Source organism: Streptomyces sp. NPDC045026 (assembly GCF_056432625.1).
Window position 1 is genome coordinate 171,797 of the sequence record NZ_JBWKIS010000007.1, and the last position, 56,634, is coordinate 228,430.

At 71.4% G+C, this 56,634-nt stretch carries 50 protein-coding genes, 1 tRNA gene and 1 pseudogene (1 of these 52 running past the window's edge); 28 read left to right on the plus strand and 24 right to left on the minus strand.

Features of this window, described 5'->3' with window-relative positions:
• The 4 genes from AC07EJ_RS17900 to AC07EJ_RS17915 all read left to right on the plus strand — a co-directional run.
• On the plus strand, positions 1–2,889 hold the 3' portion of the coding sequence (locus AC07EJ_RS17900) for a beta-N-acetylglucosaminidase domain-containing protein (protein ID WP_478884562.1). It extends 99 nt beyond the left edge of the window; 2,889 of the gene's 2,988 nt are visible here — the last part of the coding sequence; its start codon lies off the left edge, out of view; the stop codon is at positions 2,887–2,889.
• A 95-nt stretch (positions 2,890–2,984) separates the two neighbouring features.
• A complete protein-coding gene (locus tag AC07EJ_RS17905; RefSeq protein WP_389477388.1) occupies positions 2,985–3,551 on the plus strand; it encodes a PadR family transcriptional regulator in 567 nt (188 codons plus the stop codon).
• Positions 3,548–4,276, plus strand: coding sequence for an ABC transporter ATP-binding protein (locus tag AC07EJ_RS17910; RefSeq protein WP_478884491.1), 729 nt, complete (start codon positions 3,548–3,550; stop codon positions 4,274–4,276). The genes AC07EJ_RS17905 and AC07EJ_RS17910 overlap by 4 nt, the downstream gene beginning before the upstream one ends.
• A gap of 79 nt (positions 4,277–4,355) precedes the next feature.
• Positions 4,356–5,675, plus strand: coding sequence for an ABC transporter permease (locus AC07EJ_RS17915; protein ID WP_478884563.1), 1,320 nt, complete (start codon positions 4,356–4,358; stop codon positions 5,673–5,675).
• A gap of 117 nt (positions 5,676–5,792) precedes the next feature.
• Here the strand turns inward: AC07EJ_RS17915 and AC07EJ_RS17920 are convergent, their stop codons facing one another.
• On the minus strand, positions 5,793–6,854 hold the full coding sequence (locus AC07EJ_RS17920) for a mechanosensitive ion channel family protein (RefSeq protein WP_478884492.1): 1,062 nt from the start codon (positions 6,852–6,854) through the stop codon (positions 5,793–5,795).
• Between the two features lie 259 nt (positions 6,855–7,113).
• Here AC07EJ_RS17920 and AC07EJ_RS17925 point away from each other — a divergent pair, with 259 nt between their 5' ends.
• The 17 genes from AC07EJ_RS17925 to AC07EJ_RS18005 all read left to right on the plus strand — a co-directional run bounded on the left by AC07EJ_RS17925 (position 7,114) and on the right by AC07EJ_RS18005 (position 26,916).
• Positions 7,114–7,650 (plus strand): HNH endonuclease, encoded by a 537-nt coding sequence (locus tag AC07EJ_RS17925; RefSeq protein WP_389477381.1) that lies wholly within the window; start codon positions 7,114–7,116, stop codon positions 7,648–7,650.
• Positions 7,651–7,884: 234 nt separating this feature from the next.
• The gene (locus AC07EJ_RS17930; protein WP_389477379.1) at positions 7,885–9,066 is read left to right on the plus strand and encodes an ROK family transcriptional regulator; all 1,182 of its coding nucleotides are present in this window, start codon (positions 7,885–7,887) and stop codon (positions 9,064–9,066) included.
• Positions 9,067–9,132: 66 nt separating this feature from the next.
• The gene (locus tag AC07EJ_RS17935; RefSeq protein ID WP_389477377.1) at positions 9,133–10,470 is read left to right on the plus strand and encodes an ABC transporter substrate-binding protein; all 1,338 of its coding nucleotides are present in this window, start codon (positions 9,133–9,135) and stop codon (positions 10,468–10,470) included.
• Positions 10,471–10,501: 31 nt separating this feature from the next.
• Positions 10,502–11,437, plus strand: a complete 936-nt coding sequence (locus AC07EJ_RS17940) for a carbohydrate ABC transporter permease (RefSeq protein ID WP_389477375.1) — start codon at positions 10,502–10,504, stop codon at positions 11,435–11,437.
• Between the two features lie 5 nt (positions 11,438–11,442).
• Complete coding sequence (locus tag AC07EJ_RS17945; RefSeq protein WP_389477373.1) at positions 11,443–12,351, plus strand: carbohydrate ABC transporter permease; 909 nt, start codon at positions 11,443–11,445, stop codon at positions 12,349–12,351.
• Positions 12,352–12,359: 8 nt separating this feature from the next.
• Positions 12,360–13,625, plus strand: coding sequence for a 6-phospho-beta-glucosidase (locus tag AC07EJ_RS17950; protein ID WP_389477371.1), 1,266 nt, complete (start codon positions 12,360–12,362; stop codon positions 13,623–13,625).
• Positions 13,616–14,608: an N-acetylglucosamine kinase gene (locus AC07EJ_RS17955; RefSeq protein WP_389477369.1), complete on the plus strand. Its 993-nt coding sequence runs from the start codon at positions 13,616–13,618 to the stop codon at positions 14,606–14,608. The genes AC07EJ_RS17950 and AC07EJ_RS17955 overlap by 10 nt, the downstream gene beginning before the upstream one ends.
• Before the next feature lie 80 nt (positions 14,609–14,688).
• Positions 14,689–15,153 (plus strand): DUF3995 domain-containing protein, encoded by a 465-nt coding sequence (locus AC07EJ_RS17960; RefSeq protein ID WP_389477367.1) that lies wholly within the window; start codon positions 14,689–14,691, stop codon positions 15,151–15,153.
• Positions 15,143–15,655: an RNA polymerase sigma factor gene (locus AC07EJ_RS17965; RefSeq protein ID WP_478884493.1), complete on the plus strand. Its 513-nt coding sequence runs from the start codon at positions 15,143–15,145 to the stop codon at positions 15,653–15,655. Before AC07EJ_RS17960 ends, AC07EJ_RS17965 begins: the two co-directional genes overlap by 11 nt.
• Positions 15,652–16,128: a hypothetical protein gene (locus AC07EJ_RS17970; RefSeq protein ID WP_478884494.1), complete on the plus strand. Its 477-nt coding sequence runs from the start codon at positions 15,652–15,654 to the stop codon at positions 16,126–16,128. The genes AC07EJ_RS17965 and AC07EJ_RS17970 overlap by 4 nt, the downstream gene beginning before the upstream one ends.
• Before the next feature lie 261 nt (positions 16,129–16,389).
• The gene (locus AC07EJ_RS17975) at positions 16,390–17,832 is read left to right on the plus strand and encodes a hypothetical protein (RefSeq protein WP_389477361.1); all 1,443 of its coding nucleotides are present in this window, start codon (positions 16,390–16,392) and stop codon (positions 17,830–17,832) included.
• A 17-nt stretch (positions 17,833–17,849) separates the two neighbouring features.
• Positions 17,850–18,848, plus strand: coding sequence for a glutamate ABC transporter substrate-binding protein (locus AC07EJ_RS17980; protein WP_389477359.1), 999 nt, complete (start codon positions 17,850–17,852; stop codon positions 18,846–18,848).
• Between the two features lie 84 nt (positions 18,849–18,932).
• Entirely contained in the window at positions 18,933–20,249 is a 1,317-nt protein-coding gene (locus tag AC07EJ_RS17985; RefSeq protein WP_393582053.1) for a hypothetical protein, read from the plus strand.
• Positions 20,246–22,849, plus strand: coding sequence for a serine/threonine-protein kinase (locus tag AC07EJ_RS17990; RefSeq protein WP_478884495.1), 2,604 nt, complete (start codon positions 20,246–20,248; stop codon positions 22,847–22,849). Before AC07EJ_RS17985 ends, AC07EJ_RS17990 begins: the two co-directional genes overlap by 4 nt.
• Positions 22,850–22,853: 4 nt before the next feature.
• The gene (locus AC07EJ_RS17995) at positions 22,854–24,200 is read left to right on the plus strand and encodes a PP2C family protein-serine/threonine phosphatase (RefSeq protein WP_389477353.1); all 1,347 of its coding nucleotides are present in this window, start codon (positions 22,854–22,856) and stop codon (positions 24,198–24,200) included.
• Between the two features lie 80 nt (positions 24,201–24,280).
• Entirely contained in the window at positions 24,281–25,633 is a 1,353-nt protein-coding gene (locus AC07EJ_RS18000) for a vWA domain-containing protein (RefSeq protein WP_389477351.1), read from the plus strand.
• A 35-nt stretch (positions 25,634–25,668) separates the two neighbouring features.
• Positions 25,669–26,916, plus strand: coding sequence for an FHA domain-containing protein (locus AC07EJ_RS18005; protein WP_478884496.1), 1,248 nt, complete (start codon positions 25,669–25,671; stop codon positions 26,914–26,916).
• Between the two features lie 11 nt (positions 26,917–26,927).
• Here the strand turns inward: AC07EJ_RS18005 and AC07EJ_RS18010 are convergent, their stop codons facing one another.
• Positions 26,928–27,914, minus strand: a complete 987-nt coding sequence (locus AC07EJ_RS18010) for a methyltransferase domain-containing protein (protein WP_478884497.1) — start codon at positions 27,912–27,914, stop codon at positions 26,928–26,930.
• 224 nt (positions 27,915–28,138) lie between these two features.
• Between AC07EJ_RS18010 and AC07EJ_RS18015 the strand changes: the two genes are divergently transcribed.
• The 4 genes from AC07EJ_RS18015 to AC07EJ_RS18030 all read left to right on the plus strand — a co-directional run bounded on the left by AC07EJ_RS18015 (position 28,139) and on the right by AC07EJ_RS18030 (position 35,832).
• Positions 28,139–28,543 carry a globin gene (locus AC07EJ_RS18015; protein WP_478884498.1) on the plus strand — a complete coding sequence of 135 codons (405 nt, stop codon included), beginning with the start codon at positions 28,139–28,141 and terminating at the stop codon, positions 28,541–28,543.
• A gap of 126 nt (positions 28,544–28,669) precedes the next feature.
• Positions 28,670–32,008 carry an ABC transporter permease gene (locus AC07EJ_RS18020; RefSeq protein WP_478884499.1) on the plus strand — a complete coding sequence of 1,113 codons (3,339 nt, stop codon included), beginning with the start codon at positions 28,670–28,672 and terminating at the stop codon, positions 32,006–32,008.
• Between the two features lies 1 nt (position 32,009).
• Positions 32,010–34,784 (plus strand): FtsX-like permease family protein, encoded by a 2,775-nt coding sequence (locus AC07EJ_RS18025; RefSeq protein WP_478884500.1) that lies wholly within the window; start codon positions 32,010–32,012, stop codon positions 34,782–34,784.
• 91 nt (positions 34,785–34,875) lie between these two features.
• The gene (locus AC07EJ_RS18030) at positions 34,876–35,832 is read left to right on the plus strand and encodes an ABC transporter ATP-binding protein (protein ID WP_389477338.1); all 957 of its coding nucleotides are present in this window, start codon (positions 34,876–34,878) and stop codon (positions 35,830–35,832) included.
• A 35-nt stretch (positions 35,833–35,867) separates the two neighbouring features.
• Here AC07EJ_RS18030 and AC07EJ_RS18035 read toward each other — a convergent pair whose 3' ends face one another.
• From AC07EJ_RS18035 to AC07EJ_RS18050, 4 genes are all read right to left on the minus strand, one after another.
• A complete protein-coding gene (locus tag AC07EJ_RS18035; protein ID WP_389477336.1) occupies positions 35,868–36,542 on the minus strand; it encodes a DUF8185 domain-containing protein in 675 nt (224 codons plus the stop codon).
• Positions 36,539–36,979, minus strand: coding sequence for an acyl-CoA thioesterase (locus tag AC07EJ_RS18040; protein ID WP_393582244.1), 441 nt, complete (start codon positions 36,977–36,979; stop codon positions 36,539–36,541). Before AC07EJ_RS18040 ends, AC07EJ_RS18035 begins: the two co-directional genes overlap by 4 nt.
• Positions 36,979–38,643 carry an energy-dependent translational throttle protein EttA gene (gene ettA / locus AC07EJ_RS18045; protein WP_326712961.1) on the minus strand — a complete coding sequence of 555 codons (1,665 nt, stop codon included), beginning with the start codon at positions 38,641–38,643 and terminating at the stop codon, positions 36,979–36,981. The genes AC07EJ_RS18040 and ettA overlap by 1 nt, the downstream gene beginning before the upstream one ends.
• A 588-nt stretch (positions 38,644–39,231) precedes the next feature.
• On the minus strand, positions 39,232–39,846 hold the full coding sequence (locus tag AC07EJ_RS18050) for a hypothetical protein (RefSeq protein WP_389477334.1): 615 nt from the start codon (positions 39,844–39,846) through the stop codon (positions 39,232–39,234).
• Between the two features lie 291 nt (positions 39,847–40,137).
• On the opposite strand from AC07EJ_RS18050, the pseudogene AC07EJ_RS18055 reads away from it, so the two are divergent.
• Positions 40,138–40,648: pseudogene (locus tag AC07EJ_RS18055) on the plus strand (tyrosine-type recombinase/integrase); the annotation flags it as partial.
• A gap of 341 nt (positions 40,649–40,989) precedes the next feature.
• Here AC07EJ_RS18055 and AC07EJ_RS18060 read toward each other — a convergent pair.
• The 4 genes from AC07EJ_RS18060 to AC07EJ_RS18075 all read right to left on the minus strand — a co-directional run bounded on the left by AC07EJ_RS18060 (position 40,990) and on the right by AC07EJ_RS18075 (position 46,971).
• On the minus strand, positions 40,990–42,405 hold the full coding sequence (locus tag AC07EJ_RS18060; protein ID WP_393582062.1) for a Cys-Gln thioester bond-forming surface protein: 1,416 nt from the start codon (positions 42,403–42,405) through the stop codon (positions 40,990–40,992).
• Between the two features lie 322 nt (positions 42,406–42,727).
• Complete coding sequence (locus AC07EJ_RS18065; RefSeq protein ID WP_389477330.1) at positions 42,728–43,261, minus strand: single-stranded DNA-binding protein; 534 nt, start codon at positions 43,259–43,261, stop codon at positions 42,728–42,730.
• Between the two features lie 192 nt (positions 43,262–43,453).
• Positions 43,454–45,313, minus strand: a complete 1,860-nt coding sequence (locus AC07EJ_RS18070; RefSeq protein WP_389477328.1) for a YfjP family GTPase — start codon at positions 45,311–45,313, stop codon at positions 43,454–43,456.
• A 5-nt stretch (positions 45,314–45,318) separates the two neighbouring features.
• Positions 45,319–46,971 (minus strand): dynamin family protein, encoded by a 1,653-nt coding sequence (locus AC07EJ_RS18075; protein WP_389477326.1) that lies wholly within the window; start codon positions 46,969–46,971, stop codon positions 45,319–45,321.
• 277 nt (positions 46,972–47,248) lie between these two features.
• Between AC07EJ_RS18075 and AC07EJ_RS18080 the strand changes: the two genes are divergently transcribed.
• Positions 47,249–47,321: transfer RNA gene (locus tag AC07EJ_RS18080), tRNA-Arg, on the plus strand.
• Positions 47,322–47,498: 177 nt separating this feature from the next.
• On the opposite strand, the gene AC07EJ_RS18085 is transcribed toward AC07EJ_RS18080, so the two are convergent.
• From AC07EJ_RS18085 to AC07EJ_RS18150, 14 genes are all read right to left on the minus strand, one after another.
• Positions 47,499–48,893 carry a tyrosine-type recombinase/integrase gene (locus tag AC07EJ_RS18085; RefSeq protein ID WP_478884501.1) on the minus strand — a complete coding sequence of 465 codons (1,395 nt, stop codon included), beginning with the start codon at positions 48,891–48,893 and terminating at the stop codon, positions 47,499–47,501.
• Complete coding sequence (locus AC07EJ_RS18090) at positions 48,893–49,090, minus strand: helix-turn-helix transcriptional regulator (RefSeq protein WP_478884502.1); 198 nt, start codon at positions 49,088–49,090, stop codon at positions 48,893–48,895. The genes AC07EJ_RS18085 and AC07EJ_RS18090 overlap by 1 nt, the downstream gene beginning before the upstream one ends.
• Complete coding sequence (repSA, locus tag AC07EJ_RS18095; RefSeq protein ID WP_478884503.1) at positions 49,087–50,472, minus strand: replication initiator protein RepSA; 1,386 nt, start codon at positions 50,470–50,472, stop codon at positions 49,087–49,089. Before repSA ends, AC07EJ_RS18090 begins: the two co-directional genes overlap by 4 nt.
• Complete coding sequence (locus AC07EJ_RS18100) at positions 50,469–50,714, minus strand: hypothetical protein (RefSeq protein WP_478884504.1); 246 nt, start codon at positions 50,712–50,714, stop codon at positions 50,469–50,471. Before AC07EJ_RS18100 ends, repSA begins: the two co-directional genes overlap by 4 nt.
• A 5-nt stretch (positions 50,715–50,719) precedes the next feature.
• Positions 50,720–50,908, minus strand: coding sequence for a hypothetical protein (locus tag AC07EJ_RS18105; protein ID WP_478884505.1), 189 nt, complete (start codon positions 50,906–50,908; stop codon positions 50,720–50,722).
• Between the two features lie 88 nt (positions 50,909–50,996).
• The gene (locus tag AC07EJ_RS18110; protein ID WP_478884506.1) at positions 50,997–51,329 is read right to left on the minus strand and encodes a SpdD-like protein; all 333 of its coding nucleotides are present in this window, start codon (positions 51,327–51,329) and stop codon (positions 50,997–50,999) included.
• A 24-nt stretch (positions 51,330–51,353) separates the two neighbouring features.
• A complete protein-coding gene (locus AC07EJ_RS18115; RefSeq protein ID WP_266743993.1) occupies positions 51,354–51,509 on the minus strand; it encodes a hypothetical protein in 156 nt (51 codons plus the stop codon).
• 11 nt (positions 51,510–51,520) lie between these two features.
• Positions 51,521–51,709: a mobile element transfer protein gene (locus AC07EJ_RS18120; RefSeq protein ID WP_478884507.1), complete on the minus strand. Its 189-nt coding sequence runs from the start codon at positions 51,707–51,709 to the stop codon at positions 51,521–51,523.
• Positions 51,710–51,724: 15 nt separating this feature from the next.
• Positions 51,725–52,393, minus strand: a complete 669-nt coding sequence (locus tag AC07EJ_RS18125) for a DUF2637 domain-containing protein (RefSeq protein WP_478884508.1) — start codon at positions 52,391–52,393, stop codon at positions 51,725–51,727.
• 287 nt (positions 52,394–52,680) lie between these two features.
• Entirely contained in the window at positions 52,681–52,854 is a 174-nt protein-coding gene (locus AC07EJ_RS18130; protein ID WP_478884509.1) for a hypothetical protein, read from the minus strand.
• A 2-nt stretch (positions 52,855–52,856) separates the two neighbouring features.
• Positions 52,857–53,051 (minus strand): hypothetical protein, encoded by a 195-nt coding sequence (locus AC07EJ_RS18135; RefSeq protein WP_266743997.1) that lies wholly within the window; start codon positions 53,049–53,051, stop codon positions 52,857–52,859.
• Between the two features lie 79 nt (positions 53,052–53,130).
• Complete coding sequence (locus tag AC07EJ_RS18140; RefSeq protein ID WP_478884510.1) at positions 53,131–54,471, minus strand: FtsK/SpoIIIE domain-containing protein; 1,341 nt, start codon at positions 54,469–54,471, stop codon at positions 53,131–53,133.
• Positions 54,472–54,473: 2 nt separating this feature from the next.
• Positions 54,474–54,803, minus strand: coding sequence for an SCO3933 family regulatory protein (locus tag AC07EJ_RS18145; protein ID WP_478884511.1), 330 nt, complete (start codon positions 54,801–54,803; stop codon positions 54,474–54,476).
• A gap of 136 nt (positions 54,804–54,939) precedes the next feature.
• Positions 54,940–55,719: a GntR family transcriptional regulator gene (locus AC07EJ_RS18150; protein ID WP_478884512.1), complete on the minus strand. Its 780-nt coding sequence runs from the start codon at positions 55,717–55,719 to the stop codon at positions 54,940–54,942.
• Between the two features lie 30 nt (positions 55,720–55,749).
• Here AC07EJ_RS18150 and AC07EJ_RS18155 point away from each other — a divergent pair, with 30 nt between their 5' ends.
• Positions 55,750–56,208 (plus strand): NUDIX hydrolase, encoded by a 459-nt coding sequence (locus AC07EJ_RS18155; protein WP_478884513.1) that lies wholly within the window; start codon positions 55,750–55,752, stop codon positions 56,206–56,208.
• Positions 56,209–56,634 lie beyond the last annotated feature (426 nt).

Consider the following 56,634-nt stretch of genomic DNA (forward strand, 5'->3'; position numbering starts at 1 on the left):
GGCCCACCCCTCTCCACGGGTGACCGGGACAGCGGTACGCAGGGACTGCCGCCCGCGGTGTGGCCCCGGCCGCAGTCCCTGCGTACCCCCTCCGGCGCGGAGTCCGTCACCGTGACCGACGAGGTCGTCCTCGTCACCGGCCGCGGCGCCGACCGGTACGCGGTGGACGCCCTGCGCACCGCTCTGCGCGGGTCGGGTGCCCGGCACATCACCGAGGTCGACGACGAGAGCCCGCTGCCCGCCGGTCCCGCGCTCGTGGTGCGGATCGGCTCCGTGGCCGCCGGGTCCGCGGCCGGCGACGGATGGGGAGCGGCCGACGCGCGCCCCGGCCGGGGACAGGGCCTCGCCACGGCGCTCGGCGCTCTCGGCGCGTCGGCCCGCAAGGACCTGCCGTCCGGCGGGTACCGGCTCGCCGTCGGGCGGACGGACGGCCGGGACACCGTCGCCATGGAAGGCGTCGGTGACGACGGCCTGTTCCACGCCGTGCAGACGTTCCGGCAGCTGGTGAGCGGGCGGAAGGTCGTCGGGGTCGTCGTGCGCGACTGGCCGGGGACGGCCGTGCGCGGCATGACGGAGGGGTTCTACGGGACCCCGTGGACCCGTGAACAGCGGCTCGACCAGCTGGACTTCATGGGGCGCACCAAGCAGAACCGCTATCTGTACGCGCCGGGCGACGACCTGTACCGGCAGGCGCGGTGGCGCGAGACGTATCCGGCCGCCCAGCGCGCGGACTTCCGGGCCCTTGCCGAGCGGGCGCGGGCCAACCACGTGACGCTGAGCTGGGCCGTGGCCCCCGGGCAGGCCATGTGCATGTCGTCGGACGACGACGTCAGGGCCCTGAACCGCAAGCTCGACGCCATGTGGGCGCTCGGCGTGCGGGCGTTCCAGCTGCAGTTCCAGGACGTGTCGTACAGCGAGTGGCACTGCGAGGCGGACGCGAAGACGTTCGGCTCGGGGCCGAAGGCGGCGGCGCGGGCACAGGCGCGCGTGGCGAACGCGGTGGCGCGCCACCTCGCCGCGCGGCACCCGGGCGCGGGTCCGCTGTCGCTGATGCCGACGGAGTTCTACCAGGACGGGTCGACGGAGTACCGCGGCGCACTCGCCGGCGGGCTCGACGACTCCGTCGAGGTGGCGTGGACGGGCGTCGGCGTGGTCCCGCGCACGATCACCGGGCGCGAACTGGCGGGCGCGCGGACGGCGTTCGGGTCAGCACACGACCTCGTCACGATGGACAACTACCCCGTCAACGACTACGCGCAGGACCGCATCTTCCTCGGGCCCTACACGGGCCGCGAGCCCGCGGTGGCGACGGGTTCGGCGGCGCTGCTCGCCAACGCGATGGAGCAGCCCGCGGCCTCCCGCATCCCGCTGTTCACGTCGGCGGACTACGCGTGGAACCCGCGCGACTACCGCCCGCAGGAGTCCTGGAAGGCCGCGATCGACGACCTGGCGGGCCATGACGCGCGCACCCGCGAGGCGCTCGGCGCGCTGGCGGGCAACGACGCGTCGTCCGTGCTCGGCGAGGACGAGTCCGCGTATCTGAAGCCGGTCCTCTCCGGCTTCTGGGACTCCCGTACGACGCTGCTCACCGACCGCGCGCGGTACGAGGCGGCGGCGAAGAAGCTGCGGGACGCGTTCACCGTGATGCGGCGGGCGCCGGAGCGGCTCAAGGCCACTGCGGTGGACGACGAAGTGCGGCCCTGGAGCGACCAGTTGGCGCGGTACGGGGAGGCCGGGGAGGCGGCCGTCGACATGCTGGACGCGCAGGCCCGCGGCGACGGCGCGGCGGCGTGGCGGGCGGCGCGGTTCCTGGAACGCCGGCGGGCCGACCTGAAGTCCCGCCAGGTCACCGTGGGCAAGGGTGTCCTTGACCCGTTCCTCGACCGGGCGCAGAAGGCGTACGCGGCGTGGGCGGGGACCTCTCGCGCGGACGCGGCGGCCGACGGTGCGGCGAAGCTGCCGCGGGCGCGGCGGCTCACGGCGGTGACGGTCCTGGCCGACCCGGGCACCCATGGCACCGTGCAGGTCCATGTGCCGGGCGAGGGCTGGAAGTCCGTGGGCACGCTCGCGGACAGCGGCTTCACCGAGCCGAAGCTGAGGCCGAAGGACGTACGGGTGGACGCGATCCGGGTGTCCGGCGCCGCGAAGGGCGCCGTGCGCCACGTCGTCCCCTGGTACGCGGATTCCCCCGACGCCTCGTTCGAGCTGGCCCGCACGGAGCTGGACGCGGAGATCGGCGGGGGCGCGCGGCGGGTGACGGCGCGCCTGACGTCACAGCGGCCCGGCTCCGTGGAAGGACGGCTGAGCGCTCAAGGGCCGCACGGCATCAAGGTGTCCCTGCCCGCGCAGGCGACGCTCCCGCGTGGCACGCAGGTGAGCGCTCCGGTCGACATCACGGTCCCGGAGGGCACCCCGGCGGGCACGTACGACGTCCCGGTCAGCTTCGCCGGCACGACGCGCACGGTGTCGGTGCGGGCGTATCCGCGCACGGCGGGCCCGGACCTGGCCCGCGAGGGCAAGCCCTCGTCCTCGGGCGACGAGACCGCGGACTTCCCGGCGTCCCTCGCCACCGACGGCGACCCGCAGACGCGCTGGTCGTCCCCCGCCGAGGACGGCGCCTGGTGGCAGGTCGAACTGGCGAAGCCGGTGCGCCTCGGCCAGGTCGTGCTGCGCTGGCAGGACGCGTACGCGAAGGGCTACCGCATCCAGACGTCCGCCGACGGCAAGTCGTGGCGCACGGCGGCGACCGTGAAGGACGGCCAGGGAGGCCGCGAGTCGGTCCGCATGGACGCCCGCGACACCCGCTTCGTCCGCGTCCAGGGCGACAAGAGGGCCACGCAGTACGGCTATTCACTGTGGTCGGTGGAGGCGTACGCGGTCGCGGAGTGACGTAAGCGGAAGCTTCGTTCTCACTTCTGGTGTCATCGCGACTCGCCCCCTGGCCACTATGTACTCAGTACATACACCGAGTGCATACTGAGTCCATGAGCACCCGTCACGTCCTTCTCGGGCTGCTGGCTGGGGGGCCGAGCCATGGCTACGACCTCAAGCGGCGCTACGACGAACGCTTCCCGCAGGCCCGTCCGCTGGCCTACGGGCAGGTCTACACGACCCTGCAACGCCTGGTGCGCGACGGCCTCGCCGAGGTCGAGGGCACCGACTCCGACGGCGGACCCGAGCGCACGCTGTACCGGTCCACCGAGGACGGCGCGCGTGAACTCGCCCAGTGGGCCGGGGACATCACCGCGCCCGCGCCCTTCGTGACGAACGAGATCTTCGCCAAGGTCGTCGTATCGATCCTCGCCACGGCGGCGACCGAGAAGCCAGGAGCCGGGGAGCCGGTCGACCCGGCCGCTCTCCTGCTCGCCCAGCGCGCCGCCCACATGGCGCGTATGCGCGAACTCACCGCGCTCAAGTCCGATCCCGGAGCCGACCTCACCACGGTCCTCTCCGCCGACTACGCACTCACCCACCTCGACGCCGACCTGCGGTGGATGACCACCACCGCCGCCCGGCTCACCACCCTGACCGCGGAGGTCAACGCAGCATGAGCACGCGAGCCGAGCAGGCGACGGACGGGGCGCCGATCCTCGCCGCCCGCGGCCTGACCAAGTCGTACGGGAAGAGCGAGGCCCTGCGTGGCGCCTCCGTCGACCTGCGCCACGGCGAGATCCTCGCCGTCACGGGCGCAAGCGGCAGCGGTAAGTCGACGCTCCTGCACTGCCTCGCCGGAATCGTCCGACCCGACAAGGGCTCGGTGTCGTACGGCCACGAGCAGCTCGACCGGCTCCATGAGGAGCGGCTCAGCGAGCTGCGGCGCACGGACTTCAGCGTCGTCTTCCAGTTCGGGCAGCTCATCCCGGAACTGACGGCGCTCGACAACGTGGCGCTGCCGCTGCTGCTCGCCGGTACGTCGCGCTCCGCCGCGCACGCCCGTGCCGATGAGTGGCTCGAGCGGTTCGGTGTGCGCGGCCAGGCGGCGCTGCGTCCCGGCGAGATGAGCGGCGGCCAGTCCCAACGGGTCGCGCTGGCACGCGCGTTGGTGACGGGACCGCGCATCGTCTTCGCCGACGAGCCCACCGGCGCACTCGACTCCCTCGCCGGTGAACAGGTCATGGCGGCCCTGGCCCGCACGGTCCGCGAGACCGGCGCCGCGGTCGTCCTGATCACGCACGACGCCCAGGTCGCGGCCTACGCGGACCGCGAGGTGCAACTGCACGACGGGATGGTCCAGGAGCAGGCCACGGTGTCCGGGGCGGTGCGCCATGACATCTGAGACAACGACCGCGAACGCGGCGGCCGGAGGGGAGAAGCGGGTCGAGAAGGGCACGTTCCGTGGTGCCCTGCGCCTTGCCATGCTGCTCACCCGGGGTTCGGACCGCCGCGAGTGGTGGCGGATCTCGCTCACGGCGCTCGGCGCGTTCGCGGCGACGGGGTTCGCCCTGCTCGCCGTCGCGCTCGGCTCCCTTCGCGGCTGGGTCGCCTTCCCGTACTGGCACGGTCTCCTGAACGGGGAGGGTGAGCGCCGCGGTCTCGTCACGGCGCTCCTCCTGCTGCTCATTCCGGTACTCGGCTTCCTCGGGCAGTGCGCCCGTATCGGCGCCGTGCACCGCGACCGTCGCCTTGCCTCACTGCGCCTCGCGGGGGCCGGGCCGCGGCAGGTGCGGCGGATCGCGGCGCTCGAGTCGGGGCTCGCCTGCCTCGCCGGTTCGCTGCTCGCCTTCGCCGCCTTCTGTGTGGCCGTCAACCGGCTCGGCCGCACCCCCGACGCGATCGCCTGGGTGGGTCTGGCGGCCGTCGTCGTACTGATCCCCGTCCTGGCCACCGCGGTGAGCCGGTTCACCCTGCGCCGCGTCGTGTCATCGCCGCTCGGTCATGTGCGACGGGTACGGCCGCAACAGGGTCCCGGAGCGCTGCTCGGGCTGCTCGCCCCGGCCGCACTGATCATCGCGGGCGCCGCGCTCCTGTTCCTGCCGGGCCTGCGGCTGGGGACCGCCTCGTTCCCGCTGTTCGTCTTCGCCGCGGTGGTCCTCACCGGTGCCGGATCCGTGTGGGTCGCGGGCGCCGCCGCCAAGGTGATCGGCCGCAGGCTCGCGGACCGTACCGACAGCCCGACCGTCCTCATCGCGGCCGAGCGGCTGCGGGACGACCCGTGGGCCGCCGCCCGTACACACGCGGCGCTGCTTCTGGTCACGGTGGTCGGCGTCGGTTTCGTCGGCGTACGGGAGATCCTCGTCGCCGGCCTGGACCGGCAGCAGCGCGAGGGCACCCTCGGGGACCGGGGGTTCTACACCGCCGGTATCAACCTCGCCGGAGGCGCCGTTCTGATCGCGCTCGTGATCAGCCTCGCCGGGCTCGCGGTGGGCACGGCCGAGTCGCTCGCCACCCGGCGCAGGACGCTCGCCGCGCAGGTCGCCGCGGGCGTGCCGCACCGGGTCCTGGCGCGCACGCTGCTTCTGGAGACGGCGCTGCCGCTGGCCCCCGCGCTCGCCTTGGCGGGCATGGGCGGGACGGCCGTGTACGTGGCGTACGGGCGTTTCGTCGGCGACGGCATCCCGGTCGTGCTGCCGCTGCTCGTGCCCTTCGCGGTCTACGCCGCCTGCCTCGCGGCCGCCGCCACATCGCTGCCGCTGCTGCGACGCTCGGTCCACCCGTCGGAGCTGCGGGTCGCCTGACCGGCGGCCACACTGCCGGAAGGGGCGCGGGGAGAACGCGAAGGGGCGCCCGGAACGTGAGTTCCGGGCGCCCCTTCGCGCGCGTAGCGCCTACTTCGATCGTTTCGGCTGCTTCGACTACTTCGACATGTTCGGCGGCGCGATCGGGGAGGCCGCCAGGGACTGCGGGGACGTGCTCGACGCGTAGGCGGACGGGGCCGAGACGCCGGCCGTCGGGTCGGCGGTGGCCTCGTCGCCGGCCGGCAGGGGGAGGCGGCCGACGATGCGGATCCCGGCCTCGTCGAAGGCCAGCTTGATGCGCCAGCGCAGCTCGCGCTCCACGGTGAGGGACTTGCCGGGCATCGTCTTCGCCGAGACGCCCACGACCATGGAGTCGAGGAGCACGCTGTCCAGGCCGAGGACCTCGACCGGGCCCCACAGCATCTCGTTCCAGGGCTCGTCCTTGCTCATGGCGACGCCGACCTCGGTCAGGGTCTCCTTGACCTTGACCAGGTCCTCGTCCGAGCGGACGGTGACGTCGACGCTCGCGGTGGCCCAGCCCTGGGAGAGGTTGCCGATGCGCTTGACCTCGCCGTTGCGGACGTACCAGATCTCGCCGTCGGCGCCCCGCAGCTTGGTGACGCGCAGGCCGACCTCTATCACCTCGCCGGAGGCGACACCCGCGTCGACGCTGTCCCCGACGCCGTACTGGTCCTCAAGGATCATGAAGACGCCGGACAGGAAGTCCGTGACGAGGTTGCGGGCGCCGAAGCCGATCGCCACACCCGCGACACCCGCCGAGGCGAGCAGCGGGGCCAGATTGATCTGGAACGTGCCGAGGATCATCAGGGCGGCTGTGCCAAGAATCACGAAGGAGGCGACCGAGCGCAGCACGCTGCCGATGGCGTGCGAGCGCTGGCGGCGGCGCTCCACATTGACCAGCAGGCCCCCGAGCGCGGTGCCGTCGACGGTCTGGGCCGTGCGGTTCATGCGCTCTATGAGCTTGGTGATGGCGCGCCGGATGGCCACTCTGAGGACCGCGGCTATGACGACGATGAGCAGGATGCGCAGGCCGATACCCAGCCAGGTGGACCAGTTCTGCTCGACCCAGCTGGCGGCGTTGGTGGCCTGTTCCTGGGCGTCCTTGAATGTGGTCGGGTCCGAGGACGGGTCGGACGCCGACAGGACGGACAAGATCACGGCAGAAACCTCCAGGCATAGCGGCCGCCCGCGAAAGGCGAAGTTACGGGCAGACCCACCACACTAACGGGGCATTGTGTGTGGATCGTTGTCATGTTCGAGGGAGAGCCGGTCCTCACCTGGGGATGTAGGGGGTGTGGTCGAAAACACTCCCAGCCCGTTACCGGGACATGGTGGCGCTTGTGCAGGCCATGAGGGGAAACTGACTACAGATCGTCCCGGCGCGAGCCACGCGCCGCCGGCGTACAAGGAGGCATCCGTGCCGCATGTCCTGGTCCTCAACGCGTCGTACGAGCCACTCGGCGTCGTACCGCTCCGCCGCGCGCTCGTTCTGGTCCTCGAGAACAAGGCCATGTGCCTCGAGGAGTCCGGCGCCTATATGCACAGCGCAACCTGTACCGTCCCTGCACCGAGCGTGGTCCGCCTCAAGCGGTTCGTCCGGGTCCCTTACAGGGGGCCCGTTCCTCTGACCCGGCGGGCGCTGTTCGCCAGGGACGGCGGGCGGTGCATGTACTGCGGTGGCGTCGCAACCAGCGTCGACCACGTCATCCCCAAGAGCCGCGGCGGCCAGCACGCGTGGGAGAACGTGGTCGCGTCCTGCCGCCGCTGCAACCACGTCAAGGCCGACCGTCACCTGGTCGAGATCGGCTGGCGCCTGCGGCACACGCCGGCCCCGCCGACCGGGCTCGCCTGGCGCATCATCGGGACCGGGCACAGGGATCCGCGCTGGCTGCCGTACTTGCAGCCGTTCGGCGCGGACGAGGCACTGGCCCGGATCGAAGGCATTTCTGCCTGACAACGATCCGGGTCTTCGCGTTGGAGCCTGTGTCTGGATCCCTGGGCTCGCGTCACCAGGTGGCCGTACGTCTCCCGGCGTACGGCCACCTGGCGTACGGCCACTCGGCGTACGCCGCGGATAACGACTTGGCTGCCTGAGGGCCGTCGGCTATTGACGCCCCCTTCACCCACGGCTTACGTTCCTCGCACATCAATAGGAAACCTTCCTAACAGTGACGCGAGGAGACAGGTCATGGCCGGTACGGCCCCGGGAACCCCCGGTACCCCGAGCGTCCTGCGCGCCATGAACGACCGCGCGGCCCTCGACCTCCTCGTCGCGCACGGGCCGCTGACCCGCACCCGGATCGGGGAGCTGACCGGGCTGTCCAAGCCCACCACCTCCCAGCTGCTCAGCCGGCTGGAAGCGGTGGGGCTGGTGCGCGCCACGGGCAGTCAGACCGGCCGGCCCGGACCGAACGCCGTGCTGTACGAGATCCACCCCGGCGCCGGCCACATCGTGGCCCTCTCCGCGGACCCCACCGGGATCACCGCCGTGGTCGCCGACATCGCCGGCGCCGAGCGCGGTCGCTGCCGCATCGAGGCCGTCGCCGTCGCCGACGACGTGCGCAACCGCACCGCCCAGCTCGTCGCCGAGGCCTTCGACGGCGCCCTGCGGCTGGCCGGGCTCGGCCACGACGACGTCACCACCACCGTGATCGGCACCCCCGGTGCCATCGACGCGCACACCGGCCAGCTCCGGTACGCCCCGCACCTGCCGGGCTGGCACTCGCGCACCCTGCTCGCCGAGCTCGCCGAGGTCCTCGGCACCCCGGTCTCCATCGAGAACGACGTCAATCTCGCCGCCATCGCCGAGCAGTACGAGGGCGCGGCGCAGGACCACGACGACTTCGTGCTGGCCTATGTCGACGAGGGTGTCGGCGCGGCGATCGTGCTCGGCGGCGTACTCCTGAGGGGCGCGACCGGCGGCGCGGGAGAGATCGGCTACATGCCGCTGCCCGGCGCCCCGCTGGCGCGCGGCGGCGAGAAGGAGATCGCCGGCGAGGACGCGGGGGGCGGCTTCCAGAGCCTGGTCGCCGCGCCCGCCGTGCGGCTGCTCGCCGGTGGTGTCAAGGACCTCGGCAAGGCCCTCGCCGACCCGGCCGTCCTCGACGAACTGGCCCGCCGCCTGGCCACCGGGCTCGCCGCCGTCGTCGCCGTCGTCGACCCCGAACTCGTCGTCCTGTCGGGGCAGGTGGCCCAGGCGGGCGGCGAGGCGCTGCGCGTCCGCGTCGAACGCGAACTCACCGGGCTCGCCCTGCCCCGGCCCCAGCTGCGGATCAGCGATCTCGACGACGATCCGATCCTCACCGGTGCCCTGCGCTCGGCGCTCACCCAGGCCCGCGACATCGTCTTCGACACCGGCAACAACGTCTGACCCCGCCCCCTCTCCCCCAATCTCTCGCACCTCCCCCAACTCCCGTACAGGTAAAGGACGTTCGCCATGCCGCGATGGCGTGTACCCCTGCGTGCCCCCGTGGCGCTCGCCGCGGCCGGACTGTTGCTGTCCGGCTGCGCCAACCCGAGTGTCGGCAGCGCCGACGACGACCCGGCGAAGCCCGTGACACTGAAGTTCTGGCACGGCTGGTCGGCCCCCGGCGAGGTGAAGGCGATCAACGACTCGATCGTCCGCTTCGAGAAGCTCCACCCGAACATCAGGGTGCAGGCCACCGGCAACGTCTCCGACGCCACCGTCAACCAGGCCCTGCGCGCGGGCGGCGACGAGGCCCCCGACGTCGTCTCGTCGTTCACCACGAACAACGTCGGCCAATACTGCGACTCCGGCATGTGGGCCGACCTCGACCCGTTCATGGAAAAGAGCGGGCTCGACAAGGAGAAGGTCTTCCCGAAGTCCCTTCTCAACTACACGAGTTACGACGGCAATCAGTGTGCTCTGCCGCTGCTCGCCGACGCCTTCGGCATGTACTACAACAAGGACGCGTTCAAGGAGGCCGGGATCTCCCGGCCGCCGCGGACCATGTCCGAGTTCATCGCCGACTCCAAGAAGCTCACCGTCAGGAGCGGGAACTCGTACAAGCGGGTGGGCTTCATGCCGAACTTCCGGCTCTACCAGAACAGCCCCGACCGCCTGTTCGCCCAGTGGGGCCCGATGTACTTCGACAAGGACGGGAAGTCCCGGCTCTCGAAGGACCCGGCGACGTACAAGTTCTTCGGCACCGCGAAGAAGCTGATGGACGCACAGGGCGGATACGACTCCCTGGAGCGGTTCCGGACCTCCTTCGGCGACGAGATGTCCAACCAGAACGCCTTCCTGAGCGGCAAGCTGGCGATGCATCTCGACGGTGAGTGGCGCGGGCTGATGCTGAACGACGCCAAGGCGAAGTTCAAGTGGGGCGTCGCACCGCTGCCCGTCCCGGACGACCAGGCCGAGACGTACGGGCGCGGCTACCTCACCGGCACGGTCGCCGGCATCGCGCACAGCAGCAAGCACCAGAACGCCGCCTGGGAACTGGTGAAGTTCCTGACCGCGGACACCGACCAGGTCGTCAGCTTCGCGAACGCCATCCACAACGTGCCGTCCACGAAGGCGGCCCTCAAGTCGCCGAAGCTGGACGCCGATCCGACGTTCCGCACGTTCCTCGACATCGCGAACAACAAGTACAGCCAGGTGCTGCCCCCGTCGACGAACGGCGGCATGTACGTCGTGCAGCTCCAGGACTTCTCGTACACCGAGGAAGCGGGCAAGGTCCCGCATCTGAAGAAGGGGCTGCAACGCCTCGACAAGCTCATCGACGCCGACACGCTGCAGTCGCAGAACTAGTCGCAGAACTGAGGAATCAGGAACCCCGCGCATGGCACTCACACTTTCCCGGCCCGCGCGCCGCAGACTGCGCACGCTCGGCTTTCTCTCCCCCTGGCTGATCGGGTTCAGCGCCTTCTTCGCGTACCCGCTGCTCGCCACCGTCTACTTCTCGTTCATGCACTACAACCAGATCAAGGCGCCCACGTTCGTGGGGCTGAGGAACTGGAAGTACGTGTTCGAGGACATGCCGCTGTTCGGTCCCGCCCTGTGGAACACGCTGTGGCTGGTCGTGATCATGGTGGCGCTGCGCGTCGTCTTCGGGCTCTCGCTCGGCCTGCTGGTCACGAAGATCAAGACGGGCGTCGGCTTCTTCCGGACCGCCTTCTATCTGCCGTACCTCGCCCCGCCGGTGGCCTCCACGGTCGCCTTCGTCTTCCTGCTCAACCCCGCGACCGGGCCGGTCAACGAGGTCCTGAGCAAGATCGGCATCGACGGCCCGAACTGGTTCAACGACGCCGCCTGGGCCAAGCCGTCCCTGGTGATGCTCTCCCTGTGGGGCATCGGGGACCTCATGGTCATCTTCATGGCAGCGCTCCTCGACGTGCCCAAGGAGCAGTACGAGGCCGCCGATCTCGACGGAGCGGGCGCCTGGGGCAAGTTCCGGTACGTGACCTGGCCGTCGATCACCCCGATCGTCATGTTCGCCGTCGTCACCGGCGTCGTCCAGACGATGCAGTACTACACGCAGGCCCTGGTCGCCGGAAAGATCGCCTCCGGAGTCTCCATCGGCCCCGGCAGCGTCATCCAGCCCGGCTACCCGGACCACTCGACGCTCACCGTCCCGCAGCTCGTCTACTCGATGGGCTTCCAGAACTTCAACACCGGCGCGGCGTGCGTCCTCTCGCTCGTGCTCTTCGCCATCGCCATGGCCGTGACCATGCTGCTCATGCGCAAGCGCTCGGGCCTGCTCGCGGCGGAGGACTGAGACTCATGACTACTACGACCCTGCGCCCCGCGCCCGCCCCGGCCGCCGAGGCCACCCCCGACCGAGGCCCGGCCGCCGCCCGCGCCCGCCGCAAGCGGATCCTGAACTGGATCGCCGTGCACAGCATCGCGATCGCCGTGGCCCTGCTGTTCGTCCTTCCCTTCGTGTTCGTCTTCCTGACGTCCGTGATGAGCGACAGCCAGGCGATGAGCGGCGACCTGTGGCCGGACTCCTGGCACTGGGAGAACTACAAGGCCGTCTTCGAGACCGACGGCTTCCTCGGCTGGTGGAAGAACTCCCTGCTCTACGCGGGCCTCGGGACCCTGTTGACCGTGTGCTCGGCGATCCCCGTCGCGTACGCGCTCGCCAAGTTCCGCTTCCGCGGCCGGCGGACGGCGATGATCCTCGTCATCTCGACGATGATGCTGCCGCCGCAGGTCATCGTGATCCCGATGTACCTGGTGTGGGCCCAGCAGTTCCATCTGTCGGGCACGCTGTGGCCGCTGATCATCCCGATGGCGTTCGGCGACGCGTACTCGATCTTCCTGCTCCGCCAGTTCCTCCTGACGATCCCCAAGGAGTACATCGAGTCGGCGAAGGTCGACGGCTGCGGTGAGCTGCGGACCCTGCTGAAGATCGTGGTGCCGATGGCCAAGCCGGGCATCGCCGCGATCGCGCTGTTCCAGTTCTTCTACTGCTGGAACGACTACTTCGGGCCGCAGATCTACGCGGCCCAGAACCCGGCGTCCTGGACGCTGTCGTACGGCCTCGAATCCTTCAAGTCCGCACACAGCGTCAACTGGAACCTGACGATGGCCGCGACCCTCCTCGTGATGGCGCCGGTCTGCATCGTCTTCTTCTTCGCACAGAAAGCCTTCGTCGAAGGCGTCACTCTCACCGGAGTAAAGGGCTAAGGACTGTTATGAAGCTCGCCGTGGTCGGCGGAGGGTCGACCTACACACCCGAACTCATCGACGGATTCGCGCGGTTGAGGGACACCCTGCCGATCGAGGAACTCGTGCTCGTCGACCCGGCGGCCGACCGCCTTGAGCTGGTCGGCGGCCTCGCGCGGCGGATCTTCGCCAAGCAGGGTCACCCCGGCGTCATCCGTACGACGAGCGATGTGGACGCCGGTGTCGCCGACGCCGACGCGGTCCTGCTCCAGCTGCGCGTCGGCGGTCAGGCCGCCCGCAACCAGGACGAGACCTGGCCGCTGGAGTGCGGCTGCGTCGGGCAGGAGACGACCGGTGCGGGCGGCCTCGCGAAGGCGCTCCGCACGGTGCCGGTGGTCCTCGACATCGCCGAGCGGGTGCGCCGCGCGAACCCGGACGCCTGGATCATCGACTTCACCAACCCGGTCGGCATCGTGACCCGCGCGCTGCTCCAGGCCGGGCACAAGGCCGTCGGTCTGTGCAACGTCGCGATCGGCTTCCAGCGCAAGTTCGCGCGGCTGCTCGACGTGACGCCTTCGCAGGTCCACCTCGACCACGTCGGCCTCAACCACCTCACATGGGAGCTGGGTGTCCGCCTCGGCGGCCCGGACGGTGAGAACGTGCTGCCGCGCCTGATCGGCGAGCACGGCGACGCCATCGCCGAGGACCTGCACATGCCGCGCGCGATCGTGGACCGCCTCGGGGTCGTGCCCTCCTACTACCTGCGGTACTTCTACCAGCACGACGCGGTCGTGCGGGAGATGCGCACGAAGCCGTCGCGCGCCTCCCAAGTGGCCGCGATGGAGCGGGAGTTGCTGGAGATGTACGGCGACCCGGCGCTCGACGAGAAGCCGGAGCTGCTCGCCAAGCGGGGCGGCGCCTTCTACAGCGAGGCGGCCGTGGACCTGGCGGCGTCGCTGCTCGGCGGCGGGGGCTCCCCGTACCAGGTCGTCAACACGTACAACAACGGCACGCTGCCGTTCCTGCCCGACGACGCCGTGATCGAGGTGCAGGCGGCGGTCGGCCACAAGGGCGCGACGCCGCTGGCCGTGCCCGCGCTCGACCCGCTGTACGCGGGCCTCATCGCGAACGTCACCGCGTATGAGGACCTGGCACTCGAAGCCGCCCTGCGCGGCGGGCGCGACCGCGTCTTCAAGGCGCTGCTCGCGCATCCGCTGGTGGGCCAGATCGAGTACGCCGAGCAGCTCACGGATCAGCTGATCGCCCACAACCGGGAGCACCTCGCGTGGGCCTGAGCTCTTCTGTGAACGGCTGGGTGCTGGCGATCGACGCCGGCAACAGCAAGACCGACGTCGCGGTGGTCGCGGCCGACGGCACCGTCGTCGGCGCGGCCCGCGGCGGCGGGTTCCAGCCGCCCAAGGTGGGAGTCGAGGCCGCCGTCGACGTGCTCGCCGAGGCCGCCGGCCGAGCGCTGGCCGAGGCGGGCACGGCCACGGTGGAACACGTCTCGGCGTGTCTCGCCAACGCCGATCTCCCGGTCGAGGAAAGGGAGTTGGCGGCGGAACTGCACACCCGAGGCTGGGCCGCCTCCGTCGACGTACGCAACGACACCTTCGCCGTCCTGCGCGCCGGGCTCCTCCAGGACTCCGAGCCGCGCGGCGTCGCCGTCGTGTGCGGCGCCGGCATCAACTGCGCCGGGATGCTGCCCGACGGGCGCACCGCCCGCTTCCCCGCGATCGGCAAGATCTCCGGCGACTGGGGCGGTGGCGGCGGCCTCGCCGAGGAGGCCCTCTGGTACGCGGCCCGCGCCGAGGACGGCCGCGGCGACGCGACCGCCCTGATGCGCACCCTGCCCGCGCACTTCGGGCTGCCCACCATGTACGCGCTGATCGAGGCGCTGCACCTGGGCCGCATCCCGATGCGGCGACGGCACGAGCTGACGCCGGTCCTGTTCGCCACGGCGGCGGACGGCGACCCGGTGGCCCGCGCCCTGATCGACCGCTTGGGCGACGAGGTCGTGGCCATGTCCGTGGTGGCCCTGGACCGGCTCGGCCTGCTCGACGAGGAGACCCCGGTGCTCCTGGGCGGCTCGGTGCTCGCCGCGCGCCATCCCCAACTCGACCACCGGATACGGGAGATGCTCGCCGCGCGCGCCCCGAAGGCGGTCCCGCACGTGGTGACCGCCCGGCCCGTCCTGGGCGCGGCGCTGCTCGGCCTCGACGCCGTGGGGGCGGACGAGGACGTGCACGCGCGCGTGCGGGCGCACTTCGAAGGCTGACCGAAGTCGTCGGGAACGTTTCGCCGGGACGCGTCCTCTGGAGGGTGTCGGTCACTCATCGCACTCCGGAGGACGCACCCATGCCCACCGACCGCACCGCCCGCCGCGCCGCCACTCTCATCGCCTCCGTCCTGAGCTGCGACGCTCTGCTGCACCTGTGCTGGTCCACCGGGTCCACCTGGCCGGCGCACGACGTGAAGAGCCTGTCGTACGCCGTCCTGGGCGCGGACGTGCCCTTCACCCCGCCCGTTCTGCTGCCGCTCGCCACCGCCCTGTTCACGGCGAGCGGCGTCGTCGTCGCCCGCGCGCGCCTGGACCGCCCGCACACCCTGCTGCGCCTGGGCACATGGGCCGTCGCCACCGGCCTCTCGCTGCGGGGCCTCGCGGGCGCCTACTGGCTCTTCACCAAGGACCCGGGCACCGCGTTCTACTGGCTCAACCTGGGCGCGTACACGCCGCTTTGCGCGGGTCTCGCGGCGGCCGCGGTCAGGGTCGCCCGGCCGGGGCCCGTGGCGCACCGGGAAGATGCCGTACGTGTCCGATGACGACGACAGGGCCGCGACCGTACGCCTCGTACGGGCCGCCCAGCGCGGCGACACCCTCGCCATGGCCGCTCTCCTCGACGAACTCGCCCCCTACGTAGGGCGCATCTGCGGACCGATCGCGCTGGAGCAGGGGGCGGACGCGGCGCAGGAGGCGCTGGTCGCAGTGTTCCGTTCACTGAGCTCCCTCAAGGACCCGGCGGCCGTGCGCGGCTGGGCCCGCGCCATTGCCGTGCGAGAGGCGGTCCGCATGGCGCGGCGTTCGGCACGCGCGGTCCCGGCCGACCTGAGCACTCTGCCCGCGCGCGGTGACTCCCAACTCGCCGCGGACATAAGGGATGTACTGGATCGGCTCTCCCCCGAGCACCGCGCGGTGCTCGTCCTGCGCGACGTGGAGGGTCTCGACGAGCGCGCCGCCGCCGAGCTGCTGGGCGTACGCGTGGGCACCGTCAAGTCCCGGCTGTCCCGGGCCCGTGACACCTTCCGGAAGGCGTGGACCTCATGACTCGCCCCTCTCAGCCGCCACAGCGTCCGCAATGGCCCCGGGCGGACCTCGACCCCGTTCGCAGACTGCACGCGCTCGCGTCCGGCATCGGCGGCGCCCATGTCACGGAGGGGCTCGTCGACGCCCCGTACGCGCGCGTATGGGCCCTTCTGGGCGACCTGGAGGGCGAGTTCGGGCGGATCGCGCCCGATATGCGGGGGCTACGTGTGCTGCGCCGCGACGGGGAGCGCGTGGAGGCGCTGGCCATCAGCAAGTACGGGATGCGGGCCCGGCTGCGCGGGGTGCACCGACCCGGCTGGTGCTGGCTGCAGAGCCGGTTCCTGCTGCTGGGCGTCGCGGCGACGCCCGACGGGGACGGGACCCGGGTCGCGTTCACCGGCGGGGTACGCATGCCGGGGCGGGCCGCGCTCGTCCCGGTGGGGGTGCGCCGCGAGGGCCGCCGTAGCCTGGAGCGGCTCACCGCCCTGCTGTGACCGGCGCGCGGGAAGGGAACCGATCGGATTCACCTCACGTGTTCAAAGGCAGGGGCCGCACCAGGACATGACCTACGGCGTTCGGCGGGGGTGTGTTCGGCGTGGTGTGTTCGTGGGGGTTCGCAAGGGAATCCGAACAAGATCCAGTCAATGGCTGTGCGGATGTCTGTCCCTGCGGCAATACTTGCGGCCGTGCACCTTCGCCCGCGCTCCCCGCACGCCGGACGGAAGTGACGGACCGATGACCATGGGGGAGGTCGAGTGAACAACCCGCCGAACGGCAGCGCGGCGCCGCCGGGGACGGTCGGCGCGCCCACGATGCCGTCCGTTCCGCCGCAGGTGCGCCCGCCGCACGCGCAGGGCCCGGAGCCCGTCGCGGCCGCTCGCGGCACCGCGTGGGCGGAGGGCGTCGACCGGGTGCGCGCCGCGGCGACGACGGAGCCGGGGCGCCTGCGCATCATCGGCGCGGTGCTCGCGCTGCTCGTCGTCGCGTTCGGCGCGGTCACGGCCTGGCAGATGACCGACCGCTCGGCCGCCGCCGACGACGTCCTGCACAGCAGCCAGCCCCTGAGCGCCGACGCGGCGGACATCTACCGCTCGCTCGCCGACGCCAACACCGCGGCGTCCAGCGGCTTCCTCGCGGGCGGCCAGGAGCCGGCCGAGACGCGGGACCGGTACGAGAAGGACATCAGGACCGCCGCGGCCAAGCTCGTGACGGCCGCGGCGAACTCGGACCCCGACTCCCCTTCCACTGCAGCCATTTCGAAGCTCAACAAGCTGCTGCCGCAGTACAAGGGCCTCATCGAGCGCGCCCGTGCGAACAACCGGCAGGGCTTCCCGCTCGGCGGCGCCTACCTGCGCTACGCGAACGAGACGATGCAGGAGCAGATGCTCCCCGCGGCCGAGGATCTGTACAAGAAGGAGAACGAGCGGCTCCGCTCGGACTACGACAGCGCCACGCCCTACCCCTGGGCCGCGATCGGCCTGGGCGTCGTCGCGCTCGGCGCGCTCGGCTGGGCCCAGCGGCGCAACTACCGCAGGACGAACCGCGTGCTCAACCACGGCCTGGTCGCCGCGACGGCCGCGTCCACGGTCGTCCTCCTGTGGCTCGTCGTCGGCCACAGCGTCGCCCGCGCGGGCCTCGACGAGTCGTACGACCACGGGGTCCGCTCGCTGAACGTGCTGCACGACGCGCGCATCGCCTCCCTCAAGGCGCGGGGCAACGAGAATCTGACGCTGGTCAGCCGCGGCGCCGAGACCGTCGAGGTGAAGGGCGTGTCCAAGGACGCCTTCGACGTGGACTACCAGAAGCAGATGAAGACGCTCGCCGCGAAACTCGGGGACGCGACGAATCTCGCCGACGACAGCACGGGCAAGCGGCCCGTCCAGGCCGCGGGTGACAACATGCGCGTGTGGCAGGACCGCCACAAGGACGCGCGCGAGCAGGACGACGCGGGCAACTACCAGGGGGCGCTGGACAAGGTGATCGGCTCCGCGCAGGACAAGCCGACCCGCGAGTGCTTCGACAACGTCGACAAGGAACTGCAGTCCGCCCTGACGCACGAGCAGGCGGAGTTCAAGCAGGCGGCCACCGACGGGCGCGGCGCGATGACGGGGCTCCCGGTGGGCGCCGCCGTACTCGCCGTGCTGGGCGCGGCGGGCGCCGTGCTCGGCGTCGGGCGCCGGCTTTCGGAGTACCGGTGAGAGGAGGCGGGACAGCCATGAGCGCACGGCGTACGCGGATCAGCCTGCGCGGCTGGGGCGGTGTGGCGGCCATGGCGGTCGCCTGTGCCCTGACCGCGCTCTTCGCGCTGCTGCTCCCCCTGACCCGGGGCGGAGACGGCAGCACGGGCGTCGGCGGCCCCGGTCTGGCCACGGGTGTGCAGGCCAGGGCCGACACCTGCACCGATCCGGAGCGCAGCCTGAAGCCGTCGGGTGACGAGTCGGGTGCGGCGGTCAAGGCCATCAAGGAGCGCGGCTACCTCGTCGTCGGCGTCGACCAGAACAGCTACCACTGGGGCTACCGCGACCCGAACAAGAAGTCCAGCGAGCTCGAGGGCTTCGACATCGACCTGGCGCACGAGATCGCCCAGAAGATCCTCGGCGACCGCGACCTGATCCGGTTCCGCGCGATCCCGACCAACCAGCGCATCCCGGCGATACAGCACGGGAACGTCGACATGGTCGTCCGCACGATGACGATCAGCTGCGAGCGGCTCAAGGACGTCGCCTTCTCCACGGCGTACTTCCAGACCGGGCAGCAGGTCCTCGCGCCCAAGACCTCCTCGATCACGGGGTACGACAAGTCGCTCGCGGGCAAGCGGATCTGCACGGCGGCCGGCTCGACCGCCTTCGACCGTCTCGAGGCGGACCGGAAGGCGGGCACGCTGGCCCCCGGCGCCGACATCTCCACGACGGTGCCGAACCAGCTGGACTGCCTGGTCAGGCTCCAGCTCGGCGAGGTGGACGCCGTGGTGACGGACAGCGCGCTCGCCGCGGGCCAGGCCGCGCAGGACCCGACGGTCGAGCTCAAGGGCAAGCCGTTCACCAAGGAGTTCTACGGCGTGGCGATGAAGCGGGGCACGGACGACCTGGTGCGCCGGGTCAACCAGGTCCTGGAGGACTTCCGCAAGGACGGCGGCTGGCAGGACTCGTACGACGTCTGGCTCAAGGACGGTCTCGGTGCGGCCTCCGGGCCGCCCTCACCGAAGTACAAGTAGCCCCGGCCGGGCGCTACTTGCGGCAACTGCACAGCGGCGGCCGACGGCAGTCGGCGGCGGCGATGTGAACGAAAGAGGTGATCGATGGGCGTCACGGGACCCCCCGGTCCGGTGATGGACCGGGACGAGGTGGACCGTGCGCTGGCGCGGCTCGGCGCGGAGCACGAGGCGATCGAGACGTCGCTGTTCGCCCTCCAGGACCACGCGGGCCGCAGACTCCTCGAAGGCGCGCGGCTGACCGGCACCACGCAGGAGCGCTGGGCCGCCGCGGACCAGGCGATCACCCTGCTGTGGACGTACTTCGACGCGTACACGGCCGCCCTGCGCTCCGCCCGCGAGATACGCGTGCGGCGCCGCTGGTCGAGCCGTGAGGACCTCGTCGAGCTGACCGAGCTGCTGCGCGGCGAGAGCGTGACCGTCCCCGGAAGCGGCCCCTCCACACCCGCCTCGCTCACCGGTCCGGCCCGGCTCAGCGACCGGTTCACGCTCGCCGACCTGGTGGAGCGGATGAACGGCCTGTACGCGAGTTCGCTGGACATGGTGGTCGCCGCCGACGCCGTCTGGTCGGCGCTCCCCGCCCGTATAGACCTCCTCGCCGCCGAGCTGGGCCGCACGCGCCAGCTCGCGCACTCCGTCGGCGTACGCCCGGGTGAGCACCCCTCGGGCGACGACCTGGAGCGGATCACGCACGCGCTGACGCGGCTGCGGGAGGACGTCGTGTCCGATCCGCTCGCGTACTGGCGTTCCGCGCCCGGCAGTTCGGCGCCCGGTGGTGGCCGGCCCGACACGACCGTGTACGACCGTGAAGCGCAGGCCCTGGAGGAAGTGCGCCGCGAGATCGACGCGGTGCTGACCGTGCGGCAGGACGCGGAGGTCCGGATCGGCAGGCTGCGGGACGTCCTCTCGCGCGCCGACCGCACGCTCGCCGAGGCGCGGTCCGCGCGGGGCGAGGTCCTCGCCAAGATCGCCGCGTTCGAGGTGCCCGCGGTCGGCGGCCCGCCGACGGCGCTCCAGGAACAGCTGGCGACGGCGGCCGAGTACCGCAGGTCCGCCCAGTGGCACCGGCTCTCACCGCTTCTGGAGACCCTGGAGACGAAAGCCGAGGACGAACTCCTGCGGGCACGGGAGTCGTTGACGGCGGTCACCCAGCCGCTGGCGGTCCGCGCCGAGCTGCGCGGCCGCCTCGACGCGTACAAGGCGAAGGTGGCGCGGCTCGGTTTCGCCGAGGACCCGCTGCTCGTGGAGCGTTACGACGCGGCCCGGCGGATGCTGTGGAGCGCGCCCTGCGATCTGCGGGCGGCCGAGGACGCGGTCCTGCGGTACCAGCGGGCGGCCGCCGACGTATTGGTCCCGCGGGTGCCCGAACAGGGCGGTCCCGCCGACCGGAGGGGGGAATCATGAGCGAGCAGCGGCAGTGCCAGCGTCCCGGGTGCGTGGGTTCGTACGAGGACATGGGCGGCGGGGAGCTGTACTGCGACACGTGCGGTCTGGCCCCCGTCGTCTCACCGACGGGCATGGTGGGGTCGTCGCCGACGGGCGTCACGGTCGGCGGGCGGGGCTCCAACAGCTCCAGTGCGCGCAGCAGTTCGCGGTCCTCGCGGGCCAGCTCGCGCTCCTCGTCGCGCTCCTCGCAGTCGCGCCGGTCGGTCTCGGGCCGTCTGTCGCGCTCCCTGTCGGGGCAGTCGACATCGCGCTCGGTGTCCGTGCGCAGCTCGGGCGCCTCTGCCGCGTCGTCCGGGCGCGGGCGCCTGGGCGTCGGCCTGGTCCAGGTGCCGGACGTACCGCGGCCCGACCCGCGGATGATGGTGCAGGAGAACCCCGAGGTTCCCGAGCGGAAGCGATTCTGCTCGCGCTCGGACTGCGGGGCACCGGTGGGCCGCGCGCGCGGCGAACGACCGGGCCGCACGGAGGGGTTCTGCACGAAGTGCGGCCACCCGTACTCGTTCGTGCCGAAGCTGCGCACGGGCGACATCGTGCACGGCCAGTACGAGGTGGTGGGCTGTCTCGCGCACGGCGGGCTCGGCTGGGTCTATCTCGCCGTGGACCGCGCCGTCTCCGACCGCTGGGTCGTCCTCAAGGGCCTCCTCGACACGGGTGACCAGGACGCCATGGCGGCGGCGATCTCGGAGCGGCGCTTCCTCGCCGAGATCGAGCACGCGAACATCGTCCGCATCTACAACTTCGTCGAGCACCTCGACCAGCGCACCGGCTCCATGGACGGCTACATCGTCATGGAGTACGTCGGCGGCAAGTCCCTCAAGGAGATCGCCAACGGGCGCCGCACCCCGGCCGGCAAGCGCGACCCGCTCCCGGTCGAGCAGGCCTGCGCCTACGGGATCGAGGCCCTGGAGGCGCTCGGGCACCTGCACAGCCGCAATCTCCTGTACTGCGACTTCAAGGTCGACAACGCGATCCAGACGGAGGACCAGCTCAAGCTCATCGACATGGGCGCGGTCCGCAGGATGGACGACGACGAGTCGGCGATCTACGGGACCGTGGGCTACCAGGCGCCCGAGGTCGCGGACGTCGGCCCCTCCGTCGCCTCGGACCTGTACACCGTGGCGCGCACGCTGGCCGTCCTGACCTTCGACTTCCAGGGCTACACGAACGTCTTCGCGGACTCCCTGCCCGACCCCGACAGCATCGAGGTCTTCCGCACGTACGAGTCGTTCTACCGGCTCCTCGTGCGCGCCACCGACCCCGATCCGGCCCGCCGGTTCGCGTCCGCGCAGGAGATGGCGGAGCAGCTCACGGGCGTCCTGCGCGAGGTCGTGGCCCTCCAGACGGGCCGTCCGCGCCCGGCCCTGTCGACGCTGTTCGGGCCCGAAGTCAAGGTCACGGACACGGAGTTGTTCGCGCGGTTGACGGGCGAGGTGTCGCGGCTCGGGGTCCGGGCGGAGCCGCCGCGGCGGAGAGGGCGCGGCGCGCAGCAGGCCGCATCCGCGCTCCCGCCGGCCGGTGTGCCCACCGCGCTCCCGGGCGCCCCGGGGACTCCCGGCGCTGCTCTCCCGCCCGGCACCCCCGGCACCCCCGGCACCCCGGGCTCGCTGGTGAAGCCGCTCAACGCCGCCGCCACCGCGCTCGCGCTCCCCGTGCCGAGGGTCGACCCCGGCGACCCGAACGCCGGGTTCCTCGCGGGACTCATGGCGTCCGCGCCGGGCGAGCTCATCACCGCGCTGCGCGCCGCGCCCGCCACCTCCTTGGAGCTGCGCCTGCGCGAGCTGCGGGCCCGCCTCGAAATGGGTGAACTGGTCTCCGCCGCCCATGCGTTGGCGGAGCTGGAGGCGCAGCACCCGGACGACTGGCGGGTCGTCTGGTACCGCGGGGTCGCGGCGCTCGCGACCGGCGACCACACGAACGCGGCCCTGTCGTTCGACGCGATCTACGACGCGTTTCCCGGCGAGCCCGCCCCGAAGCTGGCGCTCGGCGTGTGCGCGGAGGTGCTCGGCCAGCTGGACAACGCGGCGGAGTACTACCGCCTCGTCTGGGCCACCGACCCCAGTTACGTGAGCGCCGCGTTCGGCCTGGCCCGGGTGCAGCTCGCCGCGGCCGACCGGCACGGCGCGGTGCGCACCCTGGAGTCCGTACCGGAGTCGTCGATCCACTACACGGCGGCCCGGGTCGCCGCGGTGCGGGCCAGGCTGCGGCAGCGGATGGCCGAGGCGGCCGCCGCGCACGGGCCGCTGCTCGACGATCTGACGGCCGCGGCGGGCCAGGTCGAGGCGCTGGACGGGTTCGGCCTCGACGCGGTGCGCCGGGAGCAGTTGTCGACCGAGGTCCTCGGCACGGCGCTCGACTGGGTACTCTCCGGTAGTCAAGGTTCCGCTCCGCGCCAGGGACCCGTGAGGACCGTCGTGCTGGGGAACGACCTGGACGAGCGGGGGCTGCGTCTCGGCCTCGAGCGCTCGTTCCGGACACTGGCCAGGCTCGCTCAGGTTGGCGAGGAGAGGATCGAACTGGTGGAGCGGGCGAACCGTTACCGTCCACGGACGTGGGTGTGAGTTGATGTCGCAGATGCCTCGGCCGACGGCCATGTCGACGTGCCCCAGCTGTGAGGAGCCCCTCGAGTCGGGTGACCGCTTCTGCGGCGCGTGCGGGTACGACTTGTCGGCGGTGCCGGCCCCGCCGGACGACCTGCCGACTGTGACGCCGGTCGCGGACGGCGCGGCAGCGGCCGGGACGCCCGTCGTGGACTGGCCGTCGGCCCCCGAGCTCGACAGCTCCGACACCCCGGCGCCGGTGCATCTGCCCACCGACCTCCAGGGCACCGACTCGGGCGGCTCCGAACTGCCTTCGGCCGTGCGCTTCGACGGGGTTCCCGAGCAGGCCGGGGAGTCCGAGCATGCCGGGCAGTCCGCCGGCGCCGGCGACTACACGCTGCCCGCCCCCGATCCCCGTACGGCGCCGCCCGAGGCGCTCGCGACTCCTCCCGCGGGCACGAAGCTCTGCGTGGCGTGCCGGGCCGGACACGTCGACCGGGACGGCTACTGCGAGAACTGCGGGCACGCGCAGCCGCGCGAGCGCGATCACATGGAACAGGAGCTGGGCGCGGTCGCCGCGGTCAGCGACCGAGGGCTGCGCCACCACCGCAACGAGGACGCGTTCGCGATCGCGTCGGCCGCCCTGCCCGACGGGACGCCGTCCGTCGTCTCGATCGTCTGCGACGGCGTCTCCTCGGCGACCCGCCCCGACGAGGCGTCCCTGGCCGCGTCGCGCGCAGCGAGCGAGGCGCTCCTGGAGTCGCTGCCGCGCGGGACGCATCCTCAGCAGGCCATGCACGACGCGATCGTCGTGGCGGCCGAGGCGGTCAACGCCCTTGCGCAGGAGCCCGGTTCGGCCCACGAGCACGCCCCGCACCAGAACGCGCCCGCGTGCACGCTGGTCGGCGCGATCATCGCCAAGGACCTGCTGATCGTCGGCTGGGTCGGTGACTCGCGCGCCTACTGGGTGCCCGACGACCGCACGGCCCAGGCGGCCCGCCTCACCGAGGACGACTCGTGGGCGGCCCAGATGGTCGCCGCGGGCCTGATGAACGAGGCGGAGGCGTACGCGGACGAGCGCGCGCACGCGATCACGGGCTGGCTCGGCGCGGACGCGTACGAACTGGAGCCGCACACGGCCTCGTTCAAGCCGGACCGCCCCGGCGTGGTCGTGGTGTGCACGGACGGGCTGTGGAACTACGCGGAGGCCGCGGAGGAGATGGCCAGGGTCATCCCGGCGGATGCGGCACACCGGCCGCTGCACAGCGCCCAGGTCCTGGTCGGCCACGCGCTCGACGGCGGCGGCCACGACAACGTAACAGTGGCCGTGTTGCCGTTCCCCGTACCGCCCGCGGGGGCAGGATCGGCGTAGACCGGGCGGCGCGGGGAAGTCGCCGGGTCGTCGGGGAAGTTCCACGCAGGCGCACGAAGGTGTAGGGGGGACCAACAACCATGGCCAAGTTCTCGAAGTCGAGCGTTCCTCAGTTCTCGGTCGACGTCTATCAGAACGAGTTCCTGCCGGAGGGCGGCCGCGAGGTCAACGCGATCGTGACCGTGACGTCGACGGGTGGCGGCACGGTCGGCGGCGCGGTGGCCGCTCCGCAGTTCTACGCCGCGGGCCGGGGGGCCGACGCGGCGGTCGCGCTGATGGTCGACTGCTCGGGCTCGATGGACTATCCGCCGACGAAGATGCGCAACGCCCGTGACGCCACGGCCGCCGCGATCGACACCCTGCGCGACGGCGTGCACTTCGCGGTGATCGGCGGGACGCATGTGGCGAAGGAGGTCTACCCGGGCGGTGGCCGGCTCGCGGTCGCCGACGCGCAGACCCGCGACCAGGCCAAACAGGCGCTGCGCAAGCTGTCCGCGGGCGGCGGCACCGCGATCGGCACCTGGCTGCGCCTCGCCGACCGGCTGCTGTCCGCCGCCGACGTCCCCGCGTCCTCGGTGCGTCACGGCATCCTGCTGACGGACGGGCGCAACGAGCACGAGTCGCCCGAGGATCTGAAGGCCGCGCTCGACACGTGCGCGGGCCGCTTCACGTGTGACGCGCGCGGCGTGGGGACGGACTGGGAGGTCAAGGAGGTCACGGGGATCGCCTCGGCCATGCTCGGCACCGCCGACATCGTCGCCGACCCGGCCGGCCTGGCCGCCGACTTCACGCAGATGATGGAGACGGCGATGGGCAAGGAGGTCGCGGACGTCGCGCTGCGGCTGTGGACGCCACTCGGCTCCGAGATCAAGTTCGTGAAGCAAGTGGCGCCCACGGTCGAGGAGTTGACGGACCGTCGCATCGAGGCGGGGCCCCGCGCGGGCGACTACCCGACGGGTTCGTGGGGCGACGAGTCCCGCGACTACCACGTGTGCGTACAGGTCCCGAACGCCGAGCTCGGCCAGGAGATGCTGGCGGGCCGCGTGTCGCTGGTGATCCCGGGGGCCGACGGCGGCGTGCAGACCCTCGCGCAGGGACTCGTACGGGCCGTGTGGACGGACGACATGACGGCGTCCACGTCGATCAACCCGCAGGTGGCGCACTACACGGGCCAGGCGGAACTGGCACAGGTCATCCAGCAGGGTCTGGATGCCCGCAAAGCGGGCGATGCGGACGGGGCGACGGCCAAGCTGGGACGCGCGGTGCAGCTCGCCGCGGCCTCCGGGAACGCGGATACGGCCAAACTGCTCTCCAAGGTGGTGGACGTGGTCGATGCCGCGGAAGGTACTGTTCGATTGAAGGCCAAGGTCGCCGAGGCTGACGAAATGACCCTCGAGACCCGGTCCACGAAGACTGTCCGTGTCAAGAAGTGACGACGTAGCGAAGTAACGGAGGGGGAAGCGCCGACATGCCGACCTGCCCGAACGGACACCAGTCGGGTTCCGACGACTGGTGCGAGGTCTGCGGTCACCGCATGGCCGGTGCCGTGCCCCCGCCCCCTCCGCCCCCGGCCGCTGGTTACGGATACCCCCAGGGCGGCCAGACCCCGCCTCCCGGCTACGGCTACCCGCCGCCGGGGAACGCGGGGCAGCCCGCTCCGCCGCCCGGCGCCGGCCCCGAGCTGTGCCCGCAGTGCCGCACGCCGCGTGAGGGCGGCGCGCCGTTCTGCGAGGAGTGCCGGTGGAACTTCCTGACGAACACGGCCACGTCCTACACGCCGGCCGCACCGAACCCGCCGGCTCCCGGCCCCGGCCAGGGCCCCGCCGGCCCGAACCCGGCGCTCCGCTTCCAGCAGCAGCCGCCGCAGGGACCGGGTGACTCGTACGAGTACCAGGGCTCGCGGCCCTCGCAGATGAACCGGCCCGCCGAGCCGATCCCGCCGTTCGGCGGCGACCCGGCGCAGACCCCGCCGCCCCCGCCGGGCCCCCGCACGGGTGGCGCCCCGCAGGCGTTCCAGCAGCCGGGGCCGCCGGCGCCCCCGCAGGCGTTCCAGCAGCCCGGCCCGCCGGCCCCGCCCGCGTTCCCGCAGGAGACCGGCCGCCCGCAGGGTCCGCCGCCGCCTCCGCCGCCTCCGCCGGGCCCGTCGGGTCCGTCCTTCGGCGGCGGTGACGACTGGGTGCTCTCGCCCCCGTCGGCCCCGGCTCAGCAGGGTCCCGGCGCGACCGAGGCGCCGGGCGCTCCGCAGGGCTTCCCGCCACCGCAGCAGACCCAGGCTCCGCAGGCGCCCCAGGGTTTCCAGCAGCAGCAGCCGGTGTCCTGGAGCGCGACGATCGGCCCGGACCGCGAATACTTCATGGCGATGATGCACCGCAGCGGGCCCGAGGCCTCGGGCCTGAACCTGCCCGCGTACTCGCCCGAGCAGCAGCGCCGGCTCACCGGGAACCAGTTGACGATCGGCCGTCGCCGCCACTCCACGGGCGACACCCCCGACATCGATCTGTCGGTGCCTCCGGAGGACCCGGGCGTCTCGCACCAGCACGCCGTGCTGGTGCAGCAGCCGGACGGATCATGGGCGGTCGTCGACCAGAACTCGACGAACGGCACCACGGTCAACGGCGGCGACGAGCCCATCCAGCCGTTCGTCCCGGTGCCGCTCCAGGACGGCGACCGGGTACACGTGGGCGCCTGGACGACGATCACGATCCACCGGGGCTAGCCCCTCCGCGTCTACATCCGGTCCGGCCGCAGTGACCAGGCGTACGGCCCTTCGGGGTCGTCCAGCCAGGCCCATTCGTGCTCACCGCTGACCGTGACGCCGAACCGTTCCCGCGCAGGCCGTCCCTCCCGCTCCCACAGGGCGAGGGCCTCGTGCGGGTCGAGCCGGCCCGCGGTCAGCGAGAGCAGGAACCGGAAGAGGTCGTCGGCGAGGACCCTGCGCGGCAGCCCGCCGATGTGCTGCACCGGTTCCTCGCCCTGCGTCGCGCCGCGCAGGGGCACGAAGTAGGCGGGCGTGTGCAGGAAGCGGCCCTCGGCGTGGCCGGCCTCGCGCACGGTGAGCAGGATCAGGCCGGTCGCGAGGGGCGCCAGGATGCGCGCCCCCGGCCGGCACTGCGCGGGCCAGGCGCTGGGCACGGACCGCAGCGCGCAGGTCGCGATGATGCGGTCGTACGGGGCATGCTCGGGGCAGCCGGTCGCACCGTCGCCCGTGACGACGGCGGGCCGGAAGCCCACGGCGGCGAGGTGCCGGCGTGCCGACTCGGTGATCTCCGGGTCCAGGTCGATCGTGGTGACGTTCTCGTCGCCGACGCGGCGGGCGAGCAGCGCCGCGTTGTAGCCGGTGCCCGCGCCGATCTCCAGGACGCGGTTCCCCTCGCGTACGTCCAGTTCGACGAGCATCCGCGCCATCAGGGACGGCTGGCTGCTGGACGACACCAGCTCCCCGTCGCGCACCCGGCTGGCGAGCGGCTCGTCGGCGTAGGCTCCGCGCAGCCAGCGCTCCCGCTGCCGCGGGTCGGGGTCCTCGCACCACAGCCGCCGATAGCCGGTCGGCGCCGGAAGGTAGTAGTAGGGCACGAACACATGGCGCGGGACCTGCTCGAACACATCGCGCCAGGCCGGGTCGCCGTCGAAGGCCCCGGTGACGGCGATCTCCCGCACGAGCGCGGCCCGCGCCGCGTCGGCTCCCGACTCCGGGTCCGTGCCCTGTGCGCCCATACGTCCACTGTGCTGTGCCGGGGACGTAAGAGCGAGCCCCCGTCCGGGGTGTACACGGGTGCGGGATGGGCAGGGCCGCTGTCCGGGCAGGGCCTAAGCCCCAAGTCCTCGTCCCGGTCGTCTGAGACGATGTACGAGTGCTGCATTTTCCGGGGGACAACCCCCGGACCCCCGGCCGGACAGGCATCGGGGTGACCCGAGCGAGACTTGTGAGGCCAAGCGACGTGACCGAGATTCCGCGCGGCACGCTTCAGGAGCAGACCTTCTACGAGCAGGTCGGCGGCGAGGAGACCTTCCGGCGCCTGGTCCACCGCTTCTACGAGGGGGTCGCCCAGGACCCGCTGCTGCGGCCGATGTACCCGGAGGAGGATCTGGGTCCGGCCGAGGAGCGCCTCGTGCTGTTCCTGATGCAGTACTGGGGCGGGCCCCGCACCTACAGCGACCACCGGGGCCACCCTCGTCTGCGGATGCGGCACGCGCCGTTCACCGTGGACCGGGCGGCGCACGACGCGTGGCTGCGGCACATGCGAACGGCGGTCGACGAGCTCGGCCTGGCCGAGGAGCACGAGCACACGCTGTGGAACTACCTGGCGTATGCCGCGGCTTCGATGGTGAACACGGCCGGCTGAGACGCCGTTATGCGATACGGCACCCCCGCTATCCGGTTCGAACCCCTTCCCCAACTCCGTTCGCTCTGAAAGCATCCGGACAGACTTTCGGGGGATGTACGGCGTAGAGCGGGTACGGGGGCAGGGGTGTCGGGATTTGTCCTACTCAGGGTGCGTGCGCACCGGTTGCTCCTGACGGCTGCGCTTCTCGCGGTCCTGCTGACGACGTCCGTTCTCGCGATGCTCAGCGCCTTCTCGGGCGCGATCGGTGACGCCGCCCTGCGGAACTCGCTGCGTACCCGCGATGCCGCGACCACCGCCCTGACCGTCAAGGCCGACGTGCCCGCCGAGGGCCGCGAGGCGGCGGACGCCGCGATCCGCTCCGGGGCGCGGGACACCTTCGGCGGTCTGCCGGTGCGCGTGCAGACCCTGATGAGGTCGGGCCCGTACGCGCTGCCGCGCTCGCTCCAGCCGCCCGCCGCCCGCTCCGGGAACCCCGACCTGACCCAGTTCGCGGCGCTGGAGCGCGGCGAGGTCCGGATCACGAAGGGGCGCGCCCCCAAGGCGGCGAAAGGATCCAAGGCCCCCGTCGAGGCGGCGCTCCCCGAGGCCGCCACCCAGCAGCTGAAGCTGCGCCCCGGCGACAGGCTCACCCTGAAGGACCGCATCGGCGGCCCCACGGTGTCCGTCGTGCTCACCGGCGTATACCGGCCCCTCAGGCCGACCGCCCCCTACTGGAAGCTGGACGACCTCGGCGGGCGCGGCATCCAGAAGATCTCCTTCACGACGTACGGGCCCCTGCTCGCCGCCCCCTCCGACCTCGCGGCCGGCCGGGTCTCCGCCGGGAAGTCGGCCTGGCTGGCGAGCGCCGACTTCTCGTCGGTGACGACGTCGGACATCGACGCGCTGCGCACCAACGCCCGCGAAGGCACCAAGAAGCTGCTGCACGAGAAGGCGCTCGCGGGCACGACCGGGGTGAGCACCTCGCTGCCGGAGACCCTCGACCGGGCGGAGCGCGCCCTGCTCGTCTCCCGCTCGACCCTCCTCATCGTCGCGCTCCAGCTCGTCCTGCTCGCCGCGTACACGCTGCTCCTGGTGGCCCGGCTGCTCAGTACGGACCGCGCGGGCGAGACGTGGATGCTGCGGGCGCGCGGCGGTTCGCGGGCCAAGGTCACCTCGCTCGCCGCGATCGAGGCGCTGCTGCTCGCGCTGCCCGCCGCCGTGTGCGCGCCGCTCCTCGCGGGCCCGCTGATCCGGCTGCTGTCCTCCTGGGGCGCCCTGTCGCGGATCGGGCTGCGGCTCGACGTGGGGGCCGACCGCGGGGTGTGGCTCGTCGCCCTGGCGGTCGCGGTGGGCTGCGCGCTCGCCGTGACGGTGCCCTCGCTGAGCGCCGCGGGGCCCGAGCGCGGCCGGGCCAGGACGCTGCCCGCCCCGCTGCGGGCGGGCGCCGACGTCGGACTCCTGGTCATCGCGGCCGTGGCGTACTGGCAGCTGGACCGGCAGACGTCAGGTTCGGGCGCGCTCAGCAGCAACACCTCGGGCACCCTCGGCATCGACCCGCTCCTCGTCACGGCCCCCGCCCTGGCCCTGCTCGCCGGTACGGTCCTGACGCTGCGGCTGCTGCCGCCCGCCGCGAAGCTCGCCGAGCGGCGCGCGGCCGGCGGGCGCGGACTGCCGGCGGCGCTCGCGGGCTGGCAGTTCAGCCGCCGCCCACTGCGCGGCGCGGGACCCGTCCTGCTCCTCGTACTCGCCGTCGCCATGGGCATGCTGGCGATCGGCCAGGGCGCGTCCTGGAACCGCTCGCAGGAGGACCAGGCGGACTTCCGGGCTGGCGCCGCCATCCGCGTCCTCGCGCCGGGCGGCGGGCTCGGCCAGGCCGGGGCCTACGCGGCGGCTCCCGGCGTACGGGACGCCGCGCCCGCCGTGCGCACCACGATGCCCCTCAGCGGCAGCCGGGAGGCGACGCTCCTCGCCCTCGGCACGGCACACGCCACGGACCGCTTGCTGCTGCGCGACGACCTGTCGGAGAAGTCCCCGTCACGGCTGCTGTCGTCGCTGCGCACCGGCGACGACCGCTCGCCCGGCGTCGTGCTGCCCGCCGACACGGTCGGCGCCTCTCTCACGCTGCGCCTGAGCACGCCCGCCCGGCCGCACGACGCCTCGCCGTCCGATGTGAAAGGCACCGTCACCGCGACCGTCGAGGACCGCTACGGCATCCCGTACGACGTGTTCCTGGACGGCCTGCCCGCCGACGGGCGCGCGCACCGGCTCGCCATGGACCTCGGCGGGGGCGGCGGCTCCTCCCTCGACCGGCCCGCGGCCCCGCTGACCCTGACCGGCCTGGCCCTCGACATCAGCCAGCCCGTCACCGAGACGGTGAAGCACCGCCTGACCTTCGAGGGAATGCGGTCCGTGAACGCGGCAGGGGCGCAGCGGTCGCTGAAGCTGGGCACGCGGTGGCGGGCGTCCGTACAGGGCGGCGCGGAGGTAATCGGTGACAGCCGGCCGGGCGCCCCGGTGCTCGGGAGTCCGTCGGGCGGCCACGTGTCCGTCGGGTTCGACACCGGGCAGCTCAATCCGCTGACCATCCCGTTCGGGGCGCCGCCGAGCATGACCGTCGAGCTCACCGCGAAGCGCCCCGCGGTCAAGGAGGTCACCGCCGTGGCCACCGACCGCTTCCTCCACTCGTCCGGCACGAAGGTCGGGTCCACCGTCGCGGTGCGCGTCAACGGAACGCCCGTCAAGGTGCGGATCTCCGCGAGCGTACGCGCCCTGCCGACCACGGGACCCGAGGCCGGGGCCGACACCGGCACCGGCACGGACACCGGCCCCAAGTCGGCTGACGGGGGCGCCCTGTTGCTCGATCTGGGCACCCTGAACCGGGCGCTCGCCGACCGGCACAAGGAGCCCGTCCTGCCCGGCGAGTGGTGGCTGAGCACCGAGCCCGGCCGCGCCGCCGAGGCCGCCGCCGCGCTGCGCGCCCGCCCCGACGCCGACCCGGCGCAGGTCGTCGTGCGGTCCGAGATCGCCGAGACGCTGCGTGACGACCCGCTCGGCGCGGGACCGCAGTCGGCGCTCGCCGCGGCCGCCGTCGCCGCCGCCCTCCTCGCCGCGGTCGGCTTCGCCGTGAACACGGCGGGCTCGATGCGCGAGCGCGGCGACGAGTTCGCGATCCTGCGGGCGCTCGGCGCGTCCCGGCGCCGGCTCGCCCGCCTCGTCGCCGCGGAGCAGGGCATCCTGGTCGCGCTCGCCCTCCTGGTCGGGCTCGCCCTCGGCGCGTTCCTCACGAGGGCCGTCGTGCCGCTCGTCGTCCTGACCGGGCAGGCCACCCAGCCGATGCCCCGGGTCCTGGTCCAACTGCCCTGGGGACAGGTCCTGTTGCTCCTCGCGGGCGTCGCGGCGACGCCCGTCCTGATCACCGCGGGCCTCGCCCTGCGCCGGCCACCGGACGCCGCCGTCACACTGCGCCGTCAGGGGAGTGAGTGACATGACGCCACCGACCGTCGCCCCCTGGGTACGCACCCGCCTGCGCACCGCGCCCGGCGCCGCCTGCGCGCTCGCCCTCCTGGTCGCCCTCACCTCCTGCCTGGCCGCCGTGTTCCCGCGGGCCGTCCAGGACTACGAGGACGCGGGCCTGCGCCACGCGGTCTCGGCCGCGGCACCCCAGCGCACCGTCCTCGCACTCACCACCGCGCAGCCCGGCATCGAACAGGAGGCGGGCGCGCGGAACGAGATGATGCGCTCCGGCTCCATGAGCGCCGCGTACGAGGGCATCGTCAACTCCCTGAAGGCGCCCCTCGCCGTGGACAAGGCGCAGTCCTCGTACGGGCTGCGCACCACCGTGCAGCTGGCGGCCACCGACACATGGCTGCCGCAGCCCGACGGGCTGCCCGCCGAGTTCACCCTCTCCGCGCAGAGCGGCCTCGCCCGGCACAGCACGGTCGCGGCGGGGCGGCTGCCGCGCGCGACGGGCAAGGTCACCTGGAAGACGAACGAGGTGGAGGGCGCGGTGACGGCCGCGACCGCCGAGGCACTTCACATCAGGCCCGGTTCGGTGATCCATGTGCCCGCCCTGATGAGCGGCGTCGTGTCCGTGCGCATCACCGGTGTCCTGAAGGTGCGCGACCCCAAGGCGTCGTACTGGGCGGCCAATTCGGTCCTCGCCGTGCCCTCGCTGCGGCAGAACGACGGGAAGCCTCCCAAGCAGTTCTGGCTCGGCGGGCTCCTCCTCGCGCCCGACGCCGCGCCCGCGCTGCTGGGCACGGCCGGTGACCCCGAGCAGTTCTGGCAGCTCGCGCCCGACCTGGGCTCCCTCGACGCACGGACGATGCCCGCCCTCAAGTCCGCCGTCTCCTACACGAGGGACGGCCCGGGTCTGCTCGCGGTGCGCGGGGCCACGGGCGGTGACACCGAGGTCGCCACCGGCCTCGACGCGTTCATCACCGGCTACCAGGAACTGCGGTCCCGCATCGGCCCGGTGGTCTCCGTCGCCGCGTACGGCACCGGCACGGTCGCCTGCATCGTGCTCCTGATGGCGGGGGGCCTGGTCGCCGAGCGACGCCGCGCCGAGTTCACCGTCCTGCGCTCGCGTGGCGGTTCGGTGCGCGGGCTCACCGGGCGGCTGCTCGCCGAGACGGCGGTCGTGGCGGTGCCCGCGGGCGCGGCCGGACTCGCGCTCGCGCTGGTCGCCGTCCCGCACGGCAGCGCGCGGCCCGCCGTGCTAGCGGCCGCCGCGGTCGTCCTGCTCACCTGCCTCGCGCTGCCCCTGCGGGCCGCCGCCGCGCACCGCCGCGTCCAGGTGGGCGGCGCGCGCGACGACCTCGCCCACGCGCGCCCCTCGCGCCGCCGCACCGTCGCCGAACTCACCCTGCTCGTCCTGGCCGTCGCCTCCATCGTGGCGCTGCGCCGCCGGGGCACGGGCGACGGCGGGAACAGCCTGGTGGCGCTCGCGCCGGTCCTGGTCGGTGTCGTCGCCGCGTTCGTCCTCGTGCGCGTGTATCCGCTGCCGCTGCGCTGGCTGGCCCGCCCCGCCGGGCGGCTGCGCGGCGTCGTCGGCTATCTGTCGCTCGCGAGGACGGGCCGCGCGACGGCCGGTGCCGGTACGGCGGTACTCCCCCTGCTCGCGCTGCTCACGGCGCTGACGACGGCCGCGTTCGGCGGTTCGGTCCTCGCGGGCATCGACCACGAGCGGGACCGGGCCGCGGTCCTCGCGACCGGCGCGGACGCCCTCGTCGAGTCCGGCTCCGCGCTGCCCGGCGCACTCACCGGGCAGGTCCGGAAGATGCCCGGGGTGCGGGACGTGTCGCCGCTCACCCTGCGGTACGACGCGGAGCCGAAGGACGGCCGGCGCAAGGTGCCGCTCGCGGCCGTGGACACGCCGTCGTACGCGCGCCTGGCCGCCCGTACGGACCTCGGGCCGTTCCCCGCCGGCGCGCTGACGACGGACGCCGCGCGGACCGGCACCGCCGCGTCCCCGCTGCCCGTACTCGCCTCCCCCTCGATGAGGGACCTCTTCGGGACCGGCCCGTTCTCGCTGTGGATGGACGGCGAGGACATCGTCCTGCGCATCTCGGCGGTCCGTACGGTCACGCCCGCGTTGTCCGACGACTTCCTCGTGGTCGACAGGACCGCCCTGGCCCGCCGGGTCGGCATCGGCCAGGAGGCCAACAAGGACATCGCGTCCCGCTACCTCCCCACCTCCCTCCTCGTCACCGGCGACCACATCGACGGGACCGCCCTGCGCAAGGCCGCGGGCCCCGAGGTGTCGGTGCGGCTGCGCGCCACCGAACGCGCCCGGTACGTCGACTCGCCCCTCCAGACCGGTGCCGCCCGCGTCTACTCGGCGGCCGTCGTCATCGGCGCGGGTTACGCGGCCCTGACCCTGCTCCTCGCCCTGGCACGCGCCGCCCCCGAACGCACCGCGCTCCTCGCGCGCCTGCGCACCATGGGCCTCACCCGTAGCCAGGCCCGCCGCCTCCTCGTCCTCGAAGCGCTCCCCCAGGCCGTACTCGCCGCGGCGGGCGGCGCCCTCACGGGGTGGGCCGCGATCCGGCTCCTCGCACCGGGACTCGACCTGACGGGTCTGGCCCTGGCGACGGACGGTGACGGGGGCCCGGTGGCGCAGCTGCGCACCGACACCCTGTCGCTCCTGCTGCCCGCGCTGTGCGTCGTCCTCCTCGCCACGGCGGTGGCGGCCGGCCAGGCCTGGTGGGCCGGACGGCGGGGATTCGTACGGGAGTTGAGAGCGGGGGAAGCGTCATGAACCGATGCGGGCAACGGGCGTACGACTACGACCTCACGGCAGCGACAGGATCAGCCACGGCGAGGGCCGAAGGGACACCGGGAGAGACCTCATGACCACCACCGACCCCACACTCGCCGATCTCGAACGGCGCGCCGCGGCCCGGCGCGACCAGCCCGCGTACGGCCACGACGCCCTGATCACCTGCGACCGGCTGGTGCGGATCTTCTCCACCGACGGCGTCGAGGTGCAGGCGCTCCAGGGGCTCGATCTCCTGGTGCGCGAGGGCGAGTTGATGGCTCTGGTCGGCGCGTCGGGGAGCGGCAAGTCAACGCTGATGAACATCCTCGCGGGGCTCGACGAGCCGACGGCGGGAGCGGCCAAGGTCGCGGGCTGCGACCTGCTCACGATGGGCGCGAAGGAGCGCCTGCGCTATCGCAGGGACATCGTCGGCTTCGTCTGGCAGCAGACGGCCCGCAATCTGCTCCCCTATCTGACGGCAGCTCAGAACGTGGCGCTCCCGATGCAGTTGAGGGGCGGCACCAAGCGGTCCCAAAAGTCCCGGCGGGCCGTGGAACTCCTCGATCTGCTGGGGGTCGGCGACTGCCGCGACCGGCGTCCGCAGGCGCTGTCGGGCGGCCAGCAGCAGCGTGTCGCCATCGCGGTGGCGCTCGCCAACGAGCCGTCGGTCCTGCTCGCCGACGAACCGACCGGCGAACTGGACTCCCACACCGGCGAGCAGATCTTCGCCGCGTTCCGCACGGCGAACGAGGAGCTGGGCACGACGATCGTGATCGTCACGCACGACCAGACCGTCGCCTCCGAGGTCCGCCGTACGGTCGCCATCCGCGACGGCCGCACCTCGACGGAGGTCCTGCGCCGCACGGAGGTCGACGCGGCGACGGGCCAGGAGTCCCTGATCTCGCGGGAGTACGCGATGCTCGACCGTGCGGGCCGGCTCCAGCTCCCCGCGGACCACACGCGGGCACTGGGAATGCGGGACAGGGTGCTCCTGGAGCTGGAGGAGGACCACATCGGGGTGTGGCCGGACGACACCGAGCCGGGCTGATCCCCCTCCGGCAAGAGGGTGACCGGTGACGTCGGTCAGGCGGGCGTCACGGAGAGGCCGGAGATCCCGTTCGTACGGCGCAGCGCCACGGAGCCGTAGGCCGTGCGCAGCCGGAGCCAGGCGCCGCTGCTCAGGAGGTCGAGCGCGTCCCCACGGAGGAATCCGAGGGACTGGGCCGCGTGGGCGGCGCGCACCGGAACGCCGGTGTCGCCGACGGTCCGCGACCAGATGTCACGCCCGATCCGGTCCAGTTCGGCGCGGGTGCGCGCCTCGGGAGCCAACTCCTCGACACGCGCCTTGAATTCGGCGACAGCAGCCCGTACGAGTCCGCGTACGACGTCGACATCCGGGAAACCGGGAACCAGCTCCCAGCCGCCGCGAGGGGGCAGCACGCCGGCCCACGGAGGTCCGGTCACCGCGGCGGGCACGCGCGCGGTCCCGGCCCGCTCCTCGATCGACTCGAGCAGCTCACCGGCCGACACGGTCACGTCCAGCGAGCTGTCGAGCCCGTACTCGTACGGCTTCAGGAGGCGCGCCGTGCGGATCGCGAGCACCTCGAACGACGGCGGCCGCCCGAAGACGGCAAGGGCCTGTCCGCCCGCCTGGATCCGCACGGCGGCGGCCCGGTCGTAGTGCACGAGCCGGCCGAGGAAGGCGGCGAGATCCGCCCCTTCCCCGGCGTCGGCGAAGTGCAGCACGGGTGCCGTCATGCGGCCAGCGCCCCCGAGCCGCTGTCCGCGCTGTCGTCCACGTACTCCTGGAGGTACGCCCGCTCCTCGGCGGTGATCCGCCGGGGCCGCTGCGCCTCCAGGTTGAACGGCACGACCACGGTCGAGGCCCGCACGTAGAGCTGGTCCTCGTCCTTGATCTCGTACGCGATCGTGAGCGACGCGGCGCCGATCTTCGTCACCCACGACTCGATGGTGACCGGCGCGTGCCGGTGCACCAGCGGGCGTACGTAGTCGATCTCGTGGCGGGCCACGACGGACCCGCCGGAGAACGACGGCGACCCGTCCCCGGGCGCCAGCCGGAACATGAAGTCGATCCGCGCTTCTTCCAAGTACCGCACGAAGACAGCGTTGTTGACATGCCCGAAGGCATCCATGTCCGACCAGCGCAGGGGGCAGGCGTAGATGTGACGCACGATCAGCCTCGCGTCAGCTTCTTGTACGTGGCACGGTGCGGGCGCGCGGCGTCCGCGCCGAGGCGCTCGATCTTGTTCTTCTCGTACGACTCGAAGTTGCCCTCGAACCAGTACCACTTGGAGTCACCCTCGTAGGCGAGGATGTGCGTGGCGACGCGGTCCAGGAACCAGCGGTCGTGGGAGATGACCACGGCCGCACCCGGGAACTCGAGCAGCGCGTTCTCCAGCGACGACAGGGTCTCGACGTCGAGGTCGTTCGTCGGCTCGTCGAGGAGCAGCAGGTTGCCGCCCTCCTTGAGCGTCAGGGCGAGGTTGAGGCGGTTGCGCTCACCGCCGGACAGGACGCCGGCCGGCTTCTGCTGGTCCGGGCCCTTGAAGCCGAAGGCGCTGACGTACGCGCGCGACGGCATCTCGACCTGGCCGACGTTGATGTAGTCGAGCTCGTCCGACACGACGGCCCAGAGGGTCTTCTTGGCGTCGATGTTGGCGCGGCTCTGGTCGACGTAGGAGATCTTGACCGTGTCGCCGACCTTGATCGAGCCGTTGTCCGGCGTCTCGAGGCCCTGGATCATCTTGAACAGCGTGGTCTTGCCCGCGCCGTTCGGACCGATGACGCCGACGATGCCGTTGCGCGGCAGCGTGAACGACAGGTCGTCGATGAGGACCTTGTCGCCGAAGGCCTTGGAGAGGTTCTCGACCTCGACGACGATGCTGCCCAGGCGCGGGCCCGGCGGGATCTGGATCTCCTCGAAGTCCAGCTTCCGCATCTTGTCCGCCTCGGCGGCCATCTCCTCGTAGCGGGCGAGACGGGCCTTGGACTTGGTCTGACGCCCCTTGGCGTTGGACCGCACCCACTCGAGCTCTTCCTTGAGCCGCTTGGCGCGCTTCTCGTCCTTGCGGCCCTCGACCTTGAGGCGCGTGGCCTTCTTGTCGAGGTACGTCGAGTAGTTGCCCTCGTAGGGGAGCGCGCGGCCGCGGTCCAGCTCGAGGATCCACTCGGCGACGTTGTTGAGGAAGTAGCGGTCGTGGGTCACGGCGACCACGGCGCCCGCGTACTTCGAGAGGTGCTGCTCCAGCCAGTTCACCGACTCGGCGTCGAGGTGGTTGGTGGGCTCGTCGAGGAGCAGCAGGTCGGGGGCCTCGATGAGGAGCTTGCACAGCGCCACGCGGCGCTTCTCGCCACCGGAGAGGTTGTTGACCGGCCAGTCGCCGGGCGGGCAGCCCAGGGCGTCCATGGCCTGCTCGAGCTGCGCGTCCAGGTCCCAGGCGTTGGCGTGGTCCAGGTCCTCCTGGAGCTTGCCCATCTCCTCGAGGAGGGCGTCCGAGTAGTCGGTCGCCATGAGCTCCGCGACCTCGTTGAAGCGGTGGAGCTTCTTCATGGTGTCGGCGGCGCCGTCCTGCACGTTCTCCAGGACCGTCTTCGACTCGTCGAGCTGCGGCTCCTGCATGAGGATGCCGACGCTGAACCCGGGCGAGAGGTAGGCCTCACCGTTCGACGGCTGCTCGAGGCCCGCCATGATCTTCAGCACCGTGGACTTACCGGCACCGTTGGGACCCACGACACCGATCTTCGCGCCGGGAAGGAAGTTCAGGGTGACGTCATCCAGAATCACCTTGTCGCCGTGCGCCTTGCGCGTCTTGCGCATGGTGTAGATGAACTCAGCCAAGAGAAACCGTCCGGCAATCGATGTGTGGGCAGATACACCCCATCTTGCCTGACCGCCACCCCAAGGGGGAAACCAGAATGGTCAGGGGTCCATGACCTGGCCGTTCCTGGTTCGCCTCGGTAGCCGACCTGTCACTAGTTGTCGACGTCGGTCACCATTGAGCCCCTTCGCACGGCCCACAGACGGCCCACAGGCAAGGCAGCGAGCGGGCCGTCGCGGCAGCTTGTAGCTGCCGCGTGAGAGCCTCCCGGCCATGAGCTCGCCTGCCCCTCCGACGGGTGGATCAGCTCACCCTGGAGCGTCCCTCCCCCCCAGCTACATAAGCCTGGTGAGGCGGCCCCGTGGGTTCAAACCCCACACCCACCGCACAGGTTGAAGGCCCCTGACCAGCAATATCGGTCGGGGGCCTTCGTCATGCATGGTGCCTGCTGGTGACCGCGATTCTCCGTGAGTCCCCGGCCTACCGGGCACGGGAGGGGAACGCGGTTTCGTCGACCCTACGCCTGACTTCCGCGCGGATACCGAGCACTACAGACGCGAACAACAGGGCAAACTGGATGTCAGCTCTCCGCCCGGCTTCGCCGCAGCTCAGGGCGCGTTCAACCCGAAGGCCTGGTGGCTGTTGTTGCTCGCGCCGGGGCTGTTGATGTTGCTGTTCGTGGTGATGTTGTTGAACATCGGGATGACGCCGTTGAGGTTGATCGGCAGGATCGAGCCCCCGCCCCCGCTCCCTCCGTCGCAGTCGCCGCCGGTGATCGTCGTCGGGTCACTGGCCGAGTGGGTGAAAGTTTCTCCACCTTGGGCCTCGGTCTCGGTCTCGATGACCGTGACGGTGTTGCTGACGGAGCACGGTGCGTCGGCGGCGATGTTGACGGTGACGTTGAGTGGGGCACTGCCAGCGGCGATGAAGTTGAGGCCGTCCCCGCAGTGGACCGTCGTACCGCCATTAGTGATCTCACAAAAGGACGCGAGAATGCCTCCGAGGGCCGTGGCCCTGACACCCGTCGGAAGATTGTCCGTGACGTCCAGAATTCCGGTCGCACCTTCGCTGGTCAGCGTGATGGTGTAGACGCCTTGCCCTCCCCGTGCGAAGTTCCCTTCGTGGCTCTTGCTGACGCTCAACGTCGATTGAGCATGCGCGGGTGCGGCCAGGGCAAACGGCAACGCGACGCCCAGCCCCACCACCGTGCCGAGGGCGGACATCCGCCGCCTCAACCCGTGTCTTTTCATCGATGGTTTCTCCAGTCCGTGAGGGTCCGCTGCAGTCAGGCTCCGGAAGCGAGTGGAGGAGCCGACGCGGGGAACGTACTGACTGGCAACGACCCGTTGGTCAGCAAGCGACCTGAGAAACGTCTATTTCACTCGATTACCCCGTTTAAGCCTCCCGGACCGCCGAACAACCTACGGAGCGGCTTTGGCCGGCGTCCTACCCGGTTCGGGGTCGTGCGTGATCAACGGGCCGGCACTCGCGTACGGCGCCCCCTCCATCTCGCCTTCGCCCCACCCAAGCGCGGCAAGCTCCGCGATGTCCCCCTCGACCCTGAGGTGTCGACGGCGCTCACTGAGCACATGAAGGCGTTCCCGCCGGTCGATGTGACCTTGCCTTGGCTGACGCCGACCGGGCCTATGGTCACGCATCGACTCGTCTTCACAAGCGGCATCGGCGCCGCTCTCTGGAGCCAGGGGTTCAACGACCAGTCATGGAAGCCTGCGCTGGGCCTCCGCCGGGATCATCCCGGCCCCCGAGAAGGGGCAGCGCTACACGGCGGCCCGCGTACACGGCATGCACGCCCTGCGGCACTTCTACGCCTCGGTCCTTCTGGACGCCGGGGAGAACATCAAGGCGCTGAGTCTGTACCTCGGGCACAGCGATCCGGGGTTCACGCTCCGTGTGTACACGCACCTGATGCCAAGCAGCGAGACCCGGACCCGGAAAGCCATCAGTGCGATGTACCGGGCCACCGGTCACGCCCATGACGGCCCACAGACGGCCCAAGCCGCCTGACACGGCCCCTCATCGACGGGAAACCCGCTGGTGAGGGGCTGTTTCATGCCCTCGTTCGGCAGGTAACACCCCGTCTTGCCCAACCGCCACCCCATAGGGAAACCAGTGAGGTCAGGGGTCCAAGACATGGCTGTTCCTGGTTCACCTCGGTAGCCGACCCGTCACTGGTTGTCGACACTCGTTCTCGACGCCAGTCACCATTGAGCCTCTTCGGTACCCCACAAAGGGCGCCGGATTGCTCAAGGTCCCCATTCCTGGTGACGCTCCGAGCGTGCCCGGGAACGCATACGGCCCCGGCCGCCGTGGAGGCGGGCCGAGGCCGTGGTCAGGCGTGGTGGGGGTCAGTCCTGGGTCGGGGCCTTCTTCTTGCGGACCAGGAAGACCGCTCCGCCGCCGATCACCAGGAGACCGATGGCGATGCCCGCGATCATCGGGGTCGCGTTCGAGCTGCCGGTCTCGGCGAGGTCGCCGGCCTTGGTGCCGGTGCCGCCCACGGAGGCCGGGCTGGGCTGCGACGACGGGTGCTCACTGCCGCCCGTGCTGCTCTCGGTCTTGCAGTCGAGGACGCCCTTGAAGCGCTTCTCGAAGCCGTTCGGACCCTTGATCGTGAAGTCGTACGCCTGGTCCTCCTGCAGCGGGATCGTCACCGTCTGCGAGGCGCCGGCCGCGATGGTGTGCTCAAGGCCCATCAGCTTGAAGGTGAACGGCTCGTCACCCTTGTTGGTGGCCGTGATGTCCACGCCGCCCTTGGCGCAGTTCTTCTGGGCCGACAGCGCGGGGGCCGCGCCCTTCTTCGCCCAGTTCGCCGTGGCGGTCGCGGAGACCGTGGACTCGCTGGAACCGGCGAGGATCTGCGTCTGGCTGCGGGTCTCGGAGGCGAAGGCCCGGCCGACCGGCACGGTCGTCGACGCCTGCACCGTCAGCGCTGCCGTGCCGTCGGCGGCGCCCTCGGGGATGTCGAAGAACAGCTGCCCGCCGTCGGCGGCGGACGTCACGGGCTTGCCGTCCTTGTCGACGATCTTGACGCCGCTGGCGGCCGCGTCGGCGGGCGGCGTCACGCTCACGCCGGCGGCGTTCGTACGGACCGTGACCGGGCCGAGCCGGTCACCGGCGCGGCCGGAGACGGCGGAGGGCTCCAGGTTCAGCGAGGCCTTCGGCTCGGCGAGGGGCTGGGCGCTCTTCTGCAGGTAGTCGGCGAGCTTCTCTGCCGCGGGGCTGACCGCGTCCACGTCCGCGCCGTCCGAATAGCGCCAGATGGCGACCTGCGTGCCCGCCGCGGCGTCCTTCTCGGTGAGGCTGCCGGCGCCGGCCTTGCGGGCCAGCTCGGCGAGGTCGTTGACCTGGGGGTAGGAGTTCTGCAGGATCCAGCGGATCTTGCCCGCGTCCGCGTTCCCGTTCAGCGACGTGCCGCTCCAGGGGGTCTCCTGGTACTTGGCGTCCCGCTGGGTCGGGTTGTGGATGTCGATGCAGTACGTCTGCAGCGTGCCGCCGTTGTCGACGGACATCTCGAACAGTCCGGCGGAGACGGGCTGGTCCTGGCCGTTGTCGTGAATGACGGCCTGACCGTAGGTCTTGAGCCCGCCGATCGTGGCGGTCGCGCCGCCCTGCTGCTGGGGGGCCTCGTCCGCAGAGGCCGCACCAGCGCCGGATATCGCGGCGGTGGCCACGAGTCCGGAGACCAGGGCCGCCGCGGCGAGGCGGGCGGCGCCCCGCCCGCGTGGGGTGACCGCCGACAACACAGATACCGCAGAGAACACAGAATTCCCCTTCAGGCGGGAGACGTTGACACGAGGGGGGTGACGTCCCGCCGACAGAACGACGTGTGAATCAGGCGCTTGAGCAGACGTCCGAATCAATGGCCCCGTGGGCTACGCCCGGAATCTTAAAGAAGCCGCGCATCACAGGTCCCAGGTCAGAGCGGTATGAGGACGATCCGACTCGGAATCGTTATCGCCGCTAATGATTACGGCCCTGGCTTATCGACAAATCAACGGCATGGAACCGGTGTTCATTCGCCGATAAGCCGCACTTCGGGCCGCATTCGGGCCGCGCCCCGATGTGAGGGCTCGGCGGCCTCTTTCAGCCGACGGCGGCCGGTTCTCGCTCTTCGCTCTGCTCTTCGGGCTCCCCATGCTCTTCGGGCTCCTTGGGATCCCCATGCCCCTTGGGCTCCATGGGCTCTTTTCGGGAAGCACTCTCCCCTTGCGGCTCGATCTCGAACGACGGCTCGTCGGCGTCCGGTTGGCGCCCGGGCCGGCCCCGGTTACGCCGGAACGCGGTCGTCCCGCGCGACAGGTCGTGCCCGACCGTGGACGCCTGGATGTCCGCCGACGTCCAGTGCTGTCCGCCCCGCTCCTCGTCCCGCACCCTCAACCTGCCCTGGACGAGCACCGGTTCGCCGATGGACAGCGAGCCCTGCACATTCGTGCCGAGCGCGCCCCACGCCCACACCGTGAAGAAGTTCGTGTGTCCGTCCACCCACTCGTTACGCACCCGGTCGAAGCGCCGGGCGGTCGCCGCGAGCCTGAACCGCGACACGGGCCCCTTCGGCAGCTCCCGGTACACCGGCGTCGTCGCGACGTTCCCCACGACCGTCACCGTCGTCTCGCTCATATCGGCCCCCTCCCCTGCGCACGGACGCGTACGGGCCCGTCCCGCACGGACTCGTCCGTACCGCGTTCCCGGTCGGTTCCGGGTCGCGATCTCAGAGTGCCTGTGCCGGGACGAGCCCGCTGAAGGCTGTGTTCTACCGGCCGGTTGTGGAAAAACCCGTCAGTCGACCCGGGGGCGCGAGACCTCAGTAATTCACCCCGTCACCTTCACGTACTGCTCCCGGACCTCCCGGTACCGCAGCAGCTCGGCGGCCACCGGATCGAGGACGCGGGCCCGGCCGCACCCCGCCGCCGCCTCCCGCAGACGCCGTTCGGCGTCGAGCCCGTAACGCCGCGCGGGCCCCTTCGCCGCCATCCGGCACGACCACTCCACACCCGGTCCGCCCACGATCCCGCACAGCATCAGCAGCACCGGCACCCCGAGATTCGGGTCGAGGACCCCGATGATCTGCCCCAACAGCCACAGCCCGCCGACGACCTGAAGGATCGTCATGGAGATCTGGGCGAGGACCGCGACCGGCCACCAGCCGGGTCTCGGCAGCCGTGCGGGCGGCGCCCCCGCCGAGGCCGCCAGGTCGTCGAGCGCCTCCGGGAGCCCCTCGGCCCCCCGCGTCGCCGCCTCGCGCACCGCCTGCCCCCAGGGCCCCGGCAGCCCCGCCGACGCCCGCTCACCCACGATGCGCACGGCGTGCTCCACGCGCTGGCGCGCCGTCGCCTCGTCGTCGGAGGGCGAGGGCCTGGCCGTCAGCGTGGCGCTCGGGGTGCGCCGGCCCTCGTACCAGTGCCAGAGCCGCAGCCAGGGGGTGCCGCACGCCTTGTTGGCGTTGCGGCGCCAGGCACGTTCGGCCGCCTGTCCCGCCGCTTCGGCGCCCACGGCGTCGGCAAGCCGGTCGGTGAACTCCTCGCGGGCGTCCTCGCTGAGCCCGCTCTTGCGTCCGGTCGCGTAGACGGGCCGCAGCCGCAGCGCCGCCGCGTCGATGTCGGCCGCGATCCGGCGGGCGGCGGCACCCTGCTCGCGCGTGAACTGGTCGAGGGAATCGCGCAGTTCATCGACACCGTCACCGGTGAGCGCGGACAGGGAGAGCACAGTCGCGCCCGGTTCGCCGTGCTCGCCGAGCGCGATCCCGTCCTCGTCGAGGAGGCGACGAAGGTCGTCGAGTACGAGGTCGGCGGCCTCGCCGGGCAGCCGGTCCACCTGGTTGAGGACGACGAAGGTGACCTCCGCGTGGCCGGCCAGGGGCCGCAGGTAGCGCTCGTGAAGCATCGCGTCGGCGTATTTCTCCGGGTCGACGACCCAGATGACGGCGTCGACGAGCGCGAGGATCCGGTCGACCTGGTGGCGGTGCTCGACGGCCGCCGAGTCGTGATCGGGCAGGTCCACCAGGACGAGCCCCTTCAGCGGCGCGTCCAAGTCCTGGGGGCCCTGGCCCTGGAGAGGGCGGCGGCGCAGCCGGCCGGGGATCCCGAGCCGGTCGAGGAGCCCCGCCGCGCCGTCCGTCCAGCTGCACGCGATGGGCGCGGAGGTGGTGGGCCTGCGCAGTCCCGTCTCGGACAGGGGCACGCCGGCGAGGGCGTTGAAGAGGGTCGACTTGCCGCTGCCGGTGGCGCCCGCGATGGCGACGACGGTGTGCCGGTCGGAGAGCCTGCGCCGGGCGGCCGCCTGGTCGAGCACGTGGCCCGCTTCGGCGAGTGCCGCGCCGTCGACGCGGGCGCGGGAGAGGCCGACGAGTTCGCGCAGCGCGTCGAGGCGCTCGATGAGCTCCGCGTCGGCGCCGTGCAGCTCGTCCTCGTGGGCGTACTGGCCGGGTACGGCCTCGACGTCGAAGACGCCGGAGTCCGCGGCGCGCCGGGCGATGAGCCCGTCGTCCCAGACCCCGCCGCCGGAGCCGTCCGCGCCCTCCGGGGTCCGATCCACACGCCCGTCCGGTTCCGTGCCATCGGCGTGGTCGGTGTGATCGGCGTGATCCGTGTGGTCAGCGTGATCGGTGTGCTCGACCTGCTCGGCGTGCTCGGTGTGCTCGGTGTGCTCGGTGTGGTCCGTGACGGCGGTCACCGCGGTCACCTCTCCTTCTGCAGTACGGACAGCGCGGCGATCAGTTCGGCCTGGGACTCGGGGTGTACGTCGAGTGCGTCGAGCGGCGCGAGTCTGCGGGCGCGCTCCACGGCGAGCACCTTGTCCAGGTAGTCGGTGAGCAGCCGCCCGCCCTGGTCGCGCAGGCGCAGGGCTCCTTGGGCGCCGATGCGGTCGGCGAGGTTCTCGCCGGCGCTGCGGGCGCGGTTTCCGCCGAGGAGGGCGGTGGCGAGGAGGGCGGCGACGAGTTCGGTGTCGGGCGGCGGGGTGGTGTCCAGGGTGCGCACCTGTTCCTCCGCGTACTCCTCGAGCATGCGGCGCCAGCGGCGTACTGCCATGCCGATGCGGTGTTCCGCGGTCTCCAGGTCGGGGTCGCGGTCGGCGAGGCCGTCCGCCGCGCCCGCGGGATCGCGGTGCCAGGCCTCGTCGATGCGTTCGTCGGCGGCGGTGACGGCGCACAGCAGGAGCGCGCCGAGGCTCTCGGTGAGCGCGTCGAGCAGTTCGGCGGGCGCGCAGTCGAGGGGGTAGCTGCGCCACCGCTTGAGGGCGTCCCCGGCGAGCACGCCACCACTCTGGAGCCGGGTCCGCACACGCGCGTACTCCCTCTCGTACGTCTCGTCGACGGTGGCGGTGAGCCGCAGGGCGGCCGCGTACTGGGAGGCGACGGCGCCGGCGAGTTCGGGGGTGCGGACCCTGAGGGAGTCGATGACTCCGTTGGCGGTGCGGGCGATGGCGGTGCAGCGGGCGGTGGGGTCCTGCACGCGGTGGCTGAGCCAGGCGCGCAGGGGGGCGACGGCGGTGGCCGGCAGGAGGCCGCCGCCGCCGGTGGACTCGGGCAGTTCGGGGACGGTGAAACGCGGTACGTCGCCGAGCCCGGCCTTGGCGAGCAGAGCCCCGTACTGGCGGGAGACCTCGGCGACCATCTGGTGGGGCACGCGGTCGAGGACCGTGACGAGGGTCGCGTTGTTCTCCTTGGCGCTGCGCAGCAGGCGCCAGGGCACGGCGTCGGCGTAGCGGGAGGCGGTGGTGACCATGATCCAGACGTCGGCGGCACTGATCAGCTGGGCGGCGAGTACGCGGTTGCCGGCGACGAGGGAGTCGACGTCGGGCGCGTCGAGGAGGGCGAGCCCGCGGGGCAGGTTGCCGGAGGTCTCCACGCGCAGGACGTGTTCGCCTTCGTCCGCGGGGGCGGAGGCGCCGAGTTCGGTGTCGTCGGGCTGCCGTGGCGTCCAGACGCGGTCGAGGTCGGGCAGGACGCGGGCCCCGGAGAACCAACGGTGGTCCTCGGGGTGGCAGACGAGAACGGGGGTGCGGGTCGTGGGCCGCAGCACCCCGGCCTCGCTGACCTTCCGCCCGACCAGGGAATTGACGAGGGTCGACTTCCCGGCGCCGGTCGACCCGCCGATGACGGCGAGCAAGGGGGCTTCGGGGTCTCGCAGTCGCGGCACGAGATAGTCGTCGAGCTGCGCGAGGAGTTCCACCCGGTTGGCACGCGCACGCGGCGCCCCGGGAAGAGGGAGGGGAAAGCGCGCGGCGGCGACACGGTCGCGCAGCGCGGAGAGTGCGTCGAGCAACTGAGGCCGTACGTCCAAGGTCACCACATGCGAAGAATGCCCAATTTTGGCGGCTTTCTGAAGCATATGGACGTCTCTGCGCGCCGATCCGGCCCATCCGGTCCATGGGACGGAAGGGACGACTGGGGCGCAGGCATAACGAGTGCACAACACCCGGGGCGCGAGACGCCAAAAGCGGTGCAGGATTCGTACCTGCCTGCGATTATCAGGACCGCTTCACCGAACCTCCACATCGCGCCACGGAGGCGAAGCAGCAGGGACAGGGATCCGGGAGCCCTATCCTTGGTCCCGGCAAGGTCACGGATCTCCCCCACATCCGTCCCGAGCCACCGGCCACACACCGGCCCCCGTAGCTCAGTGGATAGAGCAGGCGCCTTCTAAGCGCTTGGCCGCAGGTTCGAGTCCTGCCGGGGGCGCCTCTCTGAGGCCCTGCTTCGGTAGGGCCTTTCTGCTGGTCAGAGCGCCTTTCGAACGACACGCAGAAGCCCCGTCACTCCCCCGACGATCACGGGAGGGCTCCGGGGCTGTCCGGCTGTCACCGGGTTTCTGCGGGTCGCTGTGTCGAATACGTGTCGAAGTTTTCTTGGAGCGGGTCAGCCGGCCGGATCGAGGTCGGTCTCCGGGAGATCCCCGGCAGCCTCCATCCGACGCTTGAGATCCGGGAGCTGGCCCTCGATGCAGCCGGCGTAGAACGCGAGGAGCACGGGGACGCTGTTGCCCGCCCAGTAGGCCGCCTGAGCCGGCGGAATGCCGTCGTTAAGCCACTTGGTCAAGCGGGTGTGCCGGATGTCGTAGATCCGGCGCCCCATCGGCGACTCGTACTCGCGCTCGGTCAGCTCTGCTTTGCGGGCGGTTCGCCAGGCGCGGCGGGCGACTGAGCCTGCAAGGATGCCGCCGAACTCACCCTGGAACAGCCGATCACCGGGCTTGAGGCCCTCGTCCTCAATGTGCTCCCTGAGCGTCCGTGTCAGGGCGGGAGGACCGGGCACGACGCGCGTGTCGTCATCGGCACGCCCCTTCAGTCCACGCCCCTCGTGGATGGCGCCGTCATCAGTCCAGTTCTTCCCGACCTCCGGCTCCGCGGTGTGGAACAGAACTTCACACCACTGGTCTTCCGAGTCGGCTGGGGGAAGCGTGACGTCGTCCACGTACATCGCCACAGCCTCTTCGGGGCGCGGACCGGTGTAGTAGAGCGTGCTGAAGTACGCGTGCAGGCGTCTTCCGCCTCGTGTACGACGCCGGATCCCAGCGAGGATGCGGGCCATACGTTGCGGGTGGATGAGGGATCGTCGGTCGACCGCGTTGGACGTCTTGGGTGTGGACCCGCGCCCCTTTGGCAGAGGGTTCGTACGCAGGATCTTGTGCATGATGGCGTACTCCATGGCCACGTTGAGGATCCGGCGCGTGCGCTTGATGGAGCTGGCCGCGGCCTGCGTGCCGTCAAGCAGGGTGTCGACCGCGCGCAGGACCCCGTCGACCTTGACCTGGTCCTCCCAGACCGTCATGGGCACGCTGTTGCGCTGCACCCACCGCAGGATGGTTGCGACCTCAGGCGGCGCCTCTGCTCGACGGCGCGTGTTGAACGCGTACTCCCGCAGGGCCGTCCGCAGGTCGACCGGGTTGAAGGCGCTTGGTGAGGTGCGCAGGAGCGCAACGGTTGTGGCCGTCAGAGCCTTGGCCGTGTTCTTCCGGGTGTTGCCGGCAGTCCGGATCCATTGAGCGTCTGCGAACTGCACCGCGAAGTCGTACCAGTTGACTGCGCTGGCGCCGGACTCGTGAGAGACGGGCCGTCCTGTTTCCCGATCGAACCCTTCACCTCGCCGCGTGGCGGTGATGAGTTCCGAGCGGAAGCTGTCGGCGAGCGCGGCTGTGTCGAACGGCTCGCGCCAGCGTTTACCGGCGACCACCCAGCGCACGGTGTGCGTGGTCTTGCGGGCGCCCTTGTACGTCAGGATCTTGTAGACCTTGACGTCGAATGTGGTCTCCATCAGGCGCCGTCCTCACGGCCGTCGAGCCAGTGGTCGAGGTCGACCCGCCTGATCCGGAGGTCGCCGTTGGGGAGCTTGATGCAGCGCGGGGCACGCCGCTTGGCACGCCAGTCGTAGAAGGTCGAGCGCGAGATCTTCAGCTCCTCGCAAACCTCAACGAGGGTGAGCATGTTGCGCGCTCGTACGGCCGTAGTCATGTTTCGCTCCCTTCGCAGAGCAGGGCTTCGCGGGCGGTTTCGCGGTTGAGTTGGAGATCTCGGGCGATGTTGGCGGCGAGCCAGGATTCGCCGGGGGTGTGGCCGTGGCCGGCGTAGGTCCAGTGGGCGAGGGTGAGCGTGGTCGACTCCGGGTCGTCGTCGGGGTCGGGGAGGCCGAGGGCGGCTCGTTGTTGGACGGCGCGGTAGTCGGCGCGGACCTGCCGTAGGGCGCCGAGGGTGGTGGAGTAGCGGCGGGACTTGGTGGAGAAGTGGCCGCGGAAGCCGAGCATGTGAGCCCAGGCCCAGAGCTTGCGATCCGGGTACAGGCCGTCGAGGTCCCAGCACGCGCGGATGAGACGGCGCGTGTGGTCGGGCAGGTCCGGGACCTTGTCGAGTTCGGCCATCTCCCCGATGCGCCGGTCGAGGGTGCCAGTCGCTTCGGCTGCCTTCGTGGCGTACTTGGCGACGTAGGAGGCCACGGCCTGTTCGGTGAGGTCTTCACCGGCGCCAAAGGCGACGATGGGCCGTACGTCGAGCTGTGTGCCCCACCGCAGGACGCGGGCCGGTTGGTCGCCGGCGGCAGGGATCTCGATGCGGGCACGAGTAGCGGCAGCCTTGAGCGCATCCTCAAGCACATCGAGGGTGGCCCACGCCGGAGGCGGAGTGGTCGGCCCGTCGGGTCCGTCGAAACGGATCACGGCATGGAAGTGGATCGCGCCTCGCTTTTGGTACTCGGCCACCTTGCCGTAGGAGATGCGCAGTTGCTCTTTCAGCTCGCGTTGGGTGATCCCGACGCGAGCGGCAAGTTCGCGGGGGAGGTAGATCGTCACGTATCGCCACAGGGGTCCTGCGTGGTTGTTCCACAGCACGGCGCCGGCGTAGTCGTACGTGGCCGGGTCGAGGGCGGTGCCGAGTTCCGGCGCGTCCTCGGGGTGCTGGGCGCCGCAACGGCAGCGGCCGGAGCTGGGCCGGTTGTGGACGGGCCCGAACGAGGGCGCGGTGAGGGTGGCGAAGACGCGGGGTTGATCGCGCACGGTGTGCGGGGTGCCCTTGTCGGGGTCGCCGGTCAGTCCGGCGCGGATCAGGTGGTAGGTGTCGCCGGCGTAGGTCCAGGCGCACGAGGGGCAGCGCGAGGCCCTGCGGTTTCCGCAGGCGAGGCGGAGTGTGCCGCCCGGTTCGTTGTCGGTCGTGTACGAGTGCAGGACGGTGCCGGTGGCCGGGTCGAGGGTCTTGGTTCCGCCGCTGAGCCGGATCGGGTCGGAGCAGCCTCCGGTACGGCGGATCTGGTCTTGCCAGCGGTCGAAGCCGTCCGACCCGGCCACCCGGAGGAGATCCCCCAGGGTGATCGGGTCGAGGCCCGCCGCAGTGGCGGTCAAGGTCATCGAGCACCGTCCTTGCGGCTGTTGCGCGGCGGGTCGGAGTGGTAGCGGGATGTACCCAGGTCGCGGCCCTCGTGCTGGTGGCGCGGGGAGTTCGGGTTGCGGTCGTTCCAGTCCTCCGCGCACACCTTGTGGACGGGCTCACCGTTGTGTGAGCGCATCGGGGTGGGCTTGCCGCACTGGGAGCAGGCGCAATCGCCTGAGTGGTCGAAGTGCTCGTTGGAGGACCAGTTCAGGAGTCCCATCGCGGTCACCTCCCTGCCACAACGAGGGGCGGGCGGCGGGACGCGCGGGTGCCGGTGCCGTGGCAGGTCGGGCAATGGGCGGTGATGGTGCGCAGGTTGCCGTGCCGGTCGCGTCCGCCCAGGGTGATCGCGGCGGAGGCGAAGCCGTCGCAGGCCGGGCAGACGTGGGGCGCGGGGCGAGTGAGATCGGTCATGATGGGTGTTCCTTCCGGTTGAGAGATCGGGTAGGGCACGGCTCCCGGAGCGGACGAAACTTGGCGGTAGAGGCCGCTCCGGGGCCGTTCAGCGGCGCTTGTGCTCGGAGGCGACCAGCGAGCGGACGACGAGCGCGCAGACGGCGAGCGAGGCGGCGGTGATGGCGACCGCGAGGAGCATGGAGACCAGGACGGCGCCGACGACGAGGACGGCTGCTGTACCGCCGGCGACGACGAGAACCAGCGAGCCCGGGGTGAGCTGAACCGTGGGGCGGGCGGATGTGGCCGGGGTGCGGTTCTCGCAGAAGCAGTGGGTCGGGGCGTGGCCCGTGTGCGGGACGACCGCGGTCGGCTCGACGACAGCAGGCGGGGTGACGATGCCGGTCGGCAGGTCATTGGTCGGGATCTGCGGACGGAACATGGTGGATCTCCCTTCCGAGGGTGGTTACTTGACGGCCGTGCCGATGGCGGGGCCGAGGAAGCTGCCGGCGAGGAGGTAGCCGCCGAGCAGGAGTACGGCCACGAGCCACCACGGCGGGCGGACGAGCTTGACGCCGAGGGCGCCGACAGCGATCAGTGCGAGCCAGAGCGGGACGTCCATAGCGGGGCCTCCTAGGCGGTGCAGCGGTGGGTACGCGCGGCGAGTTCGGCGGCGGAGCGGTTGTCGTATTCGGCGGAGAAGTCGCAGCGGGGAGCGGTGCAGGCAGCGGCGTGCCTGTCTCGTCCGCGTCCGTCGTGGAAGGTCGCGACCTTCACCGGGCCGAACTGCCGGACGTTGCGGAACTGCCGGTAGGCGGGCATGACTGTCCTTTCTGATCAGGTGAGTTGGAGTTCTGCGGCGATGGCGTCGGCCATCGGGGCGGGCAGTCCGAGGCGGGCCCGGAGCGCATCCGGTGCCATCGGGGCGCCGGTCGTAACGCGGTGCGTGTCGGCGATCTTGCGGGCGTGGTCGAGAAGGGCCGGCGGCACGTTCGGGGCGCTCACGGCGGGGACCGACTCTGCGGCGGGCAGTTCGGGAGCGGGAGCCGTGGGCAGATCGGCTTCGCGGCTCACCTCGACCTCGGCCGGGGCCGGTTCAGCGTCGACCGGTGCGGAGAGGACCGGTTCCGGGGCTTGTGCCGGGGTGGCCGGTGAGTGCACGAGGAGCGTTCCGCCGAGGAAGGCGAGGGCGGGCCAGCCGGCCACGAGGATGCGCAGCCAGGCAGGTACTTGGGTGAGGTCGAGGAGTCCGGCGGTGGCGATGTTCGCACCAAGCGAGGCGAACAGGGCGATCACGAACCAGGTCCATGCCGCCCGGTCACGGCGTGCAGTCCGCAGCCGGCGCCAGGCAGCCACCAGCAGCAGGTCGACCGAGATCGGGTAGGCCCATGCTTTCCACCCGTCCTGTCCTGCGGCGGATGCGATGTCGTGCAGGTGGGCGAAGGACAGGGCCCCGGCGATCACAGCCTGTACGAGTACGGCGTCCGGGCGGATCGAGCGGTTCACGGTCTTCACCTCCTTCAAGGGAGTTGGGGCCGGGGCGGGGCGGGGATCTTGTCCGGCCGCCCCGGCCCCGGCGCGGTCAGCGGCGGTTGCGGCCAGGGCAGCCGTTGACCATGTGGTCCACGCACTGCGGGCAGTCCCCACGCAGGCCCCTGTGCACCGTGCGGTCGTGGGCGTGCCTCCAGCACTGAGGGCACTCCCTCTCAGGCGTGGACTTGGACGGTTCAGCGGTACGCGGCGACTTTCCGAACAGGCCCATCACGGGCTCCTCTCTTTTGGCCGGCGGGTGTTCAGTCCGGGATCGCTTCGCCGGTGCCGAGGCAGGCCAGGCACAGGCCGTTCTGTTGGCCGACGACGCGGCGTTTGCGGCCGACGCGGACCGAGACAGCGACCTCTCCGGTGCCCCTGCACGGGCCGCATCCCTTCGCGGCCGGCGGGCGGGGCGGGGTCTTCTTCGCGGCCACGGTCACCGCTCCGAACCGGGGTACTGGGGGCCGTCGGTGGGGTCGAAGCCGGGCGGGAACCAGCCGGCGGGCATCGAGGCGGCGAGCGAGGGGCCCACGGCCTTGAGGAAGTCCCGGTCGGCGTCGCGGCCGTGGGAGTAGCCGATCAGGTCGCTGAGCAGGCGCAGGGTGCGGATGAAGTCGGACTGCTCGTACACGGGTTTCCTCCTGTTTCGGGCATGGCTCGGGTAGGGACCTGGCGCGAAGGCGGTCACGCCGACCGGGACGAGAGGTGTGTCAGGAAGTCGCCGGGGCCTCAGTGGGCATGGGCGGGATGATCAGCGTCGGATCCAGTGGCACGGCCGGGCGGAACGGGTCCAGGGCCGGAAGGTCCGGGATCAGATGAGCGAACTCCCGGCAGACGGCCACGGTTTCGTCCTCGCTGATCTGCGGGGTGCGAATACGGGACCAGCCGCCGGAGGAGTCCGCCGCCACTGCGAGACCGGGGCGATCAGCAGGGATGAGGGAGGCAGCCGGTACGGCTTCGGGGGCCACGTCGCTCAGGCCCATTTCTGCGGTCTGCTTGTCGTTGACGCGGTGCACGACACGGCCGGTGAGTTGAGCGCGGAGCATGGTGGCGCCCTTGCCGAGTTCGGAGCCGAAGCGCTGCCCGCAGATCTCCAGATAGATGCCGACCGAGCGGGAGAGCTGGGCCAGCCGGATCAGGCCCGTGACGATCCGCTCGCGGCGGGCCTCATCGGTCTTGGAGGCGATCAGGAACAGTTCCGCGATCTCGTCGACCAGGACCACAACTGGCGCCGGCCGTAGACGCTCGGGCAGAGACCACAGGTCCGAGGCCCCGTGCTTGGCGAGCAGGTCGAATCGGTCCTCCATCTCCGCTACCAGCACATCAATCAGGGACGCGGCATCGTCCGGGTTGGTCGCCAGCGCCGACAGGCGGGCCGCGTATCGGGACTGTTCGACCCCGCGCTTGCAGTCGATCCCGACCAGGGCGACCGGCAGTTGAGCCAGCCCCTTGATCAGATTGCGCTGGTACATCGACTTCCCCGACAGCGTGGCGCCGAGGGTCAGGGCCTGCGGGACCTTGCGGTAGTCCCGCTCGTACGCGGTGCCGTCATCGCGCAGGGCGACCGGCACCACCAGGTCATGCGGCATGGCCTTGCGCGGCATCCGGACCTTGTTCAGCACGTCGAACCCCGTCATGCGCAGTTCCACATATCCGGGCTTGGTCGGGATCGCGTTCACCGCGTGCACGCCCCACGCGTGACGAAGACGCTCGGAGGCGGCCGCGATGTCCGCAGGCTCCAGGCCGGCGGGCAGTCGCAGAGTGACCCGAAGTCCGGTCGAGGTGCCACGTACCCGGCGTACCTTCGGCGGCACGGGCTGAACCTGGCTGCGGGCGACGTTGCGAACCATGAAGGCCCGGAACCCGGACGGCTGGACCGTCAGGCCGCACACGTCCATCGTGGTCCGGTACTTCGAGGCGAACCGACCCCACGTGACGGGAAGACCGACCAGCCTCCAGTACGCACGCGGCGCGCGAACCTTCATGTAGGCGACGCCGCCGGCACCGGCTATGGCCCCGGACGCCTCCAGCCACGTGGACAGGTCGGTCATGATCAGGCCCCCGCCGTGATCGCGACGGCGCGGAACGAGATCCCGTGGCGCTTCTGCCCGTTGAACTCGTTCTCCCAGTCACGCGCCTTGAGTCCGACCACGGTGACCGGCGTACCGGGCACGAGGCTCTCCGGGATACCCGTCTCCGGCACGGTCACCTGGTAGAGGTTCCCCTCACCCTCATCGGAGACCAGAAGGCCCACCGTCGACAGGGGCGCCTTCGTCTCACGGTCCACGGCACGCTCACCGGTCTGCTTGCTGAGCACCTTCGGCACGGCCGGTGTGGCCACGAAGACAACAGCGGTCGAAAGGTCGATCTTGAACGACGACATGAAAGCTCTCCTGTGCTTGAGCCTTACTCCTGCACTCATGTACAGGAGTGATGCTTAGAAGAGTGCCCGCCTCCTGTACATGAGTCAACCCGCCACCGGAAGAAATCCCGTGGCGGGTTGCGAAGTTGACCGAGCGTCAGTCCCCAGCAGGGAAGCGATAGTCCAGAACGAACTGGTCAGCAGCCATGATCGTGTCGCAGACCTCCACGACGCGTTCCCCGCCGGAAATCGCGTTCCGCACCAGATGGATCACCGGCGAACCAGGGCTCAAGGCCAACGAGGCAGCCTCGGCCTTCGTCGCCAACCTCGCTCGAACGGTCTCGGTGAACTCGACGAGCCCGTAGCCGTTCTCCTCAAGGCGCGCATAGATGCCGCCGCCTCCGGGGTTCTCGGAGAACATCTCCGGGATGTCCTTCACCACGCCCCACGGCAGGTACGAGGTCGCTTCCTCCGTTGGGACGCCGTCCCGGAAGTACCGCCGCTTACGCGCGAGGACCTTCGTGCCCACCGCGACGCCCAAACGGTCCGCGATGTCTTCCGGAGCTTCCGTCGGGCCGATGAACAAGACAGCCACCGAGGGCTTTCCCCCTGACTGCTCGGCCTCCGCCAGGTACGCCGCCTTGCCGGCCTTCCGGTGAGAGCGCCGGAACCTGTCCGACGACTTGCGCTGCACCGGAGGGCGAGAGCGCACGAAGGACCCACGCCCGTGATGTGTCTCGATCAACTGCATCGTCCGCAGCTCCGCCACCGCCTTGCGCACGGTCCCGGAGGCGACGCCGTAGCGTTCCATGAGCTCGGACTCACTGGGCACAGCAGCCCCAGCCGCCAGAGCCCCAGTCTTGATCTGCCCTGCAAGGTCATCGGCGATCTGCAAATACTTCGCCTTGGCCACGGAGGTTACGTCACCACTCGCCATAGTCCTTCTCAGTCTCCTATTCTCCTGTACATGAGTAACAGTCCCCAGCAGAAGCCGTCAACGCCGCTCCACTCCGTTTCTGTAGCAGGCGTGGTGGTGCGTGAGGACGGGCGAGTGCTGACCATCCGGCGTGCTGATAACGGGACGTGGGAACCGCCGGGAGGGGTGCTCGAACTGACCGAGGCCCCGGAGGACGGGGTTCGCCGAGAGATCTTTGAGGAGACTGGCCTAAAGGTCCAGGTCGAGCGGCTGACCGGCGTCTACAAGAACACCGCGCGGGGCATCGTCGCCCTGGTCTTCCTGTGCGCCGTCGAGGGCGGGCACGAGCGGCTGTCCGATGAATCCACAGCGGTCGAGTGGCTCACCCGTGACGAGATCGCCGACCGAATGGGCGAGGTCTTCGCGATCCGGGTCCTGGACGCCCTCGAAGAATCCGCAGTTCACGTGCGCTCCCACGACGGCCGGAAGGTCACGGCCACGGCCTTCTAGGGCCGAGCTGTTACAGGTTTCTCTACCTCATCAAGGCTCCTCGCTCCGCTCGTCGCGCGCTCCCCGGCTCACCGCCGGGGCCCTGCGCTCCTGTCTCCGCCCCGCTCTGGGCCCCGGCTACGCCGGTCGCGCAACTAGAGCGAGAGAGCCTGGCTGAAGGGAAACGGAAGGCACAAGCGATGCCTCCGGCGGGGGCGCTCAGACTCCGGGATGGACAGGGCGCCGTTCGCGGGTGCCGGCCGAATCGTGGCGGGCGTCGTGGGCTCCCATCCCGACCACCTTCGACCCAGGCAGAGCCGAGCAGTCGCGGCCCAGGGCGTCAAGGTCGTTCGTACAGTGGCGCGCTCCACCTTGACGCCCTGAACCACGCCCACTCCACGATGTGTGGGCCGAAGGCGGACGGGATGGGAGCTGGGTGAGGGGTGG

Bases quoted from the DNA above. Each gene is read 5' to 3' on its own strand.
- AC07EJ_RS17905 (WP_389477388.1), top strand. From the start codon at position 2,985: ATGAGCACCCGTCACGTCCTTCTCGGGCTGCTGGCTGGGGGGCCGAGC.
- AC07EJ_RS17910 (WP_478884491.1), top strand. From the start codon at position 3,548: ATGAGCACGCGAGCCGAGCAGGCGACGGACGGGGCGCCGATCCTCGCC.
- AC07EJ_RS17915 (WP_478884563.1), top strand. From the start codon at position 4,356: ATGCTGCTCACCCGGGGTTCGGACCGCCGCGAGTGGTGGCGGATCTCG.
- AC07EJ_RS17930 (WP_389477379.1), top strand. From the start codon at position 7,885: ATGGCCGGTACGGCCCCGGGAACCCCCGGTACCCCGAGCGTCCTGCGC.
- AC07EJ_RS17935 (WP_389477377.1), top strand. From the start codon at position 9,133: ATGCCGCGATGGCGTGTACCCCTGCGTGCCCCCGTGGCGCTCGCCGCG.
- AC07EJ_RS17940 (WP_389477375.1), top strand. From the start codon at position 10,502: ATGGCACTCACACTTTCCCGGCCCGCGCGCCGCAGACTGCGCACGCTC.
- AC07EJ_RS17945 (WP_389477373.1), top strand. From the start codon at position 11,443: ATGACTACTACGACCCTGCGCCCCGCGCCCGCCCCGGCCGCCGAGGCC.
- AC07EJ_RS17950 (WP_389477371.1), top strand. From the start codon at position 12,360: ATGAAGCTCGCCGTGGTCGGCGGAGGGTCGACCTACACACCCGAACTC.
- AC07EJ_RS17960 (WP_389477367.1), top strand. From the start codon at position 14,689: ATGCCCACCGACCGCACCGCCCGCCGCGCCGCCACTCTCATCGCCTCC.
- AC07EJ_RS17970 (WP_478884494.1), top strand. From the start codon at position 15,652: ATGACTCGCCCCTCTCAGCCGCCACAGCGTCCGCAATGGCCCCGGGCG.
- AC07EJ_RS17980 (WP_389477359.1), top strand. From the start codon at position 17,850: ATGAGCGCACGGCGTACGCGGATCAGCCTGCGCGGCTGGGGCGGTGTG.
- AC07EJ_RS17985 (WP_393582053.1), top strand. From the start codon at position 18,933: ATGGGCGTCACGGGACCCCCCGGTCCGGTGATGGACCGGGACGAGGTG.
- AC07EJ_RS17990 (WP_478884495.1), top strand. From the start codon at position 20,246: ATGAGCGAGCAGCGGCAGTGCCAGCGTCCCGGGTGCGTGGGTTCGTAC.
- AC07EJ_RS17995 (WP_389477353.1), top strand. From the start codon at position 22,854: ATGTCGCAGATGCCTCGGCCGACGGCCATGTCGACGTGCCCCAGCTGT.
- AC07EJ_RS18000 (WP_389477351.1), top strand. From the start codon at position 24,281: ATGGCCAAGTTCTCGAAGTCGAGCGTTCCTCAGTTCTCGGTCGACGTC.
- AC07EJ_RS18005 (WP_478884496.1), top strand. From the start codon at position 25,669: ATGCCGACCTGCCCGAACGGACACCAGTCGGGTTCCGACGACTGGTGC.
- AC07EJ_RS18010 (WP_478884497.1), bottom strand. From the start codon at position 27,914: ATGGGCGCACAGGGCACGGACCCGGAGTCGGGAGCCGACGCGGCGCGG.
- AC07EJ_RS18025 (WP_478884500.1), top strand. From the start codon at position 32,010: ATGACGCCACCGACCGTCGCCCCCTGGGTACGCACCCGCCTGCGCACC.
- AC07EJ_RS18030 (WP_389477338.1), top strand. From the start codon at position 34,876: ATGACCACCACCGACCCCACACTCGCCGATCTCGAACGGCGCGCCGCG.
- AC07EJ_RS18035 (WP_389477336.1), bottom strand. From the start codon at position 36,542: ATGACGGCACCCGTGCTGCACTTCGCCGACGCCGGGGAAGGGGCGGAT.
- AC07EJ_RS18050 (WP_389477334.1), bottom strand. From the start codon at position 39,846: ATGTCCGCCCTCGGCACGGTGGTGGGGCTGGGCGTCGCGTTGCCGTTT.
- AC07EJ_RS18065 (WP_389477330.1), bottom strand. From the start codon at position 43,261: ATGAGCGAGACGACGGTGACGGTCGTGGGGAACGTCGCGACGACGCCG.
- AC07EJ_RS18075 (WP_389477326.1), bottom strand. From the start codon at position 46,971: ATGCTTCAGAAAGCCGCCAAAATTGGGCATTCTTCGCATGTGGTGACC.
- AC07EJ_RS18085 (WP_478884501.1), bottom strand. From the start codon at position 48,893: ATGGAGACCACATTCGACGTCAAGGTCTACAAGATCCTGACGTACAAG.
- AC07EJ_RS18090 (WP_478884502.1), bottom strand. From the start codon at position 49,090: ATGACTACGGCCGTACGAGCGCGCAACATGCTCACCCTCGTTGAGGTT.
- repSA (WP_478884503.1), bottom strand. From the start codon at position 50,472: ATGACCTTGACCGCCACTGCGGCGGGCCTCGACCCGATCACCCTGGGG.
- AC07EJ_RS18100 (WP_478884504.1), bottom strand. From the start codon at position 50,714: ATGGGACTCCTGAACTGGTCCTCCAACGAGCACTTCGACCACTCAGGC.
- AC07EJ_RS18105 (WP_478884505.1), bottom strand. From the start codon at position 50,908: ATGACCGATCTCACTCGCCCCGCGCCCCACGTCTGCCCGGCCTGCGAC.
- AC07EJ_RS18110 (WP_478884506.1), bottom strand. From the start codon at position 51,329: ATGTTCCGTCCGCAGATCCCGACCAATGACCTGCCGACCGGCATCGTC.
- AC07EJ_RS18115 (WP_266743993.1), bottom strand. From the start codon at position 51,509: ATGGACGTCCCGCTCTGGCTCGCACTGATCGCTGTCGGCGCCCTCGGC.
- AC07EJ_RS18120 (WP_478884507.1), bottom strand. From the start codon at position 51,709: ATGCCCGCCTACCGGCAGTTCCGCAACGTCCGGCAGTTCGGCCCGGTG.
- AC07EJ_RS18140 (WP_478884510.1), bottom strand. From the start codon at position 54,471: ATGACCGACCTGTCCACGTGGCTGGAGGCGTCCGGGGCCATAGCCGGT.
- AC07EJ_RS18145 (WP_478884511.1), bottom strand. From the start codon at position 54,803: ATGTCGTCGTTCAAGATCGACCTTTCGACCGCTGTTGTCTTCGTGGCC.
- AC07EJ_RS18150 (WP_478884512.1), bottom strand. From the start codon at position 55,719: ATGGCGAGTGGTGACGTAACCTCCGTGGCCAAGGCGAAGTATTTGCAG.
- AC07EJ_RS18155 (WP_478884513.1), top strand. From the start codon at position 55,750: ATGAGTAACAGTCCCCAGCAGAAGCCGTCAACGCCGCTCCACTCCGTT.